The sequence below is a fragment of the Fusobacterium sp. JB019 genome, assembly GCA_030673965.1.
GTDB lineage: Bacteria > Fusobacteriota > Fusobacteriia > Fusobacteriales > Fusobacteriaceae > Fusobacterium_B.
Window position 1 is genome coordinate 57,672 of record JAUTCN010000007.1, and the last position, 57,671, is coordinate 115,342.

A 57,671-nucleotide genomic window follows, 5' to 3' on the forward strand; every position below is an offset into this window, starting at 1 on the left:
AGCTTGTTCATCGGGATGTGGATCTTTTTTAGAAACTTTTGCAAATTCTTTAAATATGAACATATTAGATTTTGCCAAGGTAGGTTTAAAATCAAAAAGTCCTTGTGATTTAGGAACAAGATGCACAGTATTTATGAACTCTAAAGTAAAGCAAGCTCAAAAAGAGGGAGCTAAAATTGAAGATATATCAGCAGGGTTATCTTACTCAGTTATAAAGAATACTCTATATAAAGTTATAAAAATGAAAGATAGTAGTGAACTTGGAGAAAATATAGTAGTTCAGGGGGGAACTTTTTTAAATAATTGTGTACTTAGAGCTTTTGAAATTATTTCTAACAAAAATGTCATAAGACCTAATATAGCAGGTTTAATGGGAGCTTTTGGATGTGCCGTGATAGCTAAAGAGAAATCTTTAGAAGAAAATAAAGTTATTTCAAATATATTAAATTTAAATGATTTAAATAAATTTTCATATAAAACTAATTTAACAAGATGTGGTGGGTGCGGTAATAATTGCTTATTAACTATTCACAACTTTAAAACAGGAGGAAAATTTATATCAGGAAATAGGTGTGATAATTTTTTAGGGAAAATGAAAAAAGAATCTAAGTATAATATGGTAGATTATAAATACAATAGATTATTTGATTATAAACCTTTAAACAGTTCACAAGCTTTTAGAGGAGAAATAGGAATTCCTAGAGTTTTAAATATGTATGAGTCTTATCCTTTTTGGTTTACATTTTTTAATGAATTAGGATTTAGGGTTATTATTTCAGATGATTCATCTAAAAAATTATATAATAAAGGCATTGGAACGATATCTTCTGATTCAATATGTTACCCAGCTAAATTAGTACATGGGCATATTTTAAATTTAATAGATAAAGGAATAAAGAAAATATTCTATCCTTGTGTTGTTTATGAGGAAAAAGAATATTCAAAATCAGATAATAAATATAATTGTCCAATTGTAATATCTTATTCAGAAGTTATAAAAAATAATATGGATATATTGAAAGAAAAAAATATACAAGTAATTAATCCTTTTGTATCTATGGAAAATAAAAAAGTTATTTGTAAAATTTTAGAAAAAGAATTTTTTAATTATAGTATAACAAAGTATGAAATAAAAAAAGCAGTTGATCTTGCTTGGGAAGAAAGAAAAAATTATAAAAAAGATTTAATAAAGAAAACAAAGGAAGTTTTAGATTATTGTAAAGAAAAAGATAAAACAGGAATAGTGTTATGCGGAAGGCCCTATCATATAGATAAGGAAATTAACCATGGTATTCCTAATATAATAAGTTCTTTTGGTATTCCTATTTTAACAGGGGATATAATCTCTACCTTTTCTTCGCTAGACTCTGAACTAAGAGTTGTAGATCAATGGACATATCATTCAAGATTATATAGAGCAGCGAATTTTGTGGGAAAATATAAAAATTTACAATTAGTTGAATTTAATAGTTTTAGTTGTGGTATTGATTCAATAACAATAGATCAGGTATCAGAAATACTTAATAGGTATGGGAAAATTCATACTGTTTTAAAAATAGATGAGATAAGTAATATGGGTTCTATAAAGATAAGATTAAGAAGTTTATTAGCTGTTATTGAAGATAAAAAAAGAAATACTTTAAAAAAAATAAAACATATTAAAGAAAATAAAAAAAATGAATTTACAAAAGAATCAAAGAAAGAGTATACTATTTTAGCTCCTCAAATGTCACCTATACATTTTGATTTAATAAAAACAGCTTTTAATTCTAGTGGTTATAATCTAGAAATATTAAATGAAAGTAAAGAGGCTATTGAAGAAGGGTTGAAATATGTAAATAATGACGCTTGTTATCCAGCTATTTTAGTTATAGGAGAGTTAATATTAGCTCTTAAATCAAAAAAATATGATATTAAAAAAACTGCAGTTTTAATATCTCAAACAGGTGGGAGTTGTAGAGCAACAAATTATATAAGTTTATTAAAAAAAGCATTGAAAGATGCAGGTTTTGAATTTATTCCGGTTCTTTCTTTAAATAGTATTGGTTATGAAAAACATGAAGGTTTTAATATAAATATGATTTTGTTTCATAAATTAATTATGGCAGTTTCTTATGGAGATTTTTTAATGAATTTATTATATCAAATAAGACCGTATGAAAAAATTAAAGGAACTACTGATAAATTATATGAAGAATGTAGAAAAATAGTAAAAGAAAATATAGAAAGTGGAAGTATCATTAAATTTAAAAAAAATATTTATGAAATAATAGAAAAGTTTTTAGAGATAAAAATTATAGTAAAGAAAAAGATAAAAGTTGGGATAGTAGGTGAAATATTAGTTAAATTCAGTCCTTGTGCAAATAATTATTTAGTAGATACTTTAGAAAAAGAAGGATGCGAAGTTAAGGTTTATGGATTGATGAATTTTATTAATTATTGTTTATATAGTGATGGATTTTTAGAAGAAAAATTTAAAGGGAAATATTTTTCAATAAAATATAAGATACTTATTTATATTTTAAGACTATATACAAATATTATAGATAAGGCATTAGAAAAAAGCAAAGTTTTTAAAAGTGAAAATTTAATAGAAAAAATTGCAAAGAAAACTTCCAAATATATATCTATAGGAAATCAATCAGGGGAAGGGTGGTTTTTAACAGGAGAAATAATAGATTTTATAGAAGAAGGAGTAGATAATGTTATTTGTATTCAACCTTTTGGTTGTTTACCTAATCAAATAACAGGAAGAGGGATGATGAAAAAAATAAAAGAAGAATATCCTGAAGCTAATGTAGCTGCAATAGATTATGATCCATCTTATTCAGAGGTTAATCAAATAAACAGAATTAAATTGATGGTTTCGGTAGGACAAAAAAAATTAAATAAAGATAATTTATAAAAATATAATTTTGAAATTTTAAAAAAAGGTAGTAAAATATACCTATCTAAATTTTAGGAGGAAAAATGAGAGAGATAAGTTTTGATAAGGTATTGAAATTAAGAAATTATATATTAATAGATGCAAGGAGTCCAAAAGAATTTGAAGAGCAAGGAATTCCTGGGGCTATAAATATTCCAACTTTGTTAGATGATGAAAGGGCAGAAGTAGGAACAGCCTATGTACAAGAGTCTAAAGAAAAAGCAAAGGAAATAGGAGTAGAAAGAATATCTAAAAGGTTACCAGAGATTTTTAAACAAATTAATGAATTATCAAAAAAATATGATAAGCTTATTTTTTATTGTGCTAGAGGAGGGATGAGAAGTGGAACTTTAGAAGTTTTATTTAATACCTTAGGATTTAAAACAATGAAACTTCAAGGTGGTTATAAAGCTTATAGACAGTATATTTTAAAAAATATGGAGGAAGCAAATAAAAATAAAGAATATATAGTTATTCATGGAAGAACAGGAGAAGGAAAAACTAAAATATTAGAAAAATTAGAGGAAAAAGGTTATTCTGTTTTAAATTTAGAAAAATTAGCTGATCACAAAGGTTCTTTTTTTGGTGGCGTTTGTGAGAATAGGAAACAAAGTCAAAAAAGATTTGATGGAGAAATTTTTGATAAACTAGTAAATGATAAGAAAGAATATTTCTTAGTAGAAAGTGAAAGTAAAAGAATAGGAAATATTTATATTCCAGAATGTGTATACAGTTCAATTGTAAATGGGAAACATTTATTTGTAAGTACTTCAATGGAAAATAGAGTTAAGATAATTATGGAAGATTATGCAAATGCTACAATTCCTGAATTAGAAGAATGTTTATTAAGAGTTGCAAGATATATAAGTAAAGAAAGATATGAAAAATATCATAATTTATTAATAAAAGGAGAATTACCAAAATTAAGTGAGATTCTTATGAAAGAATATTATGATCCTTTATATGATGTAGGAATAAATAAATATACTTATGATATAAATTTAAAATATGACAAAATAGAAGAAGCGGTTGAAGAGGTAATAACTTATTTAAAAAATAATAAACATGAAGACTAAAATGAAAGCTCCCTTAAAAAGGGAGCTTTCATTTTTCATTTCTTTTGGGGAGAGAAATTTATTATAACAATTCATTATCGTTATACCATTATGACTAAGAATTTATAAAAAAAGTTTAATTTGAAAATAAATTTTTAATAAGAATATCCTTTAGTGAGTTAATATCTATGTTAAGATTTAAATTTTTTTTTAAATTAATAAGTTTATTTTCAGATAAATATTTTTCATCTATAAAATTTTCTATTTTTAAAATTTCTAATTCTTCATTTGAAAAAGAATTAATAGTTTTTAAAAAGATATCACCATAATTTTTAAATTTTTGATTACCAACTCCTTTTATTTTTAACATTTCCCATCTGTTTTTAGGTTTTTTTTCAGCCATTTCCATAAGAGTAAAATCAGAAAAAATTATATAGGGGGCTACATTTTCGTGAATACTTATTTCTTTTCTTATATTATTTAAACTTTTAAATAGAGGATCATTATAAAAATTTAAATAAACTGTCTCATTTATTTTTCTATAAATTTTCTTTTTGTCTTTTATTATATCAAAAGATATTTTATTAAGTTTAAGTACAGGAAAACTTCCAGCAGTTAATTCAATAAAACTTTCTGAAATTAAGAAATTTAAAAATTCTTCCAACCAATTTTGGTCTTTATTTTTCATTAAACCAAAAGTGCTTATTTTATTTAAACCTTTTCTTTCTATTTTTGAATCAGCTTTTCCTAAAAGGATATTAACTAAAGTAGAGGTTCCTATTTTTTCTTTAGCTCTTCCAATACAAGAAATAACAATTTTACCATCAATAGTTAAATTTTCAATATCTTTAGCATTTTTACAGTTTCCACAATTACCGCAGTAATTTTTTATTCGTTTATCACCAAAATATTTTAAAATATATTCTCGATAACATGTTTCTAAATAGGCATAATTTACCATATCATCTAATTTACTTCTTTTTATCTTTATAAATGTATCACTTGCTACATCGTTGGAATTTATAAAAAATTCTTGAGTAGCTACATCTTCTTCGAAGAAAAGTAAGATAGCTTCACTTGGAAGACCATCTCTTCCTGCTCTACCAGCCTCTTGATAATAACTTTCTAAATCCTTAGGAATATTTCTGTGAATAACATAACGAACATTAGATTTATCAATACCCATTCCAAATGCATTTGTTGCAATCATAACTTTTATATTGTCTTTTAAAAAGTTTTCCTGGGATATTGTTCTTTCTTTTTTTGACATTCCAGCATGGTATTTACCAACATTTAATTGTTTTATATCTTTAAAATACTGATAAAGATTATCTACCTCTTTTCTAGTTGAGGCATAAATTATTCCAGACATCTCTTTATGACTTTTGATATATCTAATAATATAAGCTTCAGGGTTAATATTTTTTTCAACCTTAAAAAAAATATTTTTTCTATCAAAGCCATCAATATATTTTATAGGATTTTTTAATTTCAAAAGAGCTTCTATATCTTTAACAACTCTTGGAGTAGCAGTAGCAGTAAGAGCAAGAATTGGTATATTTTTTTCTAAAATTTCAATAAAGTTAGGGATTTTTAAATAACTTGTCCTAAAATCATGACCCCATTGAGAAATACAATGGGCTTCATCAATTGCAATCATTGAGATATCTAAAGATTTTAAAAAATTTATAAATTTTTTATTTTCTAATTTTTCAGGAGAAAGATAAAGTAATTTTATTTTTTTAGTTTTTAATTTTGAACAAGATTCAAAAAATTCTTCTTTAGACAAAGTGGAATTAATAGAAATTGCAGGTATTCCAAGAATTTTTAAACTATCTACTTGATCTTTCATAAGAGATATAAGTGGTGAAATAACAATGGTTAATCCTGGGAAAATTAAAGATGGTATTTGGAAACAAATAGATTTTCCTCCTCCTGTAGCCATAATTCCAATAATATTTTTTTTATTAAGTATATTTTTAATTATGTTAGCTTGTCCTTTTCTAAAAGCGGTGTAACCATATTTTTGTTTTAAAATTTGCAGAGCTTTTTTTTCCATAAAATAATTATTCCTTTCGTTAAAATTGTTTATTAACTTTATAATATATTATACTACAATATATAAAAAAATATATTTAAAAATCAGGTGTAACATGTTAATATATATTGTACTAAAATTAACTGTAGTTAAAAAATATCTTGACTTTTATATGGATATAATGTATATTAAAATTATCACCAAAACAAAGATTTAAAGTTTAATAGGAGGTAGAAGATGCACGTAATAGATCAAGATACTTGTATAGGATGTGGAGCTTGTGAAGGAACTTGTCCAGTAGGAGCTATAGCAGCAAATGACGAAGGAAAGTTCTCTATCAATGACACATGTATTGATTGTGGAGCATGTGCTGGAGGATGTCCAGTAGGAGCTATCGCAGGAGAATAATTTAAGTGAATTAATCTCAAAAAAGGAGCTACATTGGTAACTCCTTTTTTTTATATTTAAAATTATTTCAGATTAAAATATTTTCTAATACATTCGAAGGTTTCATCACTTATACAATGTTCAACTTTACAGGCATCAGTTTCTGCAGTGCTTTCAGAAACTCCTATAGATATAAAGAGTTTTTTTAAATAATTGTGTTTGTCATAAATTTTTTTGGCTAAAATTTTTCCTGAGTTAGTTAATAATATAAAACCATTTTCATCCATAGTTATATAGTTAGCTTCTCTTAATTTTTTCATAGCAATACTTATACTGGATTTCTTATACCCAGTTTCGTTAACTATATCAATTGATCTAACATTGCCTATTTTATTTTTTAAAAGTAATATAGTTTCTAAGTAATCTTCAGATGATTTATTTGTTTTCATGATCACTCTCCTAAATAGATATTTTAATTAAATGTTAACATAGAGAAAAATAAATATCAAATATTTTAATTGACTTTAAATTAAGCTTGTGGTAAAATTCTCTTAAGTTAGATTAGACTAACTTAAGATTTGACTGACAAATTAAAAATTGACATTTAAGGAGTGAAGTTATGGAACCTTTAAGTTTTTCAAAAATAGGGGATAGAAAAAAAATACTAAAAATAACTGGAAAAGATGAAGTAAGACAACATTTAGCTGAGTTAGGTTTTGTTGTTGGAGCAGAAATATTTATTGTTTCAAAAATAGGTAAAAATATGATTTTATCTATAAAAGAATCGAGAATTGGTTTGGATATGAGCATGGTGAATAGAATAATGGTTTAATATAAAGGAGAAATTATGAATATAGCTACAATAATAGTAGGGATGATTGTATTTATTATATTTGTTTTAGTTTTAAGAAAAATAATAAAAGATAAAAAAAATCACAAGTGTTCATGTGGATGTTCTACTTGTGGATGCTCAGATGTTTGCCATCCTAATAAAAATGATAAAGATAATAAAAAGGAGTTACGTTAGTAACTCCTTTTTATTATCTTTATATGAATAATTCAGGTTCAGCTCTACGTGTAAATTGATTTTCTAATTCGTGTTGATGATATAAATAATTTGCATCATCATAATATTTTGCTCCAACAGGGCATTCTTTAACACAAGCGCAGCATTTAATACAAATACCATTAATTTCACTTACGTTTTTAGGGTTGATAGATTCCATAGGACAAATACTAGCACATAAACCACAGTTAATACAATTGTCATTAGTTAAAGGTTTAACTTTTCTTATATCAACAGCAACACCTTTAGAGTCTCTAGGTTTATAATAATATCTATATGGATATGGGGTACCATTAACCTCAATTAATTTATTAGCATCAAAACTAGAAGCTGAAATTTTATTAAAAATATCATCAGCAAATTTTGTAGCAATAGCTAAATCTTTTTCATCAGGTCTATTTTTTCCAAGAGTTTTAGAAAAAGAATGTTCTCCAATAAAAGCTCCTGCAGCAATAGGATTAAATCCATCTTTTTTTAAGATATCTCTTAATTCAATTAAAGCATCATCATAATTTCTATTTCCATATAAAACAACAGGAATAGCTAATGCTCCGTTACCAATTATTGTATCTAAATATTTTAAAAGTACATTAGGTACTCTTCCTGCAATAACAGGAACTCCAAAAATAACAATATCATTTTTATTGAATTTTTTTTCTAGAGATCTTACTTTTTTAAAAGTAAAATTATATTCTTCAAAATCAACATCAAACTTATCAGATAAAACTTTTCCTAGGTGAGTGACAATTCTTTTTGTTGTCCCAGTTCCTGAAAAGTACATTCCCCAAACTTTTTTTTTCATAAATCCCTCCATTTAGCATATAAATTAGTTAATAATTTTAAAGTTTCATATCATTATACAACAGTTTAACTTTTTTTACTACATTTAATTGAATTGTAAGACTATAAACCATAAGTTTAATTTGTCTTTCAAACTATTCTTGTTAGAGTATTTAAATCATCAAAAATAATCTGTTTCAAAAAAAAACATATTTTTCAGAAAACGATTGACAAAAAAAATAAGATATATTATAATTATTTAGTAGAAAAACAATAAAACTTTAGGAGGTAGGAAATGTACGTAGTAGATCAAGATACTTGTATAGGATGTGGAGCATGTGAAGGAACTTGTCCAGTAGGAGCAATAGCTGGAAACGATGAAGGGAAATTCTCAATAAACGATACATGCGTTGATTGTGGAGCATGTGCTGGTGGATGTCCAGTAGGAGCTATCGTAGCAGGAGAGTAGTATTAAATATACTTAATATAAAAGGACCTAATATATTAGGTCCTTTTATATTTTTTGTATTTTATCTTTATAGAATTTATGAAATTGATTTTATTTTTTATATAAGTCTATTCTAAAATTATTATAGACAATAGGTTTAAATTTTGTAAATAAAGGATTTTTTTCAAAAAAATTCCATCTATCTTTTAATTCTTCCATTATTTTATGGCCTTTTATGTATTTTAATCCATTTTTTTCTAATAACAAAGGGTTATTATTTCCCCATTTAAACATAATATTTTCATTTATAGATTTTATAGATGGATTTAAACAAGGTTGATTTACAAATTCGTTAGGACACGACTCTATTATATAATGACAATTGTTAAAGTATTTTGTTAATTTACTAATAATAAAATTTACATTTCTTTCAGAAAAATACATCAAAAGACCCTCGAAAATAAAAATTCCTTTTCCTTTTGGCAATTTATTAAGAAAATCAAATTTTAAAATATCCCCCACAATATTATGTTCTCTTAAAACAGGAGCAGTATTATTTTTTCTAAAATCAATTACCTCTTTTAAGTCAATATTAAACCAGTCGATGTTTTTTATTTGTAAACGTCTATTTCTAAAATCTAATCCACATCCAATATTCACAATAAAATTAATTTCATTTTTAGAGATTAATTTTAGTAAAATTTTATCGATGATTAAAGTACGGGCAATAGTTCCTGTAAAAGAAGCTATATCTTTATCTATTTCTGAAAAATTTAATATATTTTTGTTATTTTCAAAAAATTTAATAGCATTTTCATCATAAATAGTTTTTTCTCCTAAGGATTCTTTATATTTAAAATATAAAGGAATAAATAAAGTTTTTGATATATTATTAGTCATAAAGACCTCCTCTTAATAATTAAATATTATTTAAATACTAAAATTATTATATTAAAATAAAAAGCAGTTATCTACTCTAAAAAGTTTAAAGTAATCCGAAAAGTTAAAGGAATTTTTTTCTAAAATTTGAAGGAGAAATAGTCATATGTTGTTTAAAAGCAGCAGAAAATTTACTAGGGTTATCGTAACCTACAGTAGATGCAATTTCAGCGATAGTTTTATTTGTTGTTTTAATTAAAGAAACAGCATACAAAATTCTACATTCTTTAAAATAAGAATATACAGATTTTCCATAGATATTTTTAAAACATGCTTTTAAAGCAGTTAAGCTGATATTATGTTCTTTGGCTAAATCTTGTAGAGTTATATGTCTTGTTAAATCTTTAGTAATATGATTTCGAATATGTTTTACTTTTTCAACTTGTTCTTTTGAATAGTATTTTGGATAATTTAAAGATTTATTTAAAGATAAATTATTTATAAAAATTAAAATTTCAAGAGTTTTGATTTTTATAAGATTATATTTGTTATTAATCAAAAGATTATATAGTTCTTGGAAAAGTAAAACTATTTTTTTATTAGAGTTTATTAAAAAAAACCATTCTTTACAAAGAAATTTATCAATAATATCCTTAGTGTTTATAGAAAACTCTTTAAGGATATTTGATATTGAGAAGTTAAATTCTAAAGGATTAATACAAATGGAAATTCCTTCATAATATCCCATTGGGAAAAGAGAAAATTTAAATTTTGGGTTGCTTAAATTTATAGATAAATCTTTTTCTTTTAAATAGATATATTTGTTATCATTCATTTTACATTCAAATCTTCCTTTAAAACAATAATTTATTTCAATCAATTTTTTATTTTTTTTCTTATATTCAGGACAGTTGTAAGTATAAAATTTATTATAAATAACTGTAATTCCAGGAAAAATACTATAAAAAATCATTTCTCCTTTTCCTTTTAAAAATAAAAAATTTAAAGCTGTTTTTTTTTCTGAAAAATAAACTTCTTTTATAGAATATTTATCTTCAATAAAATTTTTTAAAAAATAGTTTTTCATACCATCCTCCAAGTATAATAAAGAATTGGATTCTTTGTCTTCAAATATTATACTTTCAAAAAGTTTGAAAGTCAAATATTTCTTGACAAAAAGGTTGGTCCCGTGTACAATTTTAATGTTTTATATGAAAAAAGGTATTTAAGATAAGAAAAGGAGTAGATAGATGTTTAAAGAAAGAATTAAATCCCATCATGATTTAGGAAAAAAAATAAATAATTATATTGAAAGAAAAGAGATAAATGAAGAAAGTTTTTTTAAAGTTTTAGAACAGGATATAGAAGATGTTCCAAGAGCAATATATGTTCATACACCTTATTGTGATAAAATTTGTTCTTTTTGTAATTTAAACAGAAAAAAATTAGATGGTAAATTAGAGGAATATGCAGAATATATATCTAGTGAATTTGAAAAATATGGGAAAACTAAATACTTTAGGAAAAGATTTTTTGAAGTTATATATTTTGGAGGGGGGACTCCAACAGTTTATAATCTAAAAGAATTAGAAATAATACTTAAAAGTATAAAAAATAATGTTAAATTAGCTGAAGATTATGAATTTACATTTGAAAGCACTTTACATAATTTGAATAAAAAAAAGTTAGAATTAATGATGAAATATGGAGTAAATAGAATTAGTGTTGGAATTCAAACTTTTTCTGAAGAAGGAAGAAAATTTTATAATAGAACTTTTGGTAAAAAACAGACTATAGAAAAATTAAAAGAAATAAAAGAATGTTTTAAAGGGGATATTTGTATTGATATTATTTATAATTATCCAGGTCAAAAAGAAGAAGATATAATAGAAGATGCAAAATTAATAAAAGAAATAGAAATTAGTAGTTCAAGTTTCTATTCTTTAATGGTACACGAAGGATCAAATTTATCTAAAGATATTCAAGAAAAAAAGATTAAAATGGATAATAATTTAAATAATGAAAAAAAATTACATGATTTGTTTATAAAAGAATTATGTCAGGATGGGGAATATTATCCTTTGGAATTAACTAAATTAGCTAAAAAAGATGGAGATAATTATCAATATATAAAAGTTAGAAATACAGGAGGAGATACATTTCCTATAGGAGTTGGAGCTGGAGGGAATGTAGGAAATATAGGTATTTATAGAATGAACAAAGAAAAAATATTTTTTTCTTATAGGGATAATTTATATAAAAAATATTCAATATTATCAGGATTAATGCAATTTCCTAAAATAGAGTTAGAACATATAAAAAAATTATTATCAGAAGAAGAATATAGATATTTTATAGAAAAAATTTCAGAATATAGAAAAAAAAATTTAGTGAAATTTAATGCAGGAAAGTTAGAGTTAACTAATGATGGGATATTTTGGGGAAATAATATTTCTAGTGGAGTAATTGATTACATAGTAGAATCTTTTTTTAAAGATTAATTTTTTTTACAGTTTAATTTTGATTTTCAAATATTTTTATTGCAAGGGGGAGAAATGAAAAAGAAAATAATTATGTTAGGTTTTGTTATATCTGCTTTAGCTTATGCTAATGAAAAGGAGATAAATTTAGGAGAAAGTGTTATAACTTCAACAACAGGATTTGAAACTTCAATGAGAAAAATAGCGGCTAATCCCACTATTATAACTTCAAAAGATATTCAAGAAAAAAATTATAAAACAGTTTCAGAGGCTTTGAGAGATATACCTTCTGTAAATATTATGAGAAATTCTTTTGGGACGATGATTGATTTAAGGGGGCAAGGTGGAATAGACGGAAGTTCATCAGGAGCTAAAAAAAATCTCCAAATTTTAGTGGATGGTATAGCTGTAAATTCTTTAGAATCATCAATGACGAGCACACCAATAGATACTATTTCAGTGGATACTATAGAAAAAATAGAGGTTATTCCAGGAGGAGGATCTATAATTTATGGAAGCGGAACAGCTGGAGGGGTTGTTAATATAATAACTAAAAAAGGAGAAGGATTTAGAGGAGGAGCTACAGTTGATTATACAAGTTTTGATGGTACTAAAGAAAGTGTTTTATTAGGAGAAACTTTTGGAAAATTTGATTTTGATTTAGCTTATACTAATAATAAAGCTAAAGGATATAGAGAAGATTCTAAAGATAATTCTGAATATTTTCAAGGCAAAATAAGATATAATATATCAGAAAAACAAAATTTAGAGTTTAAATATGCAAAATATAATAATAAAAGAAATATATTGGATGATTTAACAAAAGAAGAATTAAATAAGGATAGAAATCAAGGGGATAATGATGGTTTTATAGATACTATAAATACTGATAAAAATGATTATATTTTAACATACAATAATAAACTATCAGAGAAATTAGATTTGAATTTACTAGCATATCATCAGCAAACATCTATGAAAATAAATATGCCTAGTAAAGATAGCAAAGCAGATTGGAATTTTGAAGATAAGAAAAAGGGAAGTAAATTAAAATTAAAATATTTATATGGAGAAGATAATTCAATACTAGCAGGAATAGATTATGTAGATAATAAAGGTGGAAGATATGGGGATATTGAAAATATAATTAGAATGGGACCAATGACAAGAGAAATGAAAGTTAAAACAGATATGGATTTAAATAAAAAAACTTTAGCTGGATTTGTAATGAATAATTATAAATATAATAAATTTCAATTTAATCAAGGGATAAGATATGAAAAATCAGACTATGATATTAAAAGAAAAAGTATAGTGCAACTACCAATGGGTCCTAGTAAAGTTAGTTCAAGTTCTTTTGATAAAAAAATGGATAATGTAGCTTGGGAATTATCAGGAAATTATCTATATTCAGACACAGGAAAAGGTTATATAAGATATGAAAAAGGATTTACAACTCCTCAACCAGCTTTATTAACAAATAAATACAATAAAAACTATTATTTAAATGATTTAAATGAAGAAACTTATAACAGCGTAGAGATAGGAGTTAGTGATTATTATAAAAATACATTAGTAACTGGTTCAGTTTTTTATAGTTTAATGGAAGATGAAATTTATACTTATATGAGCGGTGGAATGTCAAATAGTAATATATTAAATTATAATTTAGATAAGACAGAAAGGTATGGAGTTGAATTTAAGTTAGAGCATTATTTAGGGAAATTAATAGTATCTGAAGGTTATCAATATATGCGCGCAGAAATAAAAGATGGAAAAGAGAAAAGTTTTGATAGTTCAGGAAATTTAATTTCAGGAGAAAAATTATCAGGAAATAGAATAGCGGGAGTTCCAGAGCATAAACTTAATATAGGAGCAAGTTATAAATTTAATGATAAATTTAATATAAATGGAGAATTAGTATATAATGGATCTTCTTATATTGACAATAAAAATAAATATGGAAAGAAAAAAGATTATATTATAGCGAATATAAGAGCTAATTATAAATTAAATACAAGTTTAAAATTATATGCAGGAATAAATAATTTGTTTGATGAAAAATATAATAATTCAGCTTCCTATGATACAAAGAAAAATGAGAAAATTTATGATCCAGCAGCAGAAAGAAATTATTATATGGGATTTAGTTATACTTTTTAAGTAAGGAGAAAAGTTATGCTATAATGAAAATAAAAAGGAGTTAATTATACAATGAAGAAATTGTTACCATTTATGTTAATTTTAGGAACAATATTATTAGGAATATTTTCAGTTACTATGGGTAGTGTAAAAATTCCTTTGGAAAATTTATATCATTTAAATGATGCACCAAAATACATGCAAACAATAGTCTATGATTTAAGATTACCAAGGATATTGATGGCTATTTTAGTAGGGATGATGTTATCTTCAAGTGGTGTTGTTGTTCAAACTGTTTTTCAAAATCCATTGGCTGATCCTTATATTATAGGGATAGCAGCCAGTGCAACGTTTGGATCTGTAATTGCTTATATTTTTAATATGCCAGATTTTATGTATGGTGTTTTTGCTTTTGTGATGTCTTTAGTGAGTACATTTATCATATTTAAATTAGCAAAACAGGGGAGTTCAGTTAATGTAACAACTCTTCTTATAATTGGAATAGCAGTTTCTTCATTTTTAGGATCGTTTACTTCATTTTCCATGTACTTGATAGGAGAGGATTCTTTTAAGATAACAATGTGGATGATGGGATATTTAGGGAATGCTACATGGGAGAAAGTATTTTTAATTTGTCCACCCTTGATATTTTCTTTATGGTATTTTTATATGAATAGAAATAATTTAGATGCGTTACTTTCAGGTGATGAAGAAGCTTATTCTTTAGGAGTTGACGTAAATAAATTAAAAGTAAAAATGCTATCTGTATCAGCTTTAATAGTTGCATTTTCTGTTGCTTTTTCAGGAATGATAGGTTTTGTAGGTTTAATTATACCGCATACAATAAGAATGATAACAGGACCTTCAAATAGTAAATTAATACCTAGTGGGGCACTGGCAGGAGCAATATTTCTTTTAGCTTGTGACACTTTTGGTAGAACAATATTATCTCCAGTTGAAATTCCAATTGGAGTTGTAACTTCTTTCTTTGGAGCACCATTTTTTCTTTATTTAGCTCTTAAAAGTAAAAGAGGTGGTAAATAATGGCAATAAAAATAGATAATCTAAATTTTTCTTATGGGGATAGAAAAATATTAAAAAATATAAAAATAGAAATAAAAAGAGGAAAATTAACAGGGATTTTAGGACCTAATGGTTGCGGGAAATCAACTTTGCTAAAAAATATTTTAGGATATATAGGAAAAGAAAATCAAAATAATATTGAAATTTTAGGGAAAAAGTCAAGAAATTACAAGAAAAAAGAAAAAGCAAGGGTAATGGCTTTGGTTCCTCAGAAATCAAATTTGATGAGTCCAATGAATGTATTAGACTTTGTAACTATTGGAAGATTACCACATTTAAAAAATAGTTGGGAAGGATATAGTAAAAAAGATAGGGATTTTGTAAATGAAGTTTTGGATAAATTAGGATTAAAATCATTTTCTGATAGAATAGCTTTAAGTTTATCAGGTGGAGAATTTCAAAGAGTTCTTTTAGCAAGAGCTCTAATTCAAGAACCTAAAATATTACTTTTAGATGAACCTACATCAGCTTTAGATTTAAATCACGCAATGGATTTAATGGTTAGAGTAAAAAAATTAGTTGATAATCATGACATAACTGGAGTTGTTGTTTTGCATGATTTAAATTTAGCTTCTATATTTTGTGATGAGATTATTTTAATGAAAAATGGGGAAATATTTTATAAGGGAACTCCTAAGGAAGTTTTAACACGAGAAAATTTAAAAGAGATATATGATTTAGACTGTGAAATAATTTATGAAAAGGATAAACCTTATATTATTCCCTTTATAAAAGGAGAAAAAATTTGAAAAAAATAAATTTATTTATAATGAGTTGTTTAATAAGTATTTGTTCTTTTTCTTTAGAGATTAAGAATAATCAAATTTATGACTCTAGTGGAAATAGTATAGAAATTAAAAATTATAAAAGAATAGTAGTAGCGGATCCTGCTGTTGTAGAAACAATATATATGTTAAAGGCACAAGATAAAATAGTGGGAATAACAACCTCAGCAAGGAGTAAAATTTGGCCAGAAGAAAAGACAGCAAAACTTAATTCTGTAGGAAATATTGCAAAACCTTCTTTTGAAAAAATAATAGAATTACAGCCAGATTTAGTAATAATAAATAAGATGTCTTCAGGAGTGAGTGCTTCTTTAAAAAAAATAGGAATACCAGTTTTAGTGGACGATTTATCTGAAAATGTAGAAAATATTTTGAAAAGTATAAAAATATTTGGAAAGCTTTTAGATAAAGAAAAGGAAGCGGATTTATTGTATAATAAATCTTTATTAAAATTAAAAAATATAAAAAAATTAAAAGAAAGGGAAGTTAAAGGACTAGTTTTGTATTCAGCTTCTCCAATGATGGCTTTTAATGAGAAATCTTTACCGGGACAAGTTTTAGATATAATAGGAATTAAAAATATAGCTAAGAATCTTTCAGGATCAAGACCTATAATATCTTCTGAATATTTATTAGAAGAAAATCCAGACATAATTATGGGAGCAATGAGTTTTAAATCTAAAAATCAGATATTAAATTCTAATCCAATAATACTTAAAACAAAATCTGGAATTAATGGCAATATATTTATTGTTGATTCTAGCAAAATATTAAGAGGTTCTCCAAGAATATTTGATACTATAAATAATTTATACGAGGAAGTAGTGAAATGTCAAAATTTAAAATAATATTAAAATATTATTTTCTAGAAAAAAAATTATTATCAATTTTTTTAATAACTAGTTTAGGGGTTACATTATTAGATTTGAGTAGCCCAATTATTGTAAAAAAAATAATAGACCATTCCTTGCCAAATAAAAATTTAGAGGAACTTTTTTATCTTTCAGGGTTAGTTTTATTTATTTATATATGCAGAGGAATAAGTTTAATTTATTCTTCTAGTCGTGGTCAATTGTTAGGAAATAAATTAAAATTTCATATGAGAAATGATTTAATCTCTCATTTTTTAAAACAATCTTTTGAATTTTTCTATAAGAAAAATAGCGGAGAATTGATTTCAAGAATTATAGGAGATTTAGAAAATGTATCTACTTTATTATATAAAGGATTAGAAAGTTTTTTATCTTCACTCTTAGTGTTAATAGGATCTTTTTTATTAATGCTTAAATTTAGTCCTATTTTAGCAGGGGTTACTTTTATTCCATTACCTTTTGCTTTTATTTTTGTTTATTTAATTAATGGAAAACTAAAAAAAGGATATTTTAAAATAAGAAAAGAAAATAGTAACTTAACCAGTTTTATAAATGATATATTTAGACTTGTTTTTTTCATTAAAGATAATAGTTTAGAGGAAGATCATAAAAAAAAATTTATTGAAACTAATGTTAAACTATTAAAATCAGAAAAAGATAATTTTTTAAATTCTGCTTATTTAATGGGAGGCATAGTTTTTTATAATCAATTTTTACAATTATTATTAATTTTTATTGGAGGAATTTTATTTATAAACAATAAAATAAGTTTAGGAATAATCATTTCTTTTTTACTCTTAGTTGATAGATTTAAAGTTTCTTTGATGAGATTTATTGGACTTATTGATTTGTATCAAAGAGGTATGGTTGGAATTTCAAGATTTCAAGAAGGAATAACAACAAAAAATTATTTTATAGATGGAAATATAGAATTAAAAGAGGAATTAGAATGTATAGAATTTAAAAATGTGAGTTTTTCTTATGATGGAAAAGTTGATATTTTGAAAAATATTAATTTTAAAATATTAAAAGGTAAAAAAATTGCAATAGGTGGTCAAAGTGGAGTTGGAAAGTCTACAATATTTAATTTAATTAAAAAAAGTTATTTGCCAACTGAAGGCAACATATATATTAATGGTATTGATATAAGAAAAATAAAAACAGCATCTTTATTGGAAAAGATAGGAATTATAAATAGAGAAGAAAATTTATTTAATGATACTGTTTTAGAAAATATAAGAATAGTAAATAGAGAAAAATATACTGTTGAAGAAGTTATGGATGCAACAAAAAAAGCATGTATTCATGATAAAATAATGAATTTAAAAAAGAAATATAAAACTTTATTAGGTACAGATGGTATTAATTTGAGCAATGGTGAAGGGCAAAGGATTTCAATAGCGAGGATATTTTTAAAGAAAGCAAGATTAATAATGCTGGATGAAGCTACTTCAGGTTTAGATAATATTATAGAATCTGAAATAATAGAAAATATATATGAATTTTTTAAAGAGGAAACTATTTTGGTGATTACTCATAAATTAGAGTTATTAAAGGAGTATGATGAGATAATATTAATTGAAAATGGTGAAATTATTGAAAAAGGAACCTATGAAGAACTAATTAGATTAAAAAATAAATTTTATAAAATATTAAAGAAAACATCTTAATTAAAAATTAAGATGTTTTCTTTTGAATTTCTTTAGTTTGAGTTTTCAACCATTGAATTTCCTCGCTATTTAAGAAAGGAGATATTTTTTCAAAAACTATTTTATGATAATTATTTAACCACTTTATTTCATCATTATTTAAGAATGATGGGTCAATAGCATCAATATCTATAGGAACGAAAGTAAGAGTTTTAAATTCTAAAAATAAACCATATTCATTTTTAAAACTTTTAGTAGTTAAAGTTTCATTTTCAAGTCGAATTCCATGGGAGTTATCTATATAAATACCAGGTTCTATAGTAGTAACCATATCAGGATGTATTATACAGCTAGCAGAGGGCCTTAAGATGTTAGGCCCTTCATGAACATTAAGGAAATGACCAACTCCGTGTCCAGTAGCACACCTGTAGTCTAATCCTATTTCCCAAATAAGATTTCTAGCGATAGCATCTAAATTACCTCCAAAAGTACGATGTGGAAACTTGCTTTTAGAAAGGGCTATTAATGATTTTAAAACATAAGTATAATGTTTTTTTATTTTAGGATCAACCTCTCCTAAAGAAATAGTTCTAGTAATATCAGTTGTTCCTTCTAAATATTGACCTCCTGAATCAATTAAAATTAAATTATGAGGTTCTAAATATGAATAATGTTTATTGCTTGGTAAATAATGCATCATAGCAGCATTTTTACCATAAGCCGCAATTGTTTCAAAGCTAGGTTCTATAAAACCTTCTTGTTTTTTTCTTAAAGATTCGATTTTATTAACTATATCTAATTCGCTAATTTTATTTTTTGAAATATTATTTTTTAACCAAAAAATAAATTTAGTCATTGCTATTCCATCTTTTAGATGGGCTATATAATTATTTTTAATTTCAACTATATTTTTTATAGATTTCATATTATTTTCAGGATTAGGTTCGTTTATTATTTTTATTTCTTTAGGTAATGCTTCATAGATTGAAGAATTTATTTTGTTATAATCTAAAAGAATGGTTAAAGATTTATCTAATGTACACAGATACTTATAAAAATTATTATAATCATGAATTTCAATATTTATGTTTTCAAGGTAAAGGTTAATTTCTTTAGAAAGTTTAGATTTATCTATGAATAGCAATACCTTATCTAAAAATATAACAGCGTAAGATAATACTACAGGATTATATTTAATATCTTTTCCTCTTAAATTAAGTAACCAACAAATATCATCTAGAGAGGATAAAATATGACATGTTGTTTTTTTAGTTTTCATAATATATCTTAATTTTTTTATTTTAAGATTAGCTTTTTCTCCAGAATATTTCTCTTCTAAAATAAAAGCTTTTTCTTTAGAAAGAAGAGGCCTATCTTTCCAAACTTCATTAATAAGATCTAGGTTTATTTTTAATTTGAAAAACTTTTCTTTAGAAGCTTTAATGAAATCTAGCATTAAATTATAGCTAACAGTTCTACCATCAAAGCCAAGGGTATCATTAATGTTTAAAGTATTTTTTATAAATTCTTGAACAGTTGGGGTATCTTTTAATCCTACTTTGAAAAGTTGAAATTCACTTCCTGAAAGTTCTTTTTCAGCCTGTAAAAAATATCTCCCATCAGTCCATAGATATGCATCATTTAATGTTATTAAAGCAGTTCCACTAGATCCTGAAAAATTCGAAATATATTCTCTTGTTTTGAAAAAATCTCCAATGTATTCACTTTGATGAAAATCAGAAGAAGTTACTAAATAGGCAGTAACTTTATTTTTTATCATTAATTCTCTAAGTAATTTTATTTTATCATTTGTAGAAAGTTTCATAATCAATCTCCTTCTATAATTTTTAATGAATTATTATAAGGGTATTTTATCATCAAAAGAGATACTTTAAAAGAAGATATTTCCATAGACTTTTAATTTAAGATGTTGTAAACTTAATTATAGGGAAAAATTATAAAACTAGAGGAGGAAAAATGATTTATAAATTAGGAAAAAATATTCCTAAAATAGGAGAAGAAAATTATATAGCTCCAACAGCTTCTCTGATTGGAAAAGTAACTACAGGAAAAGATGTTTCAATATGGTTTAATGCTGTTTTAAGAGGGGATAATGGGGAAATAAATATAGGAAACGGAAGTAATGTTCAAGATAATGTTATTATTCATTCAAATGAAGGAGGAAAAGTTATTGTAGGTAATAATGTAACTTTAGGTCATGGATGTATGATACATGGATGTGAAATAGGTGATAATAGTTTAATTGGAATGAATGCTTTGATAACAGATCATGTTAAGATTCCAAAAAATTGTTTTGTATATGCAGGATCAGTTATAACTAGTAGAATAGGGAAATTGGAAGAGGGTAGTTTTATAAAAGGAAATCCTGCAAAATGTATAGGTGAAATTTCTGAAAAACAGAGAAATTCTATGCTTTCAGCTTCAGAAGAATATAGAAAATCAAGAGAAAAATATTTAAAAGAATTTATTAAATGTGAATAGGAGATGGTATTATGCCTTATATAAAAGTATCTGGATTAACAAAGGAAAAAATTTGTGAAGTTAGTGATGATTTGATTGAAATAGTTTCAAAGGTAACAAAAACAGATAAACAAAAAATAAGAGTATTTTATAATCCAATGTTAGAAATATTAGATTCTAAAGTTTGTGAAAATCGATTGAATATAGATATTGATTGGATGCCAAGGCCTCAAAAAATGTGTGATAAGGTGGCTAATGAATTTAAAGAATATTTTAAAAATTATAATTTTGAGATTGTTAAAGTATATTTTACAGAGCTTGTTAAAGAAAAATATTATATGTAAAAAAAACTAGCCTTGGCTAGTTTTTTTTTAAATAGTTTCAGAATAAATAGAAAAAACTAATGATTTCCATAATATTTTATAATTTGATTTTATTGTTATTTTGATAGTATCTGTATTTTGAAATATTTTGTTTACAGAATAATTGAAATTAGTATGGCAATAATTTTTATCTTCATTAATGATTTTTTTTATTTTATTATTTATTTTGATACCCTCATTTATTGGGGATTTATCGTTTTCTATAATAGTAGTAACTTCTAAATTTTTGTTTTTAACAATATTTCTAATTGAAATATCATTTATTCTAGCTACAGCTTTTATTAAATCTTCTTCTTTTAATTTTTTAGGAACAGGTATTTCTAATTGAAACTCATTTTTAAAAGTTTGATCTTTATTTTCAAATTTTAAATTATAGTTACTAATAGTTTGTTCTCCTCTCATATCAATTTGCATTTTTCTTTTAATTTTTTCAATATCGTTAGGATAGGTTCCAAGCAAATACATAAGTTTAGTTACAGCTGCTTCAGGAGTAAGGTCGACTCCGCTTAGAACACCTGCATCAATTAATTTAGCACTAGCTTCATAAAGCCCCATTTTAACCATTCCAGTGGTACATTGAGTTATATCTACAATTATTATTCCTTTAGAAGACAGATAATTAATTATTTCTATGAACTTTTTATTTGTAGGAGCGTTTCCATTTCCAAATGTTTTTAGTATAACCCCTTTAATATTGTTATTGCCTTTAAATATATTTTTTAAATAATCAAAATTAAGACTAGGGAATAATTCTAAAATAATAACTTTATTACATAAATTTTTATTTACATAAAATTTATTTTTATTTGTTTTAAGTATACGATCTTTAATTATTTTAATATCACTTCCAATTTCTCCTATTGGAGGATAATTTGGAGAAGAAAAACCAAAATAATTTGTAGCATCTATTTTTCTAGCTCTATTTCCTCTAAGTAAGGTATCTCTAAAAAAGATAGCTACTTCAGGAATTAATTTAATTCCATACATTTCGTTTCCAGCTATCTGTATAGCTGTTATTAAATTTTGAAGAGCATCACTTCTTGGAAATTGTAAAGGAACTTGAGAACCAGTGAAAATAATAGGTTTATTCAAATTTTTAAGCATAAATGAAAGAGCAGAAGCTGAAAAAGCCATAGTATCTGTTCCATGTAAAATAACAAACCCTCTATAAAGATTATAATTTTTTTCAATTATTTCTGCAATTTGAACCCAAACTTCAATAGACATATCAGAAGAGTCAATTAAAGGGTTAAATTGATAGTAATCAGTTGGAAAATTATTTAAAATAGGGTGTTCTTTAATAATTTCATTCCAATTTGTTGCAGGTCTTAAAGGACTAGTACAATCATTTTTGTTATCGTGAACCATTCCAATAGTACCACCAGTATTGATAATTAAAACTTTATTAAGCATAATTTCCTCCTTGAAGTAAATTTTTTTCTAGAGTTAATTATAACATAAAATAAAGAAAAAATTATGAAGAATATCATGCAAAAAAATATAAAAATAGAAAAAAATCAGAAGAAAACAAAAAAAATAATAAGATTTTCATCTTTTTTTTTGCAAGTTTTTTTTGGCGTAAATAAGTATATTGTGATGTAAATACAATCACTTTGACGTAAATGGAGTTATTTTTTTTTGATGTTATTTTAAAAATAAAAAAAAAATAACTTGATTTTAAAAAAAAAAAAGGTATAATAAAGTGTAAACATTGGTTGGATAAATGCGTTATATATATTGAATAAATGATTTATCCAAAAATATTTTACTTGATATATTTTAAAGGGGGCTTGATATGAAAGTACTTTGTTATGGTGTTAGAGATGTTGAAAGACCATTTTTTGAAAAATTGGCAAAAGAGTACAATCTTGAAGTTACATGTACTAGTAACTTTTTAAACACAAAAGAAACAGCTGAATTAGCAAAAGGATTTGACTGTGTTGTTTTAAGAGCAAATTGTTTTGCAAACAAAGAAAATTTAGATTTATATAAAGAATACGGAGTAGAATACGTTTTAACTAGAACAGTTGGAACTAATCATATAGATATTCCTTATGCTAAGGAATTAGGTTTTAAAATGGCGTTTGTTCCATTTTATTCACCAAACGCAATATCTGAATTAGCAGTTACACATGCGATGATGTTATTAAGACATATGTCTTATACAACTTATAAAACAGGTGTTAAAAAAGACTTTACAGTTGATGCTAATATGTTCTCAAAAGAAATTAGAAATTGTACAGTAGGTGTAGTTGGACTTGGAAGAATAGGAATGACTACAGCAAAATTATTTAAAGGATTAGGAGCTAATGTTTTAGGACAAGATTTATTCCCTAAAACAGGAGTAGAAGATATAGTTACTCAAGTTGAGTTAGATGAACTTCTTGCTAAAAGTGATATAGTATGTCTACACTGTCCATTCATACCAGAAAATGGAAAAGTTGTTACTAAAGAATTCTTAGCTAAAATGAAAGAAGGAGCAATCTTAATAAATGCAGCTAGAGGAGAATTACAAGACGTACCTGCATTAGTTGAAGCTTTAGAAAGCGGACACTTAGCTGGTCTAGGAATAGATGTTTTAGAAAATGAATCTACAGTATTCTTCAAAGATTTCAAAGGTGGAGATATTGAAGATCCAACAATAAACAAATTAATAAATATGTATCCTAGAGTATTAGTTTCACCTCATATGGGTTCTTACACTGATGAAGCTGTAACAAATATGATTGAAACTAGTTTCCAAAACTTAACTGAATTTGTGGAAACAGGAGATTGTAAAAATAAAATTAAATAGTTAGAATTTTTTAATATTTAAACGGCGTGTAATAAAAGTTTTTTATAATATAAGTATAAAATCAAAAAAAAATTTATGGAGGTTAGAAATGGCTAAAAATGTTTTTGAAATGGCTCAAGCTCAAGTAAAAACAGCTTGTGATAAGTTAGGAATGGAAGCAAATGTGTATGAATTATTAAAGGAACCAAGAAGAGTAATCGAAGTTAATATTCCAGTTAAAATGGATGACGGTTCTATAAGAATATTCAAAGGATATAGATCTCAACATAATGATGCAGTTGGTCCTACTAAAGGAGGAATCAGATTCCACCAAAACGTTTCATTAGAAGAAGTTAAAGCATTATCTATTTGGATGACATTCAAATGTTCTGTAACAGGAATCCCTTACGGTGGAGGTAAAGGTGGAATAATCGTAGATCCATCTGAATTATCTAAAGGAGAATTAGAAAGATTATCAAGAGGATATATCGAAGGAATCTATAAATTAATCGGAGAAAAAGTTGACGTTCCAGCTCCAGACGTAAATACTAACGGACAAATTATGTCTTGGATGGTAGACGAATATAATAAATTAACTGGTACATCTGCAATTGGTACTTTAACTGGTAAACCATTAGAATTTGGTGGATCAAAAGGAAGAAACGAAGCTACTGGATTTGGTGTTGCAGTAACAGCTAGAGAAGCAGCTAAAAAATTAGGAATCGAAATGAAAGAAGCTAAATTAGCAGTTCAAGGATTCGGAAATGTTGGAGCATACACTGTTAAAAACATTGAAAAACTTGGTGGAACTGTAGCAGTAGTAGCTGAGTGGTCTAAAGCAGACGGAGCTTACGCTATATATAAAGAAGACGGATTAGATTTCCAAGCTATGATGGATTATAAAGCAGCAAATGGAACTTTAGTAGGATTCCCTGGTTCTAAAAAAATAACTATGGAAGAATTCTGGGCAAGCGATGTTGATATCGTAATACCTGCAGCTCTTGAAAATGCAATAGATGCAGCTCAAGCTGAATTAATCAAAGCTAAATTAGTTTGTGAAGCAGCTAATGGACCAATAACTGAAGCTGGAGACGAAGTATTAAATAGAAAAGGTATCACAGTTACTCCTGATATCCTAACTAATGCTGGTGGAGTTACAGTTTCTTACTTCGAATGGGTACAAAACTTATACGGATACTATTGGGAAGAAGCAGAAGTTGAAGAAAAAGAAGAAGTTGCTATGGTTAGAGCATTTGAAGCTTTATGGGCAATCAAAGAAGAATATAATGTTACAATGAGAGAATCTGCTTACATGCATTCAGTTAAGAGAGTTGCTGAAGCTATGAAAGTTAGAGGATGGTACTAAGATCTGTATTAATACAGAAAAGTATTAAACTTATAGTGATGTAAGGATAAATTAATTCCTTCAGTTAATTCTGAAGGAATTTTTTTTTATTAAATAATAATGGAAAAAAAATCAATTAAGATATATAATTTAGTTTGGAGATAAGTTGAAAGGGAGGCGTAGTAAGTGATTACGAAAGTTAAAAGTTCAAGTTATTTTGGTATAGATTCATTTTTGGTTGAGGTAGAGGTGGATATTTCTAGAGGATTACCTTCTTTTAATATAGTTGGGTTAGGAGATACAGCAGTTATAGAAAGTAAGGAAAGAATAAGAGCAGCAATTAGAAACAGTGGTTATAAAATGCAATATAATAAAATAATAATCAATTTAACTCCAGCAGGAAAAAGAAAAATAGGGACACATTTTGATTTACCAATAGCAATAGGAATCATGTGTTGTCAGAATTTAATAACTTTTAAGAAAGAACTTTTAAAAAATTATATTTTTATGGGAGAATTATCATTAAATGGTGATTTAAAAAGGACGCAAGGAATTGTAAGTGGAGCTATATTAGCTAAAGAGTTAGGATATAAAGGAATAGTTATCCCATATGAAAATAAAGATGAAGGAAGTTTAATAAAAAATATAAATGTTATCGTAGTTAAAAATTTAAAAGAAGTACAATATTTTTTAGAAAATAATAAACAAATTCAAGAAGAAAAAATAAAAAATAACTCTTTAGAAATACAAGAAAAATTTAATATAGATTTTAGTGATGTAAAGGGTCAAGAGGTTGCAAAGAGGGCATTAGAAATTTGTGCAGCAGGTGGTCATAATTTAATTATGATAGGAACTCCAGGATGTGGGAAAACAATGTTGGCTAAAAGAATTATGACAATATTACCACCTTTAACAGAGGAAGAAAAAATAGAAATAACTAAAATCTATAGCATTGCAGGAAAATTAAGTGAAAAAAATCCTATAGTTAATAATAGGCCTTTCAGATCTCCCCATCATACAAGTAGTGGAGTAGCTATGATTGGGGGAGGAAGAATTCCTAAAGTGGGGGAAATTTCTTTAGCGAATAGAGGAGTTTTATTTTTAGATGAACTTGTTGAGTTTAAAAAAGAAATATTGGAGAATTTAAGAGAGCCATTGGAAGAAAAAAAAGTATTCATAACAAGGGCTAATTATAAAGTAGAATTTCCCTGTAAATTTTTATTTTTAAGTGCTACAAATCCTTGTAATTGTGGGAATTATTTTGAACAAGATGGTAGCTGTACTTGTAGTGCATCTGAAGTTTCTAAATATTTAAAAAAATTATCAGGACCTCTTATAGATAGAATTGATTTAAAAGTAGAAATGAGAAGATTATCGGAAAATGAACTGTTAGAAAATATTCCAAGAGAAAGATCAAAGAATATAAGAAAAAGAGTATTACTTGCAAGAAAAATTCAGAAAAAAAGATTTAAAAGTGATAAATTAAATGGAGATATGCTAAGCAAAGATTTAGAAAAATATTGCTTTTTAAATAAAGAAAATAAAAATATTATGAAAAAAGCAATAGAAGTTTTAAAATTATCAGCAAGAGGATTCGATAGAGTTTTAAAAGTGTCTCGTACAATTGCAGATTTAGATAATAGTAAAGAAATAAAAAAAGAACATATTTTAGAAGCTTTATCTTACAGAATAAGCGATAACAAGTAAAATAAAAAAGGAGTGGAAATGTTAGAATATAAACCTAAATTTTTCTTCAGAAACAAGCATATAAACACCTGTTTTCCAACTGTTTTCAGAAAAATTGATATTAATTATAAAAGAGAAAGAATTGACACTTATGATGGAGATTTTATTGATATTGACTGGGTAAAAAATAAAAGTGATAATTTAGTAATTTTATGTCATGGATTAGAAGGAAGTTCAAATAGTAAATATATAAAAGCGAACGCAAAATATTTTTCACAGCAAGGATGGGATGTTTTAGCTATAAATTATAGAGGATGTAGTGGAGAAGAAAATAAAAAGATATATTCATATAATTCTATTCTAACAGATGATTTAAAATTAGTTGTTGAAAAAAAAGGAAAATATTATAAAAATATTGTAACAGTGGGATTTAGTTTAGGAGCTAATTTGATATTGAAGTATTTAGGTTGTGAAAAAGATATCCCTAAAAATCTAATTTGTGCAGTTACAGTTTCTCCCCCATGCAATTTTTTTGCAACAAGTGAAAAATTAAAAAAGAAAGAAAATATAATATATAAACTTAAGTTTTTAAATAAATTAAAAATAAAAATCAAAGAAAAGTATAAAAATAATCCTGATTATAGAAAAAAAATAAATTTAGAAGCTATTTTAAAAACAAAAAATTTAGAAGAGTTTGATGAAGAATTTACAGCTAAATATTTTGGATTTAAAGGAGTTAAGGATTATTATGAAAAAGCAAATACTGTTAAAACTTTGAAGAATATAAAGATTCCTACATATATACTAACTCCATTAGATGATCCTATAATGGGAAAAGAATGCTATCCTTATAAAGAAACAAGGGAAAATAAAAATATTTTGTTTGAAACTCCTAAATATGGGGGTCATGTAGGTTTTTCTTCATTAAATCATTATCCTTATGTATTAGAAAAAGCAATATATTCATATGTAAATAGTATTTTGTAGGGGATAATTAAATTTTAAAAATAAGTTATACAAAAATATAAAATAAATTAGTGTATATTGTAATAAATTGATGTATAATATAGACTAATAAAAAAATAAAATGTTGGAGGTAGAAGATGGCAGTTTTAGTTACTGGTGGTGCAGGATATATAGGGAGTCATACTGTAATTCAACTTTTAGATTCAGGAGAAGATGTTATTGTAGTTGATGATTTAAGCAATAGTTCTATAAAAGTAGTGGACAGAATAGAGGAACTCTCTGGAAAAAGACCTAAATTTTATAAAGTAAATATTTTAGATGAAGAAAATTTTGAAAAAATATTTAAAGAAAATGAAATAGAATCAATAATACATTTTGCAGGATTTAAAGCTGTAGGAGAATCAGTTGAAAAACCTTTAGCTTATTATACAAATAATTTAATATCGACATTAATAATTTTAAATATAATGAAAAAATATAATATAAAGAATTTTGTATTTAGTTCTTCAGCTACTGTTTATGGAGATCCAAAATCATGTCCAATATTAGAAAATTTTCCTTTAAGTACTACAAATCCTTATGGAACTACAAAATTAATGATAGAAAATATGTTAAGGGATATTTGTAAGACAGATAAAAATTTAAATGTAGGGATACTTAGATATTTTAATCCCGTAGGAGCTCATAAGAGTGGTAGAATAGGAGAAGAACCTAATGGAATACCTAATAATTTAATGCCTTACATTACTAAGGTTGCAATTGGAAAATTAGAAAAATTAAGTGTTTTTGGAGATGATTATTCAACTCACGATGGTACTGGCGTGAGAGATTATATTCATGTTGAAGATTTAGCTAGTGGACATTTAAAAGCTTTGGTAAAGCTTAGAACTAATTCAGGATTAGTTACTTATAATCTTGGAACAGGAAAAGGATATAGCGTACTGGATATGGTAAAAGCCTTTGGTAAAGCTTGTGGAAAAGAAATTCCTTATAAAATAGTAGGAAGAAGAGCTGGAGATATTGCAATGTGTTATGCTGATTCTACTAAAGCAAAAAATGAGTTAGGATGGGAAGCTAAATTTGATCTAGATAGAATGTGTGAAGATTCTTGGAGATGGCAAAAAAATAATCCAAATGGATATGAAGATTAGTCAAAAAATATTTCAATTATATTGGAAAAAATATTGACAAAGTAATAGGCAAGTGCTATAATTTAACTTGTCTGCGGGAATAGCTCAGTTGGTAGAGCGTCAGCCTTCCAAGCTGAATGTCGCGAGTTCGAACCTCGTTTCCCGCTCCAACTGCATCATTAGCTCAGTTGGTAGAGCATACGACTCTTAATCGTACGGTCGCCGGTTCGAATCCAGCATGGTGCACCAGAACGAAATATTTAACATTATAAGCTGCTTATTTATAAGCAGCTTTTTTATTGGGGAACGCCTGGACACCTGTCGATGTAAAGGGTATAATCAAAGCATATTTTAATTAATTAAGGAGGAAAAATGTTTATCTTCATATTATATATAATGGCAATTTTTGGACTTACTTATTCTTTTTTTAAAAGCAAAATTAGAACAAAAATGGCTATAAAAAAAGCTTTAAAATCATTTGAAAATTTATTGCCACAATTTTTAGGAATATTAATACTTATAGGTATAGTATTATCAGTAATGGATAAGAATATGATATCTTCATTAATAGGAGAAAGATCAGGAATAATAGGGTTTATAATATCAGGAATAATAGGTTCAATAACATTGATTCCAGGATTTGTAGCAATGCCATTAATTGCTTCTTTATTAAAAGTAGGAGCAGGATATACTCAAATGACTATGTTTTTAAGTACTCTTATGATGGTGGGTATAGTTACATTACCCATGGAGATAGAATATTTTGGAAAAAAAATTACTTATATAAGAAATATAGCTTGTTTTATTGCTTCTATTTTTATAGCATTAATTATTGGGAAGGTGATTTAATGAAAAATATTAAGTTGATTATAAAAAGATATAAATTCTTTATAATTATGATTATAATTAATATTATATTAGGGGTTTATTACCCTAAATTAGGCTTAAAATCTATGAAAATAAATGAAAGTAATATTTTAGAAATGTTAAAGGTTATTCCTCCTGTTTTTATTTTATTGGGTCTTTTAGATGTTTGGGTGGAAAAAGAAGTTATGATAAAATATATGGGGAAAAATTCAGGTTTAAAAGGATTAATTTTAGCTTTTGTTATGGGGTCTTCAGCAGCGGGACCTTTATATATAGCATTTCCAATAGCAGGTGTTTTATTGAAAAAAAGAGCAAGTTTTTTCAATGTATTTATATTTATAGGAGCTTGGTCAACAACAAAAGTACCAATGCTTTTGTTTGAAGTAACTAATTTAGGTGGAAGATATGCTTTGCTTAGGTTAGGCTGTAGTATGATATCAATAATTATGATTTCTTTTATTTTAAATAAAATTTTAGCTAATAAAGAAAAGGAAAGATTATTAAAAAAAATAGATAAAAAAATATAAGAAAAATCAGAAATAAAATTTCTGATTTTTCTTTTTAGTCAATATATATTAAGAATTAAGAGCAAGGTTATGATTTGTTTTTTATTTTACAAATCTCTTGAGTCATAGTTCCCATAGGACAAATTCCACACCAAGAACGAGGTTTATATAAAAGACTCATAATAATTCCAATTAGAGTAGATGTTAGCATCATGCTGTAAAATCCTAGAGCAAACTGATAAGCCCACTTTGGAAATAAATTAAAATTATAATTTTGATTCCAAGGGATTTTAAAAGACCAAAATAGTTTGATAAAGTTTGAAAAATCTTTAGTTTCATTAAAAACTAAAAAAGTGAAAAAAATCATATTTATAAACATTCCCATAAAAAATATTAAAAAAAGATATCTAAAGGTTTTACTTCTAAGGAATTTTGGCATAGTCCTGTATTTTGAAAGTTTAAACTTATCTCCGATTAAATTAAGCAATTTACTTCGTTCACAATAAAAATTACAATAATACTTTTCTCCTTTAAATAGGGCAATTCCTAATGGAACAAAGAAAAAAATAAGACCAAGCCAGGCAAAAAGTATATTAAAAAATCCAAGAGAGAAATAAATTATAGATATTATCCAAAGATAATCATACCAATGTTTAGTTTTCATTTTTTTCCTCCTTAAATTCAATGATTGAAATAGGACAGACTTTATAACATTTTTTACATCCTACACAATTTTTAGTATTAACTATAGCATAACTTCCATGGAAAATAGAAATAGACTCAGTAGGGCATGCTTCCATACAACTTCCACAAGCTACACATTTTTCTTTTGGAATATAAGCTTTTAATTTAGTATTCATAATTAGCCTCCTTTATACATATAAATTTTACCATAAAAAAATAAAAATTCAGTGACATAGTTACATAAAATTGAAAAAATAAAAATTCGATGTTATAATTATTAGATAAAGCATAGTGAGGAGAATTCATGGAAAAAATACTAAAAGAAACTTTAAATTTTTGGGGAAATTTATCAAATGATGAAAAAAAACAAATAATAGAAAAAGTAGTAGTGGTAAGGTATAAAAAAGGGGAAATAATATATCATAATAAAGATAAATGTACAGGAGTTTATATTATTTTTAGTGGAAGGGCAAGAGTGTTTATGTCTTCAGCTAATGGGGGAGAAATAACTTTATTTAGATTACATAAAAAAGATATTTCTATTTTAAGTGCTTCTTGTATGTTTAATAATTTAGATTTTGAGACAAATATGGAATTTGAAGAGGATACTGAAATTTATGTTATTCCTAAAGGAATAATGAAAAAAATAAGTGATGAAAATTCTAAAGTTAAGGAGTTTATATTAGAAGCTGTTTCAGAAAAGTTTTCAAATGTCATGTGGATTTTTAATCAATATGTTTTTTCTAACATGGCTAGAAGGTTGGCAACCTCTTTATATGAGTATAGAAATATGTTTGATAGTGATATTTTAAAAATAACTCATAATACTCTAGCTAAAGATTTAGGTACTGCAAGAGAGGTTATAACAAGATTATTAAAGCAATTTCAAATAGATGGAATTATAGAAATGTCTAGAGGAGAAATAAAAATATTAAATTTACAAAAATTAATGAAGTTATAATGTGATATTGTTACTGAAAAAATAAAATAAAAGGAATATAATCAATTATAAATTATTTTATAGGAGGTACATATGGCAGTTTTAAAAATAACAAAAGATAATTATGAGAAAGAAGTTTTAAATTCTAAAACACCTGTGTTAATAGATTTTTGGGCAAATTGGTGTATGCCTTGTAGGATGTTGGGTCCAATTATAGAGGAAATATCAGAAAAAAACATAGATGTAAAAATTTGTAAAATAGATATAGATGAAGAGATGGAATTAGCACAAAAATTTCAAGTGATGAGTATTCCTACTTTGGTTTATGTTAAAGAGGGAAAAGAAGAAAAAAGAACAGTAGGAGTAAGACCAAAGGAAGAAATAGAAGAAATGATAAAATAAAAATAAAAAGAACAAATATTTAATTATATTTGTTCTTTTATTTTTATCTAAAATATAATAAAATATAGGGTATAAGATATTTATTTAATATATTTTTAATAAAGGAGGAATCTAACTTGGATAAATTTAATGAAAATCAAAAAAAGGTTATAAAAACTATAGATGTTCCTCTTTTAGTAATAGCAGGTCCAGGTTCTGGAAAAACAAGAACTCTTGTTGAAAGAGTAAGTTATTTAATAAATGAAAAAAATATAAAGGCAGAGAATATTCTTTTAGCTACATTTACAGAAAAAGCTTCTAGAGAATTAATAACAAGAATTTCTATGAATATATCACTAAATAAAGATATTAGTGATATGTATATAGGAACAATTCACTCTATTTGTTTGAGAATTATAGATGAAAATATTGAATATTCTTATTTGAAAAGAAATTATAGAGTTTTAGATGACTTAGAACAAAAATTTTTTATTTATAAAAAAATGAAATATTTTCTTAATTTGGATGGTAGTTTGGAATTTTTTAAATTTTTAGAAAAGGCTAAATATTGGGATAGAGCAATAGAATTAAAAAAATGGATAGATAGAATAAATGAAGAGGGAATAGATGTAGCTAAAGAAATTGGAGATGAAAGATTAGAATACTTAAAAAAAGTAAACGAGTTATATAAAAAAATGCTTTTCAAAGAAAATCTTGTGGATTTTTCAAATATTCAACTGGAATGTTATAGAATATTAATTGAAAATTTAGAAGTTTTAAAAAAAATAAGAGAAAAAATTAATTATATAATGATTGATGAATATCAGGATACTAATTTAATTCAAGAAAAAATATTTTTACTAATTACAGGAGAAAAAAACAATATTTGTGTAGTTGGAGATGACGATCAAGGTATATATAGATTTAGAGGTGCTACTGTAAAAAATATTCTTAAGTTTGAAAGAAATTTTGAAAAAGGTATATGTGAAAAAATAGATTTAAATATAAATTATAGATCAAATAAAGATATAGTTGAGTTTTGCAATAAATGGAACGATAGTCTTTATTGGGATGGGTGGAGATATGGTAAAGAACTTGTATCAGGAAAAGAATCTAAAAATAAAACTTTAGGTGTTGTAAAAATTTCAGTTAAAACATCTGAAAATGAATGGAAAGAAAAAATATATAAGTTTATAAAAAAATTAAAAACGACTAATAAAATTCAAGATTATAATCAAATAGCTTTTTTATTTAGATCAGTTAGAAATAAAAAGGTTTTAAGATTAATGGAATATTTAGAAAGTAAAGAAATAAATGTTTATTCTCCTCGTTCAAATATGTTTTTTTATAGAGAAGAAATAAAATTTTGTATAGGATTATTTTTATGTATATTTTATCAAAGTAAAATGTACATAAAAAATACTTATTATAAAGAATGTTATAATAAAGTTATTAATGAAATGGAAATAGATATAGAATTAAGAGAGTATATAAAAAAATTAAGAACTGAAAGTAAAATATTAGATTGTAGTATGAATAATTTTTTTAATATATTATATTCTTTTATTGGATTTAAAGGTTTTAGAAAATATTTAGATTTAGAAAAAGATCATATATTGGAAAATAGAGAAACTTACAATATAGGAATTTTTTTCAAACTGGTGAATAAATTTGATAGAATATGTGAATTAGAAAAAATAGATAAAAATAATATAGAAAAAGTTATACATTATTTCTTTGGAAAACATTTAATATATTTAAAAAATAGCGGAATTTCTGAGTATGAAGATATAAAAGAGTATGCTCCTAAAAATTCGATTTCTTTTTTAACATTTCATCAATCTAAAGGTCTTGAATTTCCAATAGTAATAGTAGGTTCACTAGAATCAGGACCACGTTTTATAATGAATGAAAAACAAGAAAAATTAGAGTTTGAAATAATGGAAGAATTTGAACCTAAAGAAAGGATAAAAGAATTTGATTTTTGGAGAGTTTACTATACTGCTTTTTCAAGAGCTCAAAATTTGTTGGCTTTAACTTGTGTAGAATATCCCAAAATTCCAGTCCCAAATTTTGCATTTCAAAAAGTTTATAATGGATTAAAAGATATTTCTAGTGATGAATTTCAATTGTCAAAATTAAGCTTAGATGATTACAAAGAAAAAAATATAAAGGAAAATTTATCTTTTACAAAGCATATAAATATTTATAATAGATGTCCAAGACTATATAAATTAATAAATAAATATAAATTTCCAGAATTAGTGACAAAAGAATTAATTTACGGGGAATTAATGCATATATGTTTAGAAGAAATAAATAAAATTAAAATAAACAACGAGAAGATGGACATTAAAAATTTAAAAAATAAATATATGGAATTTTATAAATCTTTATATAAAAAATACAATATAATATTAGAAAAAGAAATTTTAAAAGAAGGACTATATAATATAATAGATTACTTAGAAAATGATATTGATAATCTAGGGAGTATAAAAGGTGTAGAAGAGAAGATTATTTTAGCAAGCGAGAATTATATAATAGAAGGAGTAGTAGATTTAGTAGTTGAAAAAAATGGGCAGTTAGAAATAATAGATTTTAAAACAGGTAAATTTCAAAATGAAATAAAAGAATATAAAGAGCAGATTCAAGTATATGCTTATTTATTAGAAAAAAAATATTCTAAAAAAATAATTAAAGGAAAAATATTTTATATAAATGAAGAAAAAAATAAAAAAGTTATAGAGGTTGATTTAAATGAAAAAGCTATTTTAAAAACAATGAATAATTTTAAAATAACAGCAAACAGTATTGTAAATAAAGAATATCAAACAGGATATATGGATAAGGAAGAATGTAAATATTGTAGTTTTAGAGGTTATTGTAAAAGTTATTTGTAAGTTTACAAGAAAGTAAAAAAAGGATATAATAAACAATAATTATAAAGTAAGAGAAAGGAAAATTATGTATTTAGAAATTAGGGATAATGTTTCTAGAAATGAAATAGAAACTTTAAAAGAAAGAATAAAAGAAGCTGGTTATGGAATATTAGAGGTAACAGATTTAGGGGTAATAAAAATAGCTGTTATTGGAAATAATGATAAAGATTTTAAAATATTAGATTTAGATAAAGATAAAATTATAGAAAAGGCTAAAGTAATAGATGTTCCATATAGATTTACTAGCAGAGATTTTAAAAAAGAAGATACAATTATAGAAATTAATGGAATAAAAATAGGAGGATCAAAATTTTCATTATTTGCAGGTCCTTGTTCTATAGAAAATAGAGAAATGATTATGAAAATAGCTGAAGAAGTGAAAAAAAATGGAGGCAAAATTTTAAGAGGTGGAGCATTTAAACCTAGAACTTCCCCTTATGATTTCCAAGGATTAGAAGAAGAGGGGCTTATTTATATGAGAGAAGCTTGTGATAAATATGGGCTTCTTATGTGTACAGAGGTTATGGATACTAAAAACATAGAGAATATATGTAAATATGCAGATATACTACAAGTAGGTACAAGAAATATGCAAAATTTTTCTTTATTAAAGGAATTAGGACAAATTGATAAGCCCATACTTTTAAAAAGAGGAATGAGTGCAACTATAAAAGAATTTTTAATGGCTGCTGAATACTTAGTAGCTTATGGAAATTCAAAGATAATATTGTGTGAAAGAGGAATAAGAACTTTTGAGACAATGACTAGAAATACTGTAGATATAAATGCGATTGCTTATATTAGAAGAATTTCTCATTTGCCATTAATAATAGATGCGAGCCATGGAACAGGTGTTAAAGAACTAGTTGAGCCAGTAACATTAGCAGGAATTATGGCAGGTGTTAATGGAGGAATGATAGAGATACATGAAAATCCTGAAGAGGCTTTATCTGATAAGGAACAGACATTAAATTTTGTTCAGTTTGAAAGTTTATGTAAAAAAATATTTAAAACTTTTGAATTTAGAAAAAATATTTAAGAATAGAGGAGAAATATGTTCATAAAAAAGAAAAGTTATTTCAAAATTCAGGAATTTGAGAAAAATAATGTAACAGCTTTTTTTACAACTAAAAGTTTTTTGAAAGAAAATAAATTAAAAGAATTATTACCTAAAGATAAAATTTTAGTAAGTGCTTATCAAAAACATACGGATATTGTTAAAGATATATCCATATTAGAAGAAAATAATTATTTTGAAGGGGTAGATGGTTTTATAACAAAAAGAGATAATGTAGTTTTAGTTACAAAACATGCAGATTGTTTACCTATATTCTTTTATGATAAAAAAGAAAAAGTAATAGGGATGGTTCATTCAGGATGGAAGGGTAGTTTTCAAGAAATAGGTTTAAAAACATTGAAATTAATGGAAGAAAAATATAATTCTCTTAAGAAAAATATTATAATTGGATTGGGAATAGGGATTTCTTGTAAACAATATGAAGTTGGAGAAGAATTTTATGAAAATTTTAAAAATAAATTTTCAGGAGAAATTATAAAAAAATCTTTTAAAGATTACAATGGGAAAAAACATTTTGATAATTATGAGTTTAATAAATTAAATTTTATAAAGAATGGAATTTTAAAAGAAAATATAATTGTTTCAAATGAATGTACATTTACAGGAGATTTTTTTTCATTTAGAAGAGATAAGAATAAAGAAAGAAATTATGCAGTAATTTATTTTAATTAAAAAACCCCTTAGTAATTTTAGATTACTAAGGGGTTATATTTTATTTATATAAAGTTATAAGTTCTTAAAAAATATACCCATAAAAATAAAGTAAGAATAGATACAACAGAAGAGGAAGCAACAACTTCTGCAGCTAATTTACTATCTCCACCAATCTCTTTTACTGTGTTAAAAGATGTAACAGATGTTGGAGAAGCGGTTACTCCTAAAAGAGCAACAATATATTCATTACGAAATCCTAAATATAGGGCTATAGACAAGGTAATTACAGGAAAGATAACAAGTTTCATAAAATTTGTAACGGCTATAAATTTTATATTGTGTATCATATTATCAAATTTCAAAGTAGCTCCTAAGACTACAAAAGCTAAAGGAGTTGCAACTTTTGACATTGTAACCATAGTATTTAGAACTATTTTAGGAATTGTTATCTTAAGAATTAAACAAAATAATCCTAAAATAAAAGCAACTATAAGTGGATTTTTTAAAACAGAAATAAATAATTTTTTATAACTTCTTTCTTTTGCTTGATAAGTTTCAAGAAGAATAACTCCCATTATATTTAGTAATGGAACTACAGGGGTAATAATAAGTAAAACTATTCCTAGTTTAGATTCATCATAAACAGATAATATTAAAGGAATACCAAACAATATTAGATTACTTCGATAAGTTGCCTGTATTAAAACTCCTAATTTATCCTTATCCTTTGTCATAAGATTATAAACTAAGTAAGCTAAAATAAACATAGCAAATATACTAGATGTAGTAAGTACCATTAGTTTAAGATTAGCTGGATTGAAAAGTTCATTAATATCAATATTATAGATATTAAGAAAAAGCAATAATGACATAAAAACTCTAAAAACAACTCTATTCATAACAGTTAAAGAGGGTTCATCTACCATTTTAACTTTTCTTATAATTACACCAACTGACATCATTAAAAATGTGGGAAAAACCACATTTAAAGCCATTAAAATATTATCCATATAACCATCCTTGTAGTAAAGTATTGATTTTATTATACCTTATATAATAAAATAATTCAATTAATATTTAATTATATATCACTTAGAACTTTTATTACTTTACCAACAGCATGAAAATTTTCTCCAGGGCCAATATAAATAGGTGTATAATTTGGATTATCACTAATTAAGGCAATATAGTTTTGAGTTATCTTTAATCTTTTTACATAAGCCTGATCATCAATAAAAAAAGCACCAATTTCTCCATTTTTAATTTCCATATTTTTTTTACAAATAATAACAGAATTATCCTTAATAGTAGGTTCCATAGAATCTCCAACTACATTAACAGCAAATATATCATTATTGTTATTATTGATACCAGGTAATAAAATATAATCTTCAATTTCTTCGTTTCCAAAGGCTCCAGGGCCAGCAGATATTCTTTCAAAAAGCGGAATAGAATGGAAAGAAAAATTTTCAGAACTAGATATTAGATTATTTTCCTTTGAATTTAATTTGTTTTTAAGATCATCCATCATATTAATAATAAGTTTAGGAGTTCTTTCAATTGCAGCTAAATAAAATAAATAATTTTTATCTTGTTTACTAAGATTTAAACCATCAGCAATTTTTTCTAATATTTCTTCACTAGGTGGATTTTTTACTTCACCTCTTTCTATTGAATTAAAATATGATTGAGTTATATTTATAAGTTTTGAAAATTTATTCTGACTTAAACCAAGTTTAAGTCTTTTTTCTTTTAAAAATTTAACGAAAGTCATACTAACCTCCTATCTATAATTATAGTTAATTATACTATAGAAGCAGCTTTTTTTCAAGGTTTTATATAAAACTATTGACAAAAATAGATAAAAATTGTAAAATACTTACAGATAGATATAGATAAGTTAAATCTGTTTATAGATAACATTGTTAGGATGGAGGAAAAATTATGAAAATACTTATAAAAAATAGAAAGTGGAATATATTTTTTGAAACGAAAGTTTTAGTTTGCGATATTACAGAAAAAAATGGTATTTTTAATATTTCTTTTCAATATAAAGATAATAATATAACTATAAAAAGTGAGAATATAGATAATACTTTAAAGTATTTAGATGAAGTTTTTAAAAAAGAGAAAAAAAGAGCAGAAGAAAGTTATTAAAGAGTAAAAAAGAAGTTATTAAAAAATAACTTCTTTTGTTTATTTATAAGTGCTTAATTATTTTAAAATTTTATAAATAGCTTCCATATCTAAATGACTTCTCATAACTCTAGCAAGTCTTCTATATTCTTTTTCTTTAAAAGATTCAAGACTCATAAAGTCATAAATAGGTTCAAGTCCTTTTTTAATTCTTATTTTATTTAGCAACTTTCTTGTAAACTTAGCAGAATCAAATATTCCATGAATGTAAGTTCCAATAATATTACCTTTACAAAGAATACTAAAATCTTTTTCAGGAACAACAGAAGAAGAATTATCTCCAGTTGTAATTCCTTGATGAAGTTCATATCCACTAACTTTTAGTCCATCAAATCCCTCAAGAATTCCAGTGCAATTAGATAGAGTTCTAGATACTTGTTTGGTGTATTTATCAGTTTCCATTTTAGTTTTTACATCAAAGAATCCAAGGCATTCAATTTTTAAGTAACTACTTTCAACTTGAGATAAGTCCTTGATACTTTTACCTAACATTTGAAATCCACTATGAATCCCAACAATAACCTTTCCTTTTTCAGCAAGATTTGTTATTTTTTTAGTTATTTGCCTTTCTTTTATTATGCTGTAATCATAAATAGCATTTTTGCTTCCAGGTAATATAATCATATCAAAATCATCATTTAAATCTTCAGCCTTACTTACATAAACTAAATTAACATCATCATACATTAAAAATGAATTAAAATCAGTTGAATTAGATAATTTTCCAAATTGAACAACTGCGATATTAATATCTTTAACTTCTTTTTTTTCTTTAGCATTAAAGATATAGCTATCTTCATCTTCTATATTAATATCAAAATAAGGAATAACTCCTAAACAAGGAACAGAAATATTTTCTTTCTTTAAAACCTCATCTAACATTTTAATTCCTTTTTCAAGAAGAGAAATATCTCCTCTAAATTTATTTATAATATAGCCTTTTATTTTTTTTCTATCTGATTTTCTAAGAAGCATGATAGTTCCATAAATAGATGCAAAAACTCCTCCTCTTTCAACATCAGCAATAAGTACAACAGGAGCTTTTACTGCAGAAGCAATTCCCATATTGGCAATATCCATTGTTCTTAAATTAATTTCAGCTGGACTACCAGCACCTTCTAAAACTCCTATTTCATATTCTTGTTGAATTTTAGAATAATTTGTTATAGCTATTTCTCTAAATTTTTTATAATGTTTATAATATTCTGCTGCATTCATATTTTTAAAAGGTTTTCCTTCTAAAATAACTTGAGAACAATCATCTTCTCCAGTTGGTTTTAAAAGAATAGGATTCATAAAGGCTTTAGGAGTTGTATTAGCAGCTTCAGCTTGTACAACTTGGGCTCTACTCATTTCATAACCGTCAATATCAACATATGAATTTAAAGCCATATTTTGAGATTTAAATGGAGCAACTTTATATCCATCTTGAGAAAAAATTCTACATAATCCAGCAGTAAGAATAGATTTACCCACCGAGGATCCAGTTCCTTGTAACATTATTTTTTTATGCATAAAACACCTCATCTTAATACTTATTTTCTATATATTATTATAATATATATTTCATAAAAAATAAAACATAATTTGAAAAAAATAAAAAAATAGGAGATAACATCTCCTATTTTTAGATATTTTAAATTTTATTTTCCATAATGAAGTTCATTGAATTTTCCAATTTCTTCTAAAATTTCTTCAGGTGTAGCCATAGCAAGAACTCTATCAACTAATTCTTCACAAGATTTTTTATCAAGTGACATTATATTTTTCTTAATTCTAGGAACAGAGATAGCAGACATAGAGAATGAGTCTAATCCCATACCAAATAATATAGCTGTAGCATTTTCATCCCCTGCAAATTCTCCACACATTGAAATACTTATATTTCCAGAGTGAGCTCCTTCAATAGCATATTTAATAGCTTGTAAAACAGCTGGGTTATAAGAATTATAAAGAGCAGAAATTTTTTCATTTCCTCTATCAACTGCAAGAGTATATTGAGTTAAATCATTAGTTCCAATAGAGAAGAAATCACATTCTTTAGCAAAAGAAGCCGCTCTTAAGCAAACAGCAGGAGTTTCTACCATTATACCAAGTTGAATATTTTCATCAAAAGCTATTCCTTCCTTTCTTAATTCTTCTTTACATTCTTCTAAAAGTGCTCTAGATTTTCTAACTTCAGTAAGAGAGATAATCATAGGAAGCATAATTTTAATATATCCAAAAGCAGAAGCTCTTAGTAAAGCTCTAAATTGAGTTTTTAAAATTTCAGGTCTATCAAGGCAAATTCTTAAAGCTCTCCATCCAAGGAAAGGATTTTCTTCTTTAGGAAGCTCCATATAAGAAAGATTTTTATCCCCACCTATATCCATTGTTCTAATAGTTACAGGTTTTCCTTCTAAAGCAGAAGCAACTTCTTTGTATGCTTCAAATTGTTCTTCTTCTGTTGGGAAAGAATCATTATTCATAAATAAAAATTCAGTTCTATAAAGTCCAATTCCTTGAGCTCCATTTTTAAGTAATCCAGGTACATCTTTAGGAGATCCTATATTAGCCCAAGCTCCAACTTTAATTCCATCTTTAGAAATTGCATCCTTATCTTTTAATTGTTTTAAAAGTTCTTTTTCTTTTAAAAATTCTTTTTGTTTTTCAGTATATATTTTAGTTTCATCTTCTGTAGGGTCAATTATAACGATTCCTTCTAAAGCATCAACAATAATAGGAGTACCTACTTTACAGTCTGAACAAATAGATCCAGTACCAACAACAGCAGGTAATTCTAGAGATCTAGCCATTATAGAAGAATGTGCTGTTTTTCCTCCAATTTCAGTAACAAAAGCAATAACGTTATCTAAATCAAGTTGAGCAGTATCTGATGGTGTAAGGTCTTTAGTTATAACTACAGAATCCTTAGGTAAAGTAGATAAATCAATTATTTCAGTTCCTGTAACATTAAATAACCATCTTTTTCCAATATCTCTTAAATCTGCAGCTCTTTCTCTTAAATATGGATCTTCTAGGTTGCTTAACATTTCACAATAACCTTCAATTCCTTGTTCTAAAGCATTTTCTGCAGAAATATTATCATCTTCAATTAACTCAATAACTTCATCAAAAAGATCCTCATCTTCTAATAATGTAATATGTCCGTCAAATATTGCTGCTTTATCTTCACCTAATTTTTTAGCAGTTTTTTCTCTTATTAAAAGTAATTGTTCTTTAGAAGTATTTCTTCCATTTAATAATTTTGCTTTTTCAGCTTCAATATCTTCAATAGAGTTTTTATTGATAACTAACTCATTTTCAAGATATAAAAATATTTTTCCTATTGAAACCCCAGGAGAAGCTGGAATTCCTTTTATAAGTTTACTCATTTTATAAATACCGTCCTTTGAAATAGAATAAAAAAAGAGGGGAAACCCAAATCCCCTCTCACTTAAATTAGTCTTTTAAATTAGCAAGAAGTTCAGCTAATTTTTCAACAGCTTCTTGTTCATCTGAACCATCAGCATAAACAGTTACTTTAGTTCCTTTTTTAATACCAAGAGAAAGAAGTTTTAATAAAGAAGTTCCTTTTACTTTTTTCCCAGTTTCATTTTCAATTTGTACAGTTGAATCAAAAGTTTTAGCCAAACTAACAAATTCATTTCCAGGTCTAGTATGAAGACCAGTTTCGTTTGTAATCTCAATAGTTTTACTACATGCCATATTTTTCACCTTCCTAAAAAAATATTAAATTATTACCCATTATATTTATAAATAAATCTCTTTAAACAGTACTAATAGCATATATTATTTTTAAAAGTTTGTCAATAAAATAAAAATAGTATAATTTTGAAAGAACTAAAAGTCACCGATGAACGCTCAAAAAAAGCACAGATTTAATTATTTTTTAAAGTTTGCTCTTCTTTCTTTTATAGATAAATATTTTTTTCTTAGTCTAACAAAATTAGGTGTTACTTCAACATATTCGTCGTCAGTGATATAATCTAAAGCTTGTTCTAAGCTTAAAATTCTAGGTGGAGCTAGTTTAACAGCATCATCACTTCCAGCAGCTCTTGTATTAGTAAGTTTTTTAGTTTTACATGCATTAACAACTAAATCATTTTCTTTACTATGTTCTCCAATAACCATTCCAGCATAAATTTCTACACCAGGAGCAATAAATAATTCTCCTCTTTCTTGAATTGCATTTAATGCATAAGCAATAGAAGTTCCAGATTCAGTTGCAATTAATACACCTTTTTTTCTTCCATTAATAGGTCCTTTGAATGGTTCGAAGTCATAGAAAGAATGATTCATTATTCCAGATCCTTTAGTATCAGTTAAAAATTCATTTCTATATCCAATAATTCCTCTTGCAGGAATTTTAAATTCTAAACGAGTATATCCATCTTGTCCAGGAGTCATACTTACAAGTTCACCTTTTCTAGAACCTAATTTTTCAATAACTACTCCTGTAAATGCTTCATCAATATCTATAACAGCTAATTCTATTGGCTCATGTTTTTTACCATTAATTTCTTTAAAGATAACTTTAGGCTTAGAAACTTGAATTTCATAACCTTCTCTTCTCATATTTTCTAAAAGAATAGATAATTGAAGTTCTCCTCTACCTTTTACAATAAATGAATCAGGAGAATCAGTAGTCTCAACTCTAATACTTACATTATTTTGTAATTCTTTTTGAAGTCTATCCCAAATATTTCTAGAAGTTATATATTTACCATCTTTTCCTGCGAAAGGAGAGTTATTTACCATAAAAGTCATAGATAGAGTAGGCTCATCTATATCAATAAGAGGTAAAGCTACAGGATTTAAAGCATCAGCAATAGTTTCTCCTATATCAAGATTAGAAAGACCAGCAATGGAAATAATTTCTCCAGCTACAGCTTCTTCAACTTCAACTTTTTTAAGCCCTTCATAACCATAAATTACAGAAACTTTTCCTTTAACTTTAGTTCCATCTCTTTTAATAAGTATTATTTCTTGATTTCTTTTAACTTTTCCGTTGTGAATTTTTCCAACAGCTAATTGTCCAACATAGTTATCATACTCAATGTTAGTAACTAAAAATTGTAAAGGAGCGTTAATATCTCCATCAGGATCATCAACATTTTTTAAAATAGATTCAAATAGAGGTTTCATGTCTACTTCTTCATCTTCTACTTCATTTTTAGCAAATCCACCTTTTCCAGATGCATAAAGAACTGGGAATTCAAGTTGGTAGTCATTAGCATTTAATTCAATAAATAAGTCATAAACCATATATAGAACTTCTTCAGGTCTAGCATTAGGTTTGTCTATTTTATTAACTACAACAATTGGTCTGTGACCTTGTTCTAAAGCTTTCTTTAAAACATATTTAGTTTGAGGCATAGGTCCTTCAAATGCATCAACTAATAAAATAACAGAATCAACCATTTTCATAATTCTTTGTACTTCTCCACCAAAATCAGCATGGCCTGGAGTATCAACTATATTTATTTTATAGTCATTATACTTTACAGAGGCATTCTTAGAAAAGATTGTAATTCCTCTTTCACGTTCAATGTCATTAGAGTCCATAACTCTTTCGTTAACTTTTTCAAGCTCGTGACTTCCAAATACTCCAGCTTGTTTTAACATACAGTCAACAAGAGTAGTTTTACCATGGTCAACATGGGCAATAATTGCAATGTTTTTAATTTTCATAAATTTCCTTCCTTGTAATATTTAATTAATAATATTTATACGCTTTTAATCTTTCTGAAACAACATGGGCAAGTCCCAAAAAATAATTTGTTTCAGAGTCATATACTCTATAGAACCCATTTTTTAAATTAGGGGTAACTAAAGTATTTCCATTTAAAAATAATGTTTTATTTTTTTCTCCTGTAATAGAAAAATTAGGATAATCAAAATATGATTCTATATCATATAGAAAAGAAAAATCATTATTTTCTTTTAATTGTTGAATTTTTTCCAAAGAAAAACTATTTTCAACAGTTTCTTTTCCAACTTTTGTTCTAACTAAAGAAGTCATAGTTGCAAAAGTTTTTAAATCTTCTCCTATATCATAAATAAGAGAACGAATATAAGTTCCCTTGGAAACAACACATTTAATTTTTACTTTTTTTCCATCGAATTCTAATAGTTCTAAAGAAAATATAGAAATGTCTCTAGCTTTTCTTTCAATAGTCTCTCCTTTACGAGCAAGCTCATAAAGTTTTTTCCCATTTACTTTAATAGCAGAATACATTGGAGGAACTTGTTTTATATCTCCAATATAATTTTTTAAAACATTTTCTAATTGTTCTTGTGTAATAGAAAAATCATCAACCCTATTCAAGATTTTTCCTTCAGTATCATAGGTATCAGTTTTATATCCTAAATCAAATTCAGCTATATATTCTTTTTCTTTCTTTTCAATATCTTGTACTAGTTTAGTAGCTTTTCCAACGCATACAATAAGAACCCCTGTAGCAAGTGGATCTAAAGTTCCAGTATGTCCTATCTTTCTAATAGATAATATTTTACGAAGTTTTCTGATAACATCAAAGGATGTAATTCCTTGAGGTTTGTTAATATTTATAATTCCATTCAAAAAAAATCAACTCCATTTTTCAAGTTACAGATGATTATACCATAAAATCAAGCATAATAAAATAAAAATAGAGAATTTATTCTCTATTTTTAAGTTAATGTGTAGTTTATTTTATTAATGTTTTATTTTTGGGGGATGATATCTGTTAGCAGGATTCCATAAAAGATATTGATTAATTCCCAAATCTTTTAAAGCATCAACTTGCAACTGAACTTCCTTATGTCCGTAAGGAATGTATCCTTTAACCCATTTTGCAGTAAAATCTTGAATCCAAGGTCTTATATAAGCAGGATTATTAATATTGTTGTTTCTATTAATTGAGTCTAATGTACAATGATAAATTATTTTATAAGGATTAGCATCAGGAATCTGAACTCCATAAGAATATCTAGCATAATGGCTAGGGTACATCATAGGAGAAAGATAATCAGTGTATCCACTCATTCCTTCCCAGTATTGTCCAAGTCCCATATCATCTTTAAATGTACCTATTTGTCCGTAAATGTCAGCACTTAAATAAATTCCAATTTTAGAAAGCTCAGTTTTAGAATATTTAAGATATCGTTGTATAGTAACAGGTTTTCCTTCATTTTTTTTGTTAGGATAAATGACTTTTTTATCAAGTCTTCCTCCATTAGATGCAGGGAATCTAACATAATCAAATTGAATTTCATTAAATCCAACTTTAGCAGCTTCTTTTGCTACAGCTACATTATATTTCCACATATTTTCGTCATAAGGAGAGATCCAAACTATTTTATCACTATTAGTGTAAGGAGTATTATCTTTACGTTTTCTAATAACTTTTTCAGGATGTGCCTTTCCATAAGAAGGATCTTTAAAAGAAACTATTCTAGCTATAGTATAAATATTATTATCCTTTAGTTTTTTCATAACTTTAGTGATATCTTTAACATAATAACGATCTAAAGCGTAAGGATTATATTCTAGAAGAGATTCATTCATTTTCCATGATAAATGTCCAAAATCATTTTTAACATCAATAACAAAAGCATTTATTTCAGTTTCATTTGCTAATTTTATTAGAGAATCTAACTTTCTCGTAGATGCAAAAGAGTTAAAACTAACATAAATTCCTTTTACATCAATTTTTTTATTAGATTTATAAATTTCTTTTTCAGGAAAATCTTTATATTCTATATTTTTCCAGTTTTCAGGAAGAAGACTTGTATAATTAGGAGTTAAGTATTTAGTTTTAACCCATCCAATTTTAGTTTTTAAATTATGGTTATACTTAACTTTTGTCCATAATTCGGTAGTCACAGTTTTTTTTATAATTTCCTTATTATCTTTTATAATTTTTTTAGTATTAATAATTTCAACTTTTTTATCTCCTAAGACTTCTAATCTAGTTTTAGATGAAATTTTTCCAATTGATTTTTTATCATTTAGAGAATTCACTAAATTAATATTAGAACCAGTGGTATATAGATAGTATTTTTTTCCAAATATAGATGTAGAAAATAAAACTAATAAAGACAAAACAAACAAAAATTTAAAATTTTTTTTCAAAGTAACCCTCCGTAAAATAAAATGATATTCTTAGATTATATCATAAATAAATATTTTTAATAGAGATTTTATGATAAAATATAAAGTAGAAACTCATAAAAATAATAAAAAGGAGAAAAGATGTTAAAAAAGATAGTTATTATTATGACGCTAATTTTAAGTGCTACTTGTTTTTCAAAAAATACAAGTAATTCAAAAAAATTAATAGTAAAAAAATTAGATAATGGTATGACTTATTATTTTTATAAAAATAGTAAGCCTAAAAATAGAGCTTCAGTTAATGTGATTGTAAATGCAGGTTCTTTGCAAGAAGAAGAAAATCAATTGGGGTTAGCTCATTTTTTAGAGCATATGTGTTTTAATGGCACTGAAAATTATAAAAAAAATAGTATAATTAAATATTTTGAATCTATAGGTCTTAGTTTTGGAGGAGATTTAAATGCGCATACTAGTTTTAACGAAACTGTTTATAAATTGAAATTACCTACAAACAACAAAAAAAAGTTTGAAAAAGGAATAGAAATATTATTTGAAATGACTTTCAAGGCTACCTTAACCCAAGAAGACATAGATTTAGAGAAACAAGTAATAATAGAAGAATGGAGACTAGGTCAGGGAATTTCAGAAAGATTATATAAAAATGTGTATGAAAAAGCAATATTTGAAAATTCAATGTATAAAAAAAGAAGAGTTATAGGAGATATGGATATTATAAAGAATGCGAAAAAAGAAAATTTAGAAGCTTTCTATAAAAAATGGTATCGCCCTGAAAATATGGCTATAGTTGTTGTGGGAGATTTAAATGAAGAATATGTGGAAAAAACAATAACTAAATATTTTGGAAAGGCAGAAAAAAAAGAAAAAATTATTCCTAGAAAATATTCTTTAAAAGAATTAGAAGATAATTTTATAATTTTTAGAGATGAAGAAATTAAAGTTCCTGAGTTCCAGATGATATCTAGAAAGGATAGAAATTTAATATATAATGAAAAATATTTTAAGGATTCTATAGGAAAGATATTATTGAAAAATATTTTAAAAAATAAATATATTATGGAAATTAATTTAGGAAATGAAAGCTTATTAAGTGGAGGTCTTTCTTGGAATAATTATATAAAAGATACTACACAATCAGTTTATGGGACACTAGTACAGGGGAAAGAAAAGAAGGGAATAAAAACAGTGTACGAAAATTTAAAATATTTAGGAGAAAAAGAAATTTCTAAAGAAGAATTAGATTTAGAAAAAAAAGAAATTCTAAATACTTTAGAAATGATAGTTAAAAACAAAGATTCAATTCATAATAAACAAATTATAAAAGATATAAATGGAATTTTTATAAAAAATGATTTGTTCTTATCTCCAGAAGAAACATTAGAAATTTATTTAAAATATGTAAATGAAATAAATCCTTTATATATAAAAAAATTAGCAAAAGATATTTATATTGATAAAGCTGCTTATATTTTATATTTACCTAAAAATGAGAATAAAGTTTTTGAAAATAAAGATGATTTTAAAAATTTTATAGGAAAGTTGAGAAAGGAAAAAATAGAAAAAAGTAATTTAGAAATAAAAGAAATAAAATTAAATATTATGAATTTAAAAGAGGGTAAAATTAATTCGATTGTAAAAAAAAATGGATATGAAGAATTAAAATTATCTAATGGTATAGATACTTTTTATAAGAAAACAGATTTTAAAAAAGATGAAATAATTATTTCATTGATTAAGGAAGAAGGAAATTCAAATGAGAGTGATATAAATTATTTAAATAGTTTGATGGCTAGCTCAATGATAAATGGTTCAGGTGCTGGAAATGTATTAGCAAAAGATTTAAATATGTATATGAAGGGTAAAAAATTTAAAGTTATTCCTTTTATAGATGAATATATTCAAGGAGTAAAAATAATTTCAACCAAAAAAGATTTAGAAGAGTCATTAAATTATTTTTTAAATATAGTATTAAACCCTAAGATAGATAATCAGATATATAATATAAATATGAAAGGATTAAAAGAATTAATTCAGAATAGAAAAAATTCTTCAAAAGATGTTTTTAAAGATAAAATTATAGAAATTTTATATAATAATAATTTTAGAAAAAGAGCATTAACTATTAAAGATTTAGAGAAAATAGAAAAAAACAAAATGCTTGAAGTTTATAAAAATAAATTTAGTAATTTTAATAATTATAAATTAATTATAGTTGGATCTTTAGAGGAAGAAAAATTGCAAAATATTTTAAAAAAATATTTTGCATCACTTCCAGTTGATAGTTCTATAAATAAAGAATATAAAAAAAACAATCTAATTTATCCAGTAGGGAAAATTGAAGATGAAGTTATAAAAGGAAGAGATAAAAAAATAAAAGTAAACATTTTTTATCCTATTAAAGTCAAATATAATCAAGAGAATAAATATTTAGTAAATACTTTATCTAAAATATTAAAAATAAATTTAATAGAAGAGATTCGTGAAAAAATGGGTGGAATTTACGGGGTATCAGTTAGAAGTGAATTGGATAAATATGAGCCAGGGTTATTAGAAATTAAATTTTCAACAGATCCTAAAAAGCAAGAAAAAGTAACAAATGCTATATTAGAAGAAATAAAAAAAATCAATGAAGGAAAAATTAATATAGAAACTTTAAAGAGTGTTAAAGAAAATTATAAGAATATTTATGAAGATAATCAAAATGAAAATTATTATTGGGTTAATTTTTTAACAAATAAACTAATAGAAAAAGAGGATTATAAAAAAATAACTCCTGAAAAATATAATGAAATAGTTGAAAAAAATAAATTATCAAAATTTGCAGAAGAATTTATAGATGCAAATAATTATATAAAAGTTATTTTAAAACCAAAACAAGTAAAGAAATAAACGGAGGTAAAAAAATGGAAATTAAAAATGAAAAGGGACATTTAAAAAGTATAATGGATTTTAATAATGGGTTTGTAGAAAATAAAGATTATGAAAAATTTAAAACTACAAAATATCCAGATAAAGAAATAGTAGTATTATCATGTATGGATACAAGACTTACAGAATTATTACCAAAAGCAATGAATTTAAAAAATGGAGATGCTAAATTTATAAAAAATGCAGGAGGAGTTGTAGTTCATCCTTTTGGCAGTGTAATGAGAAGCATTTTAGTTTGTGTTTATGAATTTGAAGTAAAGGAAGTTTATGTAGTAGCTCACTTACACTGTGGAATGAGTAATATAAATACAGAAGCATTAGTTGATAAAATGATAAATAGAGGAATAGGGGAAGATACTATGAGTTTACTTTCTAACGCAGGAATAAAAGTAAAAGAATGGTTAACAGGGTTTGAATCAGTTGAAAGTTCTTTAGAGGAAACAGTATCAGAAGTTAAAAATCATCCTTTAATGCCAAAAGATGTTGCTGTTCATGGGCTTATAATGGATCCTGAAACTGGAAAACTTGACTTAAGAATTAATGGATGGGATGAATTAGGAAGATAATTTTTGATTGGAGTAGAGATGTTTGAATTTTTTATAGCAAAAAAGCATATATTTCAAAAGAAAAAGCAAAGTTTAATAGGGATTCTAGGAGTGACAATAGGGATAACTGTATTGATAGTTTCTTTAGGAATATCAAATGGCTTAGATAAAAATATGATTAACAGTATATTGTCTTTAGGTAGCCATATCAGCGTTGTTGATACAAGAGTCAGAAAGTCTTATAACACTTTAGAAAAAGAGATTAAGAGGATAAATGAAATAAAAGGTATTGTTCCAAAAATATCTTCTCAAGGATTATTGAAATATAAAAATGAATATGGAGATTATGTTTCTGGAGTTAAAATAGATGGGTTTGATATTGAAAAAGCTGATAAAGCTATGGATTTAAACAAAAGAATAGTAGAAGGGAAGATTGATTTAAACAAAAAAAATGGAATTTATATTGGAAAAGAATTATATAAAGATATGATGGCTAATATAGGGGATAAGTTAACATTAGTTTCTTCAGAAAATCAAGAAATCCCGTTAATTATAACTGGAGTTTTTGAGAGTGGCTATTATGAGTATGACATGAATATGGTAATAATCCCCTTAAAAACTGCTCAATATATGCTTTATTTAGATGATGAAGTTTCTAGTTTGGAAATAAATTTAAAGAATCCTTACCATGCTAAAAAAGTATCTAATATTTTATTTGAAAAATATAATTTATTTAATAGAACTTGGGGAGATCAAAATAGAAACTTGTTATCAGCTTTATCACTTGAAAAAACAGTTATGGTGGTTGTTTTTTCTTTGATTATTTTAATAGCAGCCTTTGTTATTTGGGTAATTATGAATATGCTAGTAAGAGAAAAAATAAAAGATATAGGAATAATGAGAGCTATGGGAATTTCTAATAAAAGTGTTATGAAAATATTTTTATTAGAAGGAATGATGATAGGATTGACAGGTATTATTATTGGTATTTTCATGTCTTTAGGAATACTTTGGATTTTGGAAAATTATACTCTTAGTGGGATAACTTCAATATATTATATAAGTAAAGTTCCTGTGGAAATTTCATATAAAGAAATTTCAGTAATAATTTTATTAAATTTAATAGTAGTTTTTATATCAAGTGTATTTCCAGCTTATAAAGCAGGAAAGCTAGAAACAATGGAGGCTTTAAGGCATGAGTAATATTTTAGAATTAAAAAATATAAATAAAACATATAAAGGGAAAACTGAAAATTTACATATTTTAAAAGATTTAAATTTAGAAGTTGAAGAAGGAGATTTCATATCAATTTTAGGTAAATCTGGATCAGGAAAATCAACATTATTAGGAATAATAGGACTGTTAGATAATTTTGATAGTGGAGAAATATATATAAATAATAACAAAATTGACAAATTTGAGTCTAACAATATAGATAGGTTAAAAAATAAAGATTTGGGATTTGTTTTTCAATTTCATTATTTACTTCCAGAATTTACAGCTTTAGAAAATGTTATGATTCCATGTCTAGTTCAAAATTTTTCAGATAAAAAAAACATAGAAAATAAAGCTAAAGATCTTTTAAAAAAAGTAGGATTAGAAGAAAGATATAATCATAAGCCAAGCGAATTATCTGGAGGAGAAAAACAAAGAGTAGCTATAGCTAGAGCTCTTGTAAATAATCCTAAAATTATTTTGGCGGATGAGCCTACAGGAAACTTAGATGAGGAAACTAGTGAGGATATTCACAATTTATTAAAAAAAATAAATAAAGAAAATAATCAAACAATAATAGTAGTTACCCATTCTAAAGAGCTTGCAAATATTACAAATAAGCAATACTTTGTAAAACAGGGGAAATTAATTTTAGAAAAATAAAAAATAAAAAAAAGGAAATATTAAGTTTATGTAGAATAATATTATAACAACAGAGGGTGATGACACCCGGAGGAGTGATGATGTATGAAAATTTCTATAGTAGGAAGACACTTGTTAATAACTGATGCGATTAATGATTATGCTGAAAAAAGAGTAGTAAAATTGGAAAAATATTTTAATCGTATAGGAGATGTTGTAGTAACTTTATCAGCAGTTAAATTAAAAACAGGACCATCACATACAGCTGAGATGATTGCCAATGTTAATGGAAACATATTAAAATCTGTTTCAACAGAAAAAGATTTATATGTGGCTATAGATAAAGCGGCATCAATTTTAGAGGGACAGGTTAGAAAATATAAATCTAAGTTGAGAGATGATAATGTGACTTCATCTGCCAGAACATTTAAATTTAATATGGAATCAAATGAGGTATCAACTAATTGGACTAAAAAAATAGTTAAGGTTGAAATAGAAGCTAAACCTATGAACTTAGAGGAAGCAATACTTCAAATGGAGACAATGGGTAAAGATTTCTATGTTTTCTTTAATGGAGATACAGAAGAAATGAATGTAGTTTATAAGAAAAGAAATGGAAACTATGCTCATATAGAACCTAGAATAGAGAAATAAAAATCAAAGTTTAAATAAAAATAGTGCAATTAAGTTGCACTATTTTTTATTTTTTGCTTTTCAGAACTCTACCATACCAATAAATTTTCCATTTGAAAATAAATGTAAAAAATTATAATCTAAAGGATTTGATTTAATTTCAATTTCTTTCCCCTCTAAATTTTTTAGAAATTCATCTTTATACAATAAATTTTTAAATCTAATAGCAGATGAATAAATTTTTCTAGTGGAAGATTGTAAGAAAACATCTAGTATTCTGAAATGAAATTGTTTTTCTAATAACTTAGGTTCAATAATATAATTGTATTTTGTTGAATCTAAATATATATAAGAATTTAAAAAAGTGATTAATTCATCAGAAGTGATGTTTTTATTTTTTAATTTAAATTCTTTATATAAATCTTCTTTTAAAAAATTTAAAAATCTTAACAATTCATCATTATGATAATTATAAGAATATTCAGAAACCTTTATTGTAGTTACATCAAATATTGATTTTGCAACATTTCTAGGAATAGAATTTTTAGTATCTATTAAAATTTCTTTAGGCATTTTCAGTTTACCATTTAAAGAGGAAACTTTTAAAATACTTTGCCTTATAAATCCAAGTAATGAATAAATATTTGAAGTTTCAAAAGCAATAGAAAAATTTATTACTTCAAGATTAGAGGCATCAAACATAATAATTAAATTTGGAACTTTTTTAATTTTAGCATCTAAATTTACTAGAATATATGTTGGAATCTCTATAACAACATATATTTCATTTTCTTTTTTTATTTTTTTCAAATGAAAATCAGATGATTTTTTGAAAAAATGATCTATGTTATTGACTATTCTATAGAATGTTGGATAACTTATATTATATTTTTTATTTTTAAAAAAAGAAGTGTATTTGTTGTATAATTTAGAAATATTTCCATCATCACTGTTTTTACATAGTTTTTTTATTAAATTAATTTCTTCTTTATCTACAGATTTAAAAGAATTTTTATCTTCTCTTCTTTTTTTGTCTAAGCCTATTATTCCATTTTCTTTATAGGCTTTAGTCCATCTTTTTAAAGTGGCGTAGGATATTCCAGATTCAAGTTCTATTTCTCTAAGCTTTTTTTCTTTTCTTAAAAAAGGCTCAATTATCTTAAATCTTTTTATTTGAATATCATTTTTTTCATCCATGCCGAAAAACCTCCTTTTCTTTGAAAATATTTGTTAATTTTATATTACTATATAAGACGTATAAAATCAAATTAAAAGTGAGATAAAATAAAAAAAGCTCAAAAAAAATGAAAAAAAACTTGACAATTTTAAAATAAAAAGTTATCATTTTCTTACATAAACAAAAAAAACAATACATAAAGTGAAACGAAAAACAAAATATTAAAGGGGGAATGTGAAAGTGAAAGTTTTTGCAGAAGTACAAAAAATAGGTAAAGCTTTAATGACACCAGTTGCTATTTTACCAGCAGCAGGATTATTTTTAGCATTTGGTAACAAATTAGGTATTCCATTAATGGAGCAAGCTGGGGGAGTAATATTCGCTAACTTACCATTATTATTTGCAGTAGGTGTTGCAATTGGTCTTGTTGGAGGAGACGGAGTTGCAGCTTTAGCATCAGTAGTAGCAATATTAGTAATGAACATGACAATGGGAATTGTTTCAGGGGCACAAGCGGGAATAGATGCAGGTAATCCAGCTTATGCAATGGTAATGGGAATTCCTACATTACAAACAGGAGTATTTGGTGGATTAATCGCAGGTATTATCGCAGCAGTTTGTTATAAAAAATTCTATAAAACTGAGTTACCACCATTTTTAGGGTTCTTCGCAGGAAAAAGATTAGTTCCAATAGTAACAGCAGTTGTTGCTTTCTTAATTGGTCTTGCAATGCCAGCAGTTTGGAGACCAGTTCAAATAGGTCTTGCTAAACTTAGTTATTTAGCAAACGGAACTAATACAAACATATCAACTTTTATATTCGGAGTAATAGAAAGATCTTTAATTCCTTTTGGATTACATCATATCTTCTATGCACCTTTCTGGTTCCAATTTGGAGATTATACAAATCATGCAGGTCAAGTAATAAATGGAGACCAAGCAATTTGGTTTGCAATGCTTAAAGATGGAGTAACAAACTTCTCATCAGCTTCTTATCAAGGTGCAGGTAAATTTATGACTGGTAAGTTCCCATTCATGATGTTTGGACTTCCAGCAGCAGCATTAGCTATGTATCATGAAGCAAAATCTGATAAGAAAAAAGTTGCAGCAGGTATTTTATTCTCAGCAGCTTTAACAGCTTTCTTAACTGGAATAACAGAGCCAATTGAATTCGCTTTCTTATTTGTTGCACCAGTATTATACGGATTCCACTGTATATTTGCAGGATTATCATTTATGCTAATGAATATGTTAAAAGTTAGAATAGGAATGACATTCTCAGGAGGATTAATTGACTATGTAGTATTTGGTGTATTACCAGGAACTTCAGGATTCCAAACTCGTTGGTACCTTGTAATAGTAGTAGGATTAATCTTAGCAGTAATTTACTACTTTGGATTTAGATTTGCAATAAGAAAATGGAATCTAATGACTCCAGGAAGAGAAGAAACAACTGAAGAAGCTTCTTTGGTAGAAGGAAATGAATTAGCAGTATCTGTATTAGAAGCTTTAGGTGGAAAAGAAAACTTAGTTTCTTTAGATGCTTGTATAACAAGATTAAGAGTTGAAGTTAAAGACACATCTTCAGTAAAAGATTCTGAGCTTAAAAAATTAGGAGCATCAGGAGTTTTAAAAGTAGGATCAAATGGAGTTCAAGCAATATTTGGAGCAAAAGCTCAATTTATTTGTAATGACTTAAAAGAAATGACAGGAATGTAAAATAAATTTTTCACAAAATAAACACAACACACAACACGCAATAAAAAAGCTCACATTTAATGTGAGCTTTTTTAATTATTAATAGACATAATGATTGAATAGATGTCTCCTTTATAATAATTTATAGAATATTGTATAGGCGTTTCTTTAGAAAAAGTTAATCTAGTATTTTTTAGAACAGCTTCATTTAAAGATATTTTTAAGTATTTGCTAAGTTCTTCGTCTGAAAGAATAGCTTTAATTTCTTGAGTTGCTTTAGAAGGTTTATAACCTTTTTTACTTAGTTCTTTATAAATAGAATGAGTAGATAAATCAATATTAAATAAATTTTCACATAATTTTAAAGGAATATATGATTTTTCTAAATTGATTATTTGATTATTAGCTAGTCTAATTCTTTCAGTAAACATGACCTTATCTGTTTTAGAAATTTTTAATTTTTCACATAAAAACTTATCAGGATTTATAATTTTTTTTAAAATAACTTTACTAGAAGGTATCATATTTTTATTTTTTATTATTTCAGTAAATCCTAAGAGTCCAGGAAAAAATTCAACTTTAGAACTGTTAATAAAAGTTCCTTGTCCTCTTTTTCTAGTTAAAAATCCATCTTCAATTAAAAGGTTAATGGCTTTATTCACAGTAACTCGACTAATTTTAAATTTTTCTTTTAAATCCCTTTCTGATGGAATTTTATCTCCTTCTTTATATAATCCTTGTTCAATTTCTTTTCTTATTAAATTAGCTAATTGATAATACAAAGGGAGTGGATTGTTATGGTCTATCAAAATTATACCTCCTGCATTAGTGGTATATACCACTTTTTAATTTAGTTTAACATAAACAAATGATTTTTTCAACAAAAACAATAAAAAAAAATATCTATAAGGAATAAAAAATGTTATAATATAGTGAATAAATATGATTATTTTAAATAAAAACAAGAATTAAGGAGATTGAAAATGTTTATAGATGAGGTTATAATCACAGTCAAAGCTGGAAACGGTGGAGATGGAGCAGCGACATTTAGAAGAGAAAAATATATCCAATTTGGAGGTCCAGATGGTGGAGATGGAGGAAGAGGTGGAGAAGT

53 protein-coding genes and 2 tRNA genes (2 of these 55 cut by a window edge) are annotated in these 57,671 nt (G+C 25.5%); 36 read left to right on the forward strand and 19 right to left on the reverse strand.

Annotated features, from left to right (window positions below; genetic code table 11):
* Together Q7K47_05880 and mnmH are read left to right on the forward strand one after the other, a co-directional pair.
* Nucleotides 1-2,905: the 3' portion of an acyl-CoA dehydratase activase-related protein gene (locus Q7K47_05880; GenBank protein MDP0506750.1), read on the forward strand. 1,346 nt of this gene lie to the left of the window's left edge; 2,905 of the gene's 4,251 nt are visible here — the last part of the coding sequence; the start codon falls outside the window, past its left edge; its stop codon occupies nucleotides 2,903-2,905.
* Nucleotides 2,906-2,970: 65 nt separating this feature from the next.
* The gene (mnmH, locus tag Q7K47_05885) at nucleotides 2,971-4,002 is read left to right on the forward strand and encodes a tRNA 2-selenouridine(34) synthase MnmH (protein MDP0506751.1); all 1,032 of its coding nucleotides are present in this window, start codon (nucleotides 2,971-2,973) and stop codon (nucleotides 4,000-4,002) included.
* A gap of 115 nt (nucleotides 4,003-4,117) precedes the next feature.
* On the opposite strand, the gene recQ is transcribed toward mnmH, so the two are convergent.
* Nucleotides 4,118-6,040: a DNA helicase RecQ gene (recQ, locus tag Q7K47_05890; GenBank protein ID MDP0506752.1), complete on the reverse strand. Its 1,923-nt coding sequence runs from the start codon at nucleotides 6,038-6,040 to the stop codon at nucleotides 4,118-4,120.
* A gap of 216 nt (nucleotides 6,041-6,256) precedes the next feature.
* Here recQ and Q7K47_05895 point away from each other — a divergent pair, with 216 nt between their 5' ends.
* Nucleotides 6,257-6,427: a 4Fe-4S binding protein gene (locus Q7K47_05895; protein MDP0506753.1), complete on the forward strand. Its 171-nt coding sequence runs from the start codon at nucleotides 6,257-6,259 to the stop codon at nucleotides 6,425-6,427.
* 62 nt (nucleotides 6,428-6,489) lie between these two features.
* Here the strand turns inward: Q7K47_05895 and Q7K47_05900 are convergent, their stop codons facing one another.
* Nucleotides 6,490-6,855, reverse strand: a complete 366-nt coding sequence (locus tag Q7K47_05900) for a metal-dependent transcriptional regulator (protein MDP0506754.1) — start codon at nucleotides 6,853-6,855, stop codon at nucleotides 6,490-6,492.
* A 170-nt stretch (nucleotides 6,856-7,025) separates the two neighbouring features.
* Between Q7K47_05900 and Q7K47_05905 the strand changes: the two genes are divergently transcribed.
* Together Q7K47_05905 and Q7K47_05910 are read left to right on the forward strand one after the other, a co-directional pair.
* Nucleotides 7,026-7,238 (forward strand): FeoA family protein, encoded by a 213-nt coding sequence (locus Q7K47_05905; GenBank protein MDP0506755.1) that lies wholly within the window; start codon nucleotides 7,026-7,028, stop codon nucleotides 7,236-7,238.
* Nucleotides 7,239-7,253: 15 nt separating this feature from the next.
* Nucleotides 7,254-7,433, forward strand: a complete 180-nt coding sequence (locus tag Q7K47_05910) for a FeoB-associated Cys-rich membrane protein (protein MDP0506756.1) — start codon at nucleotides 7,254-7,256, stop codon at nucleotides 7,431-7,433.
* Nucleotides 7,434-7,452: 19 nt separating this feature from the next.
* Here Q7K47_05910 and Q7K47_05915 read toward each other — a convergent pair whose 3' ends face one another.
* Entirely contained in the window at nucleotides 7,453-8,274 is an 822-nt protein-coding gene (locus Q7K47_05915) for an EFR1 family ferrodoxin (protein MDP0506757.1), read from the reverse strand.
* Between the two features lie 273 nt (nucleotides 8,275-8,547).
* On the opposite strand from Q7K47_05915, the gene Q7K47_05920 reads away from it, so the two are divergent.
* A complete protein-coding gene (locus tag Q7K47_05920) occupies nucleotides 8,548-8,721 on the forward strand; it encodes a 4Fe-4S binding protein (protein ID MDP0506758.1) in 174 nt (57 codons plus the stop codon).
* Nucleotides 8,722-8,811: 90 nt separating this feature from the next.
* On the opposite strand, the gene Q7K47_05925 is transcribed toward Q7K47_05920, so the two are convergent.
* Together Q7K47_05925 and Q7K47_05930 are read right to left on the reverse strand one after the other, a co-directional pair.
* Entirely contained in the window at nucleotides 8,812-9,600 is a 789-nt protein-coding gene (locus Q7K47_05925; protein ID MDP0506759.1) for a class I SAM-dependent methyltransferase, read from the reverse strand.
* 103 nt (nucleotides 9,601-9,703) lie between these two features.
* Nucleotides 9,704-10,666 carry an AraC family transcriptional regulator gene (locus Q7K47_05930; protein MDP0506760.1) on the reverse strand — a complete coding sequence of 321 codons (963 nt, stop codon included), beginning with the start codon at nucleotides 10,664-10,666 and terminating at the stop codon, nucleotides 9,704-9,706.
* A gap of 163 nt (nucleotides 10,667-10,829) precedes the next feature.
* On the opposite strand from Q7K47_05930, the gene Q7K47_05935 reads away from it, so the two are divergent.
* The 6 genes from Q7K47_05935 to Q7K47_05960 are packed head-to-tail and all read left to right on the forward strand — an operon-like array spanning nucleotide 10,830 to nucleotide 18,611.
* Nucleotides 10,830-12,080 carry a radical SAM protein gene (locus Q7K47_05935; protein ID MDP0506761.1) on the forward strand — a complete coding sequence of 417 codons (1,251 nt, stop codon included), beginning with the start codon at nucleotides 10,830-10,832 and terminating at the stop codon, nucleotides 12,078-12,080.
* A gap of 54 nt (nucleotides 12,081-12,134) precedes the next feature.
* Complete coding sequence (locus Q7K47_05940; GenBank protein MDP0506762.1) at nucleotides 12,135-14,222, forward strand: TonB-dependent receptor; 2,088 nt, start codon at nucleotides 12,135-12,137, stop codon at nucleotides 14,220-14,222.
* A gap of 51 nt (nucleotides 14,223-14,273) precedes the next feature.
* Nucleotides 14,274-15,245, forward strand: coding sequence for an iron ABC transporter permease (locus tag Q7K47_05945; protein MDP0506763.1), 972 nt, complete (start codon nucleotides 14,274-14,276; stop codon nucleotides 15,243-15,245).
* Nucleotides 15,242-16,033, forward strand: coding sequence for an ABC transporter ATP-binding protein (locus Q7K47_05950; GenBank protein MDP0506764.1), 792 nt, complete (start codon nucleotides 15,242-15,244; stop codon nucleotides 16,031-16,033). Before Q7K47_05945 ends, Q7K47_05950 begins: the two co-directional genes overlap by 4 nt.
* Complete coding sequence (locus tag Q7K47_05955) at nucleotides 16,030-16,917, forward strand: helical backbone metal receptor (protein MDP0506765.1); 888 nt, start codon at nucleotides 16,030-16,032, stop codon at nucleotides 16,915-16,917. The genes Q7K47_05950 and Q7K47_05955 overlap by 4 nt, the downstream gene beginning before the upstream one ends.
* On the forward strand, nucleotides 16,899-18,611 hold the full coding sequence (locus tag Q7K47_05960; GenBank protein ID MDP0506766.1) for an ABC transporter ATP-binding protein: 1,713 nt from the start codon (nucleotides 16,899-16,901) through the stop codon (nucleotides 18,609-18,611). The genes Q7K47_05955 and Q7K47_05960 overlap by 19 nt, the downstream gene beginning before the upstream one ends.
* A 7-nt stretch (nucleotides 18,612-18,618) precedes the next feature.
* Here Q7K47_05960 and Q7K47_05965 read toward each other — a convergent pair whose 3' ends face one another.
* A complete protein-coding gene (locus Q7K47_05965) occupies nucleotides 18,619-20,415 on the reverse strand; it encodes an aminopeptidase P family protein (protein MDP0506767.1) in 1,797 nt (598 codons plus the stop codon).
* Nucleotides 20,416-20,567: 152 nt separating this feature from the next.
* Between Q7K47_05965 and Q7K47_05970 the strand changes: the two genes are divergently transcribed.
* Both Q7K47_05970 and Q7K47_05975 read left to right on the forward strand, forming a co-directional pair.
* A complete protein-coding gene (locus Q7K47_05970; protein ID MDP0506768.1) occupies nucleotides 20,568-21,092 on the forward strand; it encodes a gamma carbonic anhydrase family protein in 525 nt (174 codons plus the stop codon).
* 11 nt (nucleotides 21,093-21,103) lie between these two features.
* A complete protein-coding gene (locus tag Q7K47_05975; protein ID MDP0506769.1) occupies nucleotides 21,104-21,415 on the forward strand; it encodes a DUF1904 family protein in 312 nt (103 codons plus the stop codon).
* 27 nt (nucleotides 21,416-21,442) lie between these two features.
* Here the strand turns inward: Q7K47_05975 and Q7K47_05980 are convergent, their stop codons facing one another.
* Entirely contained in the window at nucleotides 21,443-22,867 is a 1,425-nt protein-coding gene (locus Q7K47_05980) for an asparaginase (GenBank protein MDP0506770.1), read from the reverse strand.
* A 382-nt stretch (nucleotides 22,868-23,249) separates the two neighbouring features.
* Here Q7K47_05980 and Q7K47_05985 point away from each other — a divergent pair, with 382 nt between their 5' ends.
* The 9 genes from Q7K47_05985 (at nucleotide 23,250) to Q7K47_06025 (ending at nucleotide 30,748) form a co-directional block, all read left to right on the forward strand.
* The gene (locus Q7K47_05985; GenBank protein MDP0506771.1) at nucleotides 23,250-24,248 is read left to right on the forward strand and encodes a 2-hydroxyacid dehydrogenase; all 999 of its coding nucleotides are present in this window, start codon (nucleotides 23,250-23,252) and stop codon (nucleotides 24,246-24,248) included.
* 88 nt (nucleotides 24,249-24,336) lie between these two features.
* Entirely contained in the window at nucleotides 24,337-25,593 is a 1,257-nt protein-coding gene (gene gluD, locus Q7K47_05990) for an NAD-specific glutamate dehydrogenase (GenBank protein MDP0506772.1), read from the forward strand.
* Nucleotides 25,594-25,758: 165 nt separating this feature from the next.
* Nucleotides 25,759-27,279, forward strand: a complete 1,521-nt coding sequence (locus Q7K47_05995; GenBank protein ID MDP0506773.1) for a YifB family Mg chelatase-like AAA ATPase — start codon at nucleotides 25,759-25,761, stop codon at nucleotides 27,277-27,279.
* Nucleotides 27,280-27,297: 18 nt separating this feature from the next.
* A complete protein-coding gene (locus tag Q7K47_06000) occupies nucleotides 27,298-28,245 on the forward strand; it encodes an alpha/beta fold hydrolase (protein ID MDP0506774.1) in 948 nt (315 codons plus the stop codon).
* 116 nt (nucleotides 28,246-28,361) lie between these two features.
* A complete protein-coding gene (gene galE / locus Q7K47_06005; protein ID MDP0506775.1) occupies nucleotides 28,362-29,375 on the forward strand; it encodes a UDP-glucose 4-epimerase GalE in 1,014 nt (337 codons plus the stop codon).
* 73 nt (nucleotides 29,376-29,448) lie between these two features.
* Nucleotides 29,449-29,524: transfer RNA gene (locus Q7K47_06010), tRNA-Gly, on the forward strand.
* A 3-nt stretch (nucleotides 29,525-29,527) separates the two neighbouring features.
* Nucleotides 29,528-29,603, forward strand: a tRNA-Lys gene (locus Q7K47_06015).
* A gap of 123 nt (nucleotides 29,604-29,726) precedes the next feature.
* Entirely contained in the window at nucleotides 29,727-30,203 is a 477-nt protein-coding gene (locus Q7K47_06020) for a permease (GenBank protein ID MDP0506776.1), read from the forward strand.
* On the forward strand, nucleotides 30,203-30,748 hold the full coding sequence (locus Q7K47_06025) for a permease (GenBank protein MDP0506777.1): 546 nt from the start codon (nucleotides 30,203-30,205) through the stop codon (nucleotides 30,746-30,748). The genes Q7K47_06020 and Q7K47_06025 overlap by 1 nt, the downstream gene beginning before the upstream one ends.
* A gap of 67 nt (nucleotides 30,749-30,815) precedes the next feature.
* On the opposite strand, the gene Q7K47_06030 is transcribed toward Q7K47_06025, so the two are convergent.
* Nucleotides 30,816-31,391 (reverse strand): 4Fe-4S binding protein, encoded by a 576-nt coding sequence (locus Q7K47_06030; protein MDP0506778.1) that lies wholly within the window; start codon nucleotides 31,389-31,391, stop codon nucleotides 30,816-30,818.
* Complete coding sequence (locus Q7K47_06035; GenBank protein ID MDP0506779.1) at nucleotides 31,381-31,587, reverse strand: 4Fe-4S binding protein; 207 nt, start codon at nucleotides 31,585-31,587, stop codon at nucleotides 31,381-31,383. Before Q7K47_06035 ends, Q7K47_06030 begins: the two co-directional genes overlap by 11 nt.
* Nucleotides 31,588-31,715: 128 nt before the next feature.
* Between Q7K47_06035 and Q7K47_06040 the strand changes: the two genes are divergently transcribed.
* The 5 genes from Q7K47_06040 (at nucleotide 31,716) to pgeF (ending at nucleotide 37,424) form a co-directional block, all read left to right on the forward strand.
* Nucleotides 31,716-32,372: a Crp/Fnr family transcriptional regulator gene (locus Q7K47_06040; GenBank protein MDP0506780.1), complete on the forward strand. Its 657-nt coding sequence runs from the start codon at nucleotides 31,716-31,718 to the stop codon at nucleotides 32,370-32,372.
* Nucleotides 32,373-32,444: 72 nt separating this feature from the next.
* Nucleotides 32,445-32,753, forward strand: coding sequence for a thioredoxin (gene trxA / locus Q7K47_06045; protein MDP0506781.1), 309 nt, complete (start codon nucleotides 32,445-32,447; stop codon nucleotides 32,751-32,753).
* A 116-nt stretch (nucleotides 32,754-32,869) separates the two neighbouring features.
* Entirely contained in the window at nucleotides 32,870-35,635 is a 2,766-nt protein-coding gene (locus tag Q7K47_06050) for an ATP-dependent DNA helicase (GenBank protein MDP0506782.1), read from the forward strand.
* A gap of 64 nt (nucleotides 35,636-35,699) precedes the next feature.
* Nucleotides 35,700-36,713 (forward strand): 3-deoxy-7-phosphoheptulonate synthase, encoded by a 1,014-nt coding sequence (aroF, locus tag Q7K47_06055; GenBank protein MDP0506783.1) that lies wholly within the window; start codon nucleotides 35,700-35,702, stop codon nucleotides 36,711-36,713.
* Nucleotides 36,714-36,728: 15 nt separating this feature from the next.
* On the forward strand, nucleotides 36,729-37,424 hold the full coding sequence (pgeF, locus tag Q7K47_06060; GenBank protein MDP0506784.1) for a peptidoglycan editing factor PgeF: 696 nt from the start codon (nucleotides 36,729-36,731) through the stop codon (nucleotides 37,422-37,424).
* 44 nt (nucleotides 37,425-37,468) lie between these two features.
* Here pgeF and Q7K47_06065 read toward each other — a convergent pair whose 3' ends face one another.
* Nucleotides 37,469-38,416 carry an AEC family transporter gene (locus Q7K47_06065; GenBank protein MDP0506785.1) on the reverse strand — a complete coding sequence of 316 codons (948 nt, stop codon included), beginning with the start codon at nucleotides 38,414-38,416 and terminating at the stop codon, nucleotides 37,469-37,471.
* A gap of 71 nt (nucleotides 38,417-38,487) precedes the next feature.
* Entirely contained in the window at nucleotides 38,488-39,180 is a 693-nt protein-coding gene (locus Q7K47_06070; protein ID MDP0506786.1) for a LexA family transcriptional regulator, read from the reverse strand.
* A gap of 170 nt (nucleotides 39,181-39,350) precedes the next feature.
* Between Q7K47_06070 and Q7K47_06075 the strand changes: the two genes are divergently transcribed.
* Nucleotides 39,351-39,563, forward strand: coding sequence for a hypothetical protein (locus Q7K47_06075; GenBank protein MDP0506787.1), 213 nt, complete (start codon nucleotides 39,351-39,353; stop codon nucleotides 39,561-39,563).
* A gap of 57 nt (nucleotides 39,564-39,620) precedes the next feature.
* Here the strand turns inward: Q7K47_06075 and Q7K47_06080 are convergent, their stop codons facing one another.
* The 6 genes from Q7K47_06080 to Q7K47_06105 all read right to left on the reverse strand — a co-directional run bounded on the left by Q7K47_06080 (nucleotide 39,621) and on the right by Q7K47_06105 (nucleotide 47,721).
* On the reverse strand, nucleotides 39,621-41,117 hold the full coding sequence (locus tag Q7K47_06080) for a cobyric acid synthase (protein ID MDP0506788.1): 1,497 nt from the start codon (nucleotides 41,115-41,117) through the stop codon (nucleotides 39,621-39,623).
* A 128-nt stretch (nucleotides 41,118-41,245) separates the two neighbouring features.
* Nucleotides 41,246-42,976 (reverse strand): phosphoenolpyruvate--protein phosphotransferase, encoded by a 1,731-nt coding sequence (gene ptsP / locus Q7K47_06085; protein MDP0506789.1) that lies wholly within the window; start codon nucleotides 42,974-42,976, stop codon nucleotides 41,246-41,248.
* A 67-nt stretch (nucleotides 42,977-43,043) separates the two neighbouring features.
* Entirely contained in the window at nucleotides 43,044-43,310 is a 267-nt protein-coding gene (locus Q7K47_06090; GenBank protein MDP0506790.1) for an HPr family phosphocarrier protein, read from the reverse strand.
* A gap of 177 nt (nucleotides 43,311-43,487) precedes the next feature.
* A complete protein-coding gene (gene typA, locus Q7K47_06095; protein ID MDP0506791.1) occupies nucleotides 43,488-45,296 on the reverse strand; it encodes a translational GTPase TypA in 1,809 nt (602 codons plus the stop codon).
* 25 nt (nucleotides 45,297-45,321) lie between these two features.
* Complete coding sequence (truB, locus tag Q7K47_06100) at nucleotides 45,322-46,188, reverse strand: tRNA pseudouridine(55) synthase TruB (GenBank protein MDP0506792.1); 867 nt, start codon at nucleotides 46,186-46,188, stop codon at nucleotides 45,322-45,324.
* A 114-nt stretch (nucleotides 46,189-46,302) separates the two neighbouring features.
* A complete protein-coding gene (locus Q7K47_06105; GenBank protein ID MDP0506793.1) occupies nucleotides 46,303-47,721 on the reverse strand; it encodes a putative glycoside hydrolase in 1,419 nt (472 codons plus the stop codon).
* 120 nt (nucleotides 47,722-47,841) lie between these two features.
* On the opposite strand from Q7K47_06105, the gene Q7K47_06110 reads away from it, so the two are divergent.
* From Q7K47_06110 to raiA, 5 genes are all read left to right on the forward strand, one after another.
* Nucleotides 47,842-50,607 carry an insulinase family protein gene (locus Q7K47_06110; protein MDP0506794.1) on the forward strand — a complete coding sequence of 922 codons (2,766 nt, stop codon included), beginning with the start codon at nucleotides 47,842-47,844 and terminating at the stop codon, nucleotides 50,605-50,607.
* A gap of 14 nt (nucleotides 50,608-50,621) precedes the next feature.
* Complete coding sequence (locus Q7K47_06115) at nucleotides 50,622-51,212, forward strand: carbonic anhydrase (GenBank protein MDP0506795.1); 591 nt, start codon at nucleotides 50,622-50,624, stop codon at nucleotides 51,210-51,212.
* Nucleotides 51,213-51,230: 18 nt separating this feature from the next.
* A complete protein-coding gene (locus Q7K47_06120; protein MDP0506796.1) occupies nucleotides 51,231-52,394 on the forward strand; it encodes an ABC transporter permease in 1,164 nt (387 codons plus the stop codon).
* A complete protein-coding gene (locus tag Q7K47_06125) occupies nucleotides 52,387-53,070 on the forward strand; it encodes an ABC transporter ATP-binding protein (protein ID MDP0506797.1) in 684 nt (227 codons plus the stop codon). Before Q7K47_06120 ends, Q7K47_06125 begins: the two co-directional genes overlap by 8 nt.
* An 84-nt stretch (nucleotides 53,071-53,154) precedes the next feature.
* Nucleotides 53,155-53,703 carry a ribosome-associated translation inhibitor RaiA gene (gene raiA / locus Q7K47_06130; protein ID MDP0506798.1) on the forward strand — a complete coding sequence of 183 codons (549 nt, stop codon included), beginning with the start codon at nucleotides 53,155-53,157 and terminating at the stop codon, nucleotides 53,701-53,703.
* A 60-nt stretch (nucleotides 53,704-53,763) separates the two neighbouring features.
* On the opposite strand, the gene Q7K47_06135 is transcribed toward raiA, so the two are convergent.
* The gene (locus Q7K47_06135; GenBank protein MDP0506799.1) at nucleotides 53,764-54,879 is read right to left on the reverse strand and encodes a helix-turn-helix domain-containing protein; all 1,116 of its coding nucleotides are present in this window, start codon (nucleotides 54,877-54,879) and stop codon (nucleotides 53,764-53,766) included.
* A 220-nt stretch (nucleotides 54,880-55,099) separates the two neighbouring features.
* On the opposite strand from Q7K47_06135, the gene ptsG reads away from it, so the two are divergent.
* Nucleotides 55,100-56,578 carry a glucose-specific PTS transporter subunit IIBC gene (ptsG, locus tag Q7K47_06140; protein MDP0506800.1) on the forward strand — a complete coding sequence of 493 codons (1,479 nt, stop codon included), beginning with the start codon at nucleotides 55,100-55,102 and terminating at the stop codon, nucleotides 56,576-56,578.
* Nucleotides 56,579-56,649: 71 nt separating this feature from the next.
* On the opposite strand, the gene Q7K47_06145 is transcribed toward ptsG, so the two are convergent.
* Nucleotides 56,650-57,366, reverse strand: coding sequence for a GntR family transcriptional regulator (locus Q7K47_06145; protein MDP0506801.1), 717 nt, complete (start codon nucleotides 57,364-57,366; stop codon nucleotides 56,650-56,652).
* 174 nt (nucleotides 57,367-57,540) lie between these two features.
* Between Q7K47_06145 and obgE the strand changes: the two genes are divergently transcribed.
* Nucleotides 57,541-57,671, forward strand: partial view of a GTPase ObgE gene (gene obgE, locus Q7K47_06150; protein ID MDP0506802.1) — the start only. Its footprint extends 1,156 nt past the window's final position; the window shows 131 of its 1,287 coding nt (coding positions 1-131); the start codon lies at nucleotides 57,541-57,543; the stop codon falls past the right edge of the window.

Bases quoted from the DNA above. Each gene is read 5' to 3' on its own strand.
- Q7K47_06040 (MDP0506780.1), top strand. From the start codon at position 31,716: ATGGAAAAAATACTAAAAGAAACTTTAAATTTTTGGGGAAATTTATCA.
- Q7K47_06075 (MDP0506787.1), top strand. From the start codon at position 39,351: ATGAAAATACTTATAAAAAATAGAAAGTGGAATATATTTTTTGAAACG.
- Q7K47_06020 (MDP0506776.1), top strand. From the start codon at position 29,727: ATGTTTATCTTCATATTATATATAATGGCAATTTTTGGACTTACTTAT.
- Q7K47_05935 (MDP0506761.1), top strand. From the start codon at position 10,830: ATGTTTAAAGAAAGAATTAAATCCCATCATGATTTAGGAAAAAAAATA.
- Q7K47_06090 (MDP0506790.1), bottom strand. From the start codon at position 43,310: ATGGCATGTAGTAAAACTATTGAGATTACAAACGAAACTGGTCTTCAT.
- Q7K47_05915 (MDP0506757.1), bottom strand. From the start codon at position 8,274: ATGAAAAAAAAAGTTTGGGGAATGTACTTTTCAGGAACTGGGACAACA.
- Q7K47_05980 (MDP0506770.1), bottom strand. From the start codon at position 22,867: ATGCTTAATAAAGTTTTAATTATCAATACTGGTGGTACTATTGGAATG.
- Q7K47_05900 (MDP0506754.1), bottom strand. From the start codon at position 6,855: ATGAAAACAAATAAATCATCTGAAGATTACTTAGAAACTATATTACTT.
- Q7K47_05970 (MDP0506768.1), top strand. From the start codon at position 20,568: ATGATTTATAAATTAGGAAAAAATATTCCTAAAATAGGAGAAGAAAAT.
- Q7K47_06025 (MDP0506777.1), top strand. From the start codon at position 30,203: ATGAAAAATATTAAGTTGATTATAAAAAGATATAAATTCTTTATAATT.
- mnmH (MDP0506751.1), top strand. From the start codon at position 2,971: ATGAGAGAGATAAGTTTTGATAAGGTATTGAAATTAAGAAATTATATA.
- Q7K47_05905 (MDP0506755.1), top strand. From the start codon at position 7,026: ATGGAACCTTTAAGTTTTTCAAAAATAGGGGATAGAAAAAAAATACTA.
- typA (MDP0506791.1), bottom strand. From the start codon at position 45,296: ATGAAAATTAAAAACATTGCAATTATTGCCCATGTTGACCATGGTAAA.
- Q7K47_06030 (MDP0506778.1), bottom strand. From the start codon at position 31,391: ATGAAAACTAAACATTGGTATGATTATCTTTGGATAATATCTATAATT.
- Q7K47_06135 (MDP0506799.1), bottom strand. From the start codon at position 54,879: ATGGATGAAAAAAATGATATTCAAATAAAAAGATTTAAGATAATTGAG.
- Q7K47_05965 (MDP0506767.1), bottom strand. From the start codon at position 20,415: ATGAAACTTTCTACAAATGATAAAATAAAATTACTTAGAGAATTAATG.
- Q7K47_05960 (MDP0506766.1), top strand. From the start codon at position 16,899: ATGTCAAAATTTAAAATAATATTAAAATATTATTTTCTAGAAAAAAAA.
- recQ (MDP0506752.1), bottom strand. From the start codon at position 6,040: ATGGAAAAAAAAGCTCTGCAAATTTTAAAACAAAAATATGGTTACACC.
- Q7K47_06070 (MDP0506786.1), bottom strand. From the start codon at position 39,180: ATGACTTTCGTTAAATTTTTAAAAGAAAAAAGACTTAAACTTGGTTTA.
- Q7K47_06120 (MDP0506796.1), top strand. From the start codon at position 51,231: ATGTTTGAATTTTTTATAGCAAAAAAGCATATATTTCAAAAGAAAAAG.
- Q7K47_05945 (MDP0506763.1), top strand. From the start codon at position 14,274: ATGAAGAAATTGTTACCATTTATGTTAATTTTAGGAACAATATTATTA.
- Q7K47_05920 (MDP0506758.1), top strand. From the start codon at position 8,548: ATGTACGTAGTAGATCAAGATACTTGTATAGGATGTGGAGCATGTGAA.
- galE (MDP0506775.1), top strand. From the start codon at position 28,362: ATGGCAGTTTTAGTTACTGGTGGTGCAGGATATATAGGGAGTCATACT.
- aroF (MDP0506783.1), top strand. From the start codon at position 35,700: ATGTATTTAGAAATTAGGGATAATGTTTCTAGAAATGAAATAGAAACT.
- Q7K47_05985 (MDP0506771.1), top strand. From the start codon at position 23,250: ATGAAAGTACTTTGTTATGGTGTTAGAGATGTTGAAAGACCATTTTTT.
- pgeF (MDP0506784.1), top strand. From the start codon at position 36,729: ATGTTCATAAAAAAGAAAAGTTATTTCAAAATTCAGGAATTTGAGAAA.
- Q7K47_05930 (MDP0506760.1), bottom strand. From the start codon at position 10,666: ATGAAAAACTATTTTTTAAAAAATTTTATTGAAGATAAATATTCTATA.
- Q7K47_05940 (MDP0506762.1), top strand. From the start codon at position 12,135: ATGAAAAAGAAAATAATTATGTTAGGTTTTGTTATATCTGCTTTAGCT.
- ptsP (MDP0506789.1), bottom strand. From the start codon at position 42,976: ATGAGTAAACTTATAAAAGGAATTCCAGCTTCTCCTGGGGTTTCAATA.
- Q7K47_05895 (MDP0506753.1), top strand. From the start codon at position 6,257: ATGCACGTAATAGATCAAGATACTTGTATAGGATGTGGAGCTTGTGAA.
- Q7K47_06000 (MDP0506774.1), top strand. From the start codon at position 27,298: ATGTTAGAATATAAACCTAAATTTTTCTTCAGAAACAAGCATATAAAC.
- Q7K47_06110 (MDP0506794.1), top strand. From the start codon at position 47,842: ATGTTAAAAAAGATAGTTATTATTATGACGCTAATTTTAAGTGCTACT.
- Q7K47_05925 (MDP0506759.1), bottom strand. From the start codon at position 9,600: ATGACTAATAATATATCAAAAACTTTATTTATTCCTTTATATTTTAAA.
- Q7K47_06125 (MDP0506797.1), top strand. From the start codon at position 52,387: ATGAGTAATATTTTAGAATTAAAAAATATAAATAAAACATATAAAGGG.
- Q7K47_06115 (MDP0506795.1), top strand. From the start codon at position 50,622: ATGGAAATTAAAAATGAAAAGGGACATTTAAAAAGTATAATGGATTTT.
- raiA (MDP0506798.1), top strand. From the start codon at position 53,155: ATGAAAATTTCTATAGTAGGAAGACACTTGTTAATAACTGATGCGATT.
- trxA (MDP0506781.1), top strand. From the start codon at position 32,445: ATGGCAGTTTTAAAAATAACAAAAGATAATTATGAGAAAGAAGTTTTA.
- Q7K47_06035 (MDP0506779.1), bottom strand. From the start codon at position 31,587: ATGAATACTAAATTAAAAGCTTATATTCCAAAAGAAAAATGTGTAGCT.
- gluD (MDP0506772.1), top strand. From the start codon at position 24,337: ATGGCTAAAAATGTTTTTGAAATGGCTCAAGCTCAAGTAAAAACAGCT.
- Q7K47_05910 (MDP0506756.1), top strand. From the start codon at position 7,254: ATGAATATAGCTACAATAATAGTAGGGATGATTGTATTTATTATATTT.
- Q7K47_05975 (MDP0506769.1), top strand. From the start codon at position 21,104: ATGCCTTATATAAAAGTATCTGGATTAACAAAGGAAAAAATTTGTGAA.
- Q7K47_06065 (MDP0506785.1), bottom strand. From the start codon at position 38,416: ATGGATAATATTTTAATGGCTTTAAATGTGGTTTTTCCCACATTTTTA.
- Q7K47_06080 (MDP0506788.1), bottom strand. From the start codon at position 41,117: ATGCATAAAAAAATAATGTTACAAGGAACTGGATCCTCGGTGGGTAAA.